Below are 48,988 nucleotides of genomic sequence, written 5' to 3' on the forward strand. Positions count from 1 at the left end.
GGGGGGGGGGGGGGGGCGGGCGCGGGGGGCGGGGGGCGGGGGGGGGGCCCCCCCCCCGGCGGGGGGCGCCCCCCCCCCCCCCCGCCCCCCCCCCCCCCCCGCCCACGAGACGACGAAGAAGAACAAGGAGAAGAAGAACCGCAAGAACTCCTCGGCGGCGCCCACTCCGTCGCAGGAACCTCTGCCCTAGGCGTTCGGGTCGCTCACCACGGCGAACGGCAGGTCTGCCAGTTCCGCCCGCAGCGTGTCGAGGTCCGCGTACACCGCCGAGGCCCCGCGATCGACCAGTTCGTCCTCGCCGAACCCGCCGGTGAGCAGCCCGATCGACGGCAGGCCTGCCCGTGCGGCGGCCTCGCAGTCCCACACCGAGTCGCCCACGACGACCGCGCGTTCGCCCTGGACCTCGCGCAGCGCCACCTCGATCAGGTCCGGCGCGGGCTTGCTGTCGTCGACGTCGTCGGAGGTCGTCCACGCGACGTCGCCGGGGTCGAGCAGCTTCAGGTAGTGCTCGATGTGCTTGCTCTTGCCTGAACTGGCGAGCACCACGGCCAGTCCCAGGTCGGTGGCGGCCCTGACCAGGCGGTGCGCGCCCTCCAGGGGCTGGATCTCGTCGAGCATGGTGTCGAAGTGGCGTTCCCACGCGGCGCGCAGCTCGTCGCCGTGGTCCTGCTCGACCTTGTCGCCCGCCACGGCCGCGACGAGCTTGTCGCCGCCCATGCCGATCGCGCGATGCACTCGCCAGCCGGGCACGGTGACGTCGACTTCGCGGAACGCGCGCAGCCACGCCACCGTGTGGTGGTAATTGGTGTCGACCAGGGTTCCGTCCACGTCGAGGACCAGGGTGTTGCTCATGAAAGCAGGTTTGCCCGTGCGTCTACCTCGGCAAACCCACCAGCTCGCGAGTCTCCTGCAAAGCGACGAGTTCTCGGCGCAGCACTCCGTCGAGCCATTGCGCGTCCGACATCCACGACTGGTTCGTGTTGAGGCAGACGTGCACGGAATTGCGGTACACCGACAGCGCGATGCCGACGGCGTGACCGGGTGCGACCGGCGCCACCGGGTACATCTCGCACAACGCGGCGCCGTCCAGGGCGAGCGGCACGGACGGCAGCGGCACCGAGGTGACCAGCGTGTCGAACAGCAGGGGAGCGCAGCGGCCCATCACCGGCGCGGCCAGGCGGTGCACCAGCGGCGGCACCTTGTCGGCGAGCAACGGCAGCGCGCCGGCGCCTCGGTCGGGACCGGCGGCCTTCGCGGACTCCATCTGCGCGCGGATGTTCCGCAGGCGTTGCGCCGGGTCCGTCTCGCCGACCGGCAGCGCGACCAGGAAACCGGAGATCTGGTTGCCCGAGGCGCCGTCGCCGGAGCGTGAGCGCTGGTTAACCGGGATGAGGGCGCGCACGACCGAGTCGGGGCCCGCGCTGCCGTGCGCGGAAAGCCAGTGCCGCAACGCACCCGTGACCAGGGCGAGCAGCACGTCGTTCACCGTGCCGCCGTGCGCGCGCCGGATTCGGTGCACGTCCGCGAGATCCAGGCGCGACATCACCACGCGGCGTGGGCGGGTGGACGCGGTGAGCACCGGCGAGTTCAGCGTCGGCGGGCGCGTGTTCATCAGCACCGAGGAGGCGATGTCGAAGGTGTCCTTGATCCCGCGCAGCGACGGGAGCGAGGGGATGAACGACTTCGCCACCTGCGCCGGAGCGTCCGGAATGGACAGCCGCGACGGGTCGAAGAGCTGAATTCCCAGGCCAACGGCCTTCATGCCGTCGCACAGCGAGTGGTGCAGCTTCGCGACGACGGCGAACCTGCCGCCCGCGAGGCCGGTGATGACGTGCAACTCCCACGGCGGGCGCGCGAGGTCGAGCGGCTGCGCCATGAGGTGCGACGCCAGGGTGGCGAACCGATCGCGGCCGCGCACGTGGTGCGTGAAGACGTGGTCCTCCGGCACGAAACCGGGGTCCTCCACCCAGCGCGCGCCGCCGAACATCGAGGTGCGGGCGCGCTGGCGCAGGCGCGGAATCTCTTGCGCCCGTTCGCACAGCACGGCGGCGATGCGGGCCGGATGCACCGGAGTGGACGGTGCGAAGGTTGCCACCGCGCCGAGGTGCAACGGGTGGCTGTCGCCTTCCATTGCGAGGAAAGCGATGTCAAGGGGGGAGAGGTGGTCTGTCATATCCGTGCAAGGAAAACAGGTCCTCGTGTCCTGCGCATTGCGATGAGATGGCGGTGACTCTCTACCGGCCCAAGTACACTCGAACGGTGGTACCGCTGTGACTCGTGTGGGTGCGAACCAGGTCACACAACAGGTTCACCATCACGATTCCGAAGCCGGACAGGCCGGTGAACGACGGTGGGAAGCCGGTGCCTTCGTCGCTCACCTCGCACACCACCAGGTCGCCCTCGCGCCACATCCGCAGCACCCCGCGCCCGGACGCGTGCAGGATGCTGTTCGTCGCGAGCTCGTTCACCGCGAGCATCAGATCCTCGATCTGTTCGCGGCGCAGCCAGTACGCGTGCGCCGACACGAGCTTGCGCATGTGCGCGAGCGTGCCGACGGTGAACGGGTGCTCCTCGGCGTCGGCGGGCGGCAGCGGCAACGGCACGTTGTAGATGTGGGCCAGGCTCTCCGGTTCGGTGTACCACTCGCTCGCCACACGCTGCTCGCCGTCGATCACCACGGGATGGGTGCGCCGCGCGTCCTCCAGCACGTGACCGGGCAACGTCGTCGCGTCGTACGGGCACAGGATGACACCCCGCCTGCCCTCGAACGCCGTGTTGATCAACGCTTCGTGCTGCACGCACGCCGGGTACTCGAGTTCGGTGCGGCCGGGCCAGATCGGTTCGCCGACTATGCGGAAGCGGCGTTGCGTGCTCGCGCTGAACGCCATCAGCACGCCGGGGATGATCCGGCCGGGGTTGCGGCCGGCCTCGGTCATGGCGATGAAGTGCACCTGGTCCGCCGCCTCGCCCAGGCGTGCGCGCAGCAGCGCGATGCTCGCCTCCGGCACCGCCACCAGCACCGGCTCGCCCCTGTCGACACCTTCCGCCACGAATCTGGCCGTACCGGAGAGGAAGGTGTCCTCGTCTCGGTAGAACAGGGCCTCGTGCGCGAACGGAGCAACGGAGTTCATCGGCTTCCCGGTGAGGTCGGTGGCGGCGGCAAGCCACCATTCTGCTCCCCGTAACAGTGTTTCGGCGGGGGCCAGGACGGTGGTTGTCGGCACGCGTGCCGCCGTACGCCGGATTCGTCGTGCGGGCGGGCAAAAGCCCAGGCAGACTCGCGGATGTCGGGGCACAGCGAGGAGGTGACGCCGTGTTGCACCACACTCTGACCGGCCCGCGGGACGCGCCGGTGCTGGTGCTCGGCAACGCGCTCGGCACGACGACCGCACTGTGGCGCGAGTTCTCGCTGCCCTTCCGCCTGCTGCGCTTCGACCACCGCGGCCACGGCGGCAGCGCGCCCGTCGCAGGCTCGTGCACGATCGAAGACCTGGCGCACGACGTCGTGGAACTGTTGGACCACTTGGGACTGCGCCAGGTGTACTACTGCGGCGTGTCCCTCGGCGGCATGGTCGGCATGTGGCTGGCCGCGCACACCGACCGGATCTCCCGGCTCGCACTCGTGTGCACCACCGCCTGGGTGCCGGACAAGGCCAGGTTGGACGAACGGGTCGAACTGCTGCGCGCACACGGGATGGAGTCCGTCGCGGACTCGATCACGTCCCGGTGGTTCACGCCGACGTGCGCGCCGGCCGTCGTCGCGCACTTCCGCGCCGACCTGCTCCAGACCCACCTGCCGTCGTACCTCGCTTGCGTCGAAGCCGTCCGGGACATGGACCTGCGGCCGGATCTGCCGAAGATCGACGTGCCGACCGTCGTGATCGCGGCGGCGCAGGACCACGCGACGCCGACGGAACTCGTCCGGCACATCGCGGACGACCTGCCGGACTCGGAGCTCTACGTCGTCGGGGACGCCGCGCACCTGGCGGTCGTCGAGGCGCCGAGAACGATCTCGGTGATCCTCGACGACCACTTCGGCAACGGCTAGCTAGACGGTCAGACCTTCTCCAGCGGACGGTGCGGGTGCGCTGGCAGTTCGACGCGGATCTCGTCACCGGGGCGGACGACGCCACCGACGAGCACGATCGACATGATCCCCGCGCGCCGGACCAGTTCCCCGTCGGGGCCCTTGCCCACGACCTCCTTGAGCAGCCCCTTGGAGAACCCGTCGATCTGCAGGCACGGGTTGCGCAGCCCGGTCACCTCGACCACGGCCTCGGAACCCAGATGCAGCAACGTTCCGGTGGGCAGACCGAGCAGATCGACGCCCCGCGTGGTGATGTTCTCGCCGATCTGGCCGGGCTCCACGGCGTGACCCTTGTCCCGCAGTTCGTCGAAGAGCTCGGCGTGCATCAGATGCACCTGGCGCAGGTTCGGCTGCGTCGGGTCCTGCGCCATCCGCGACCGGTGTTTGACCGTGACGCCCTGGTGGACGTCGCCCTCGACGCCGAGACCGGCGAGCAGTGTGATGCTCTCCCGTGTCGGCTTTGTGAACGTGTACTCCTCGTTGCGGCTGACCGCTGTCACAACCCCCATGTCCTTGATTGTGCACGATCAGTTGAGACGCAACGAGTACTCCGTTCGGCGGAGGGGAACACGGAAGCAGGAATCGATCAAGGAGTCTCAATTCAGGGCGTCCGACAGCGTCCTACCTGCATCGACGCACCCTGTTGTGGAAACGCTCTCACGAACTTCCGGCAAGACTCTTGACTAATCCTCACGACAGGCTGTTGACTCCGTCACACCTCGTCGGAACCGGTACCGAAACCGGTTTCAGGAGGCGGCGGAAGGAAGTTCGGCATGCGTGTCACGATCGCAGAGGTCGCCCAACGCGCCCAGGTGTCCAAAGCGACCGTGTCACGTGTGCTGAACGGTAAGCCGGACGTGGACGCCTCCACCGCGCAACGAGTTCGCAAGGTCATCGACGAGATCGGCTACGTGCCGAGCGCCCGTGCCGTCGGTCTGGCGCGAGGCCGCACCCGCACCGTCGCGATGCTCGCGCCGTCGCTCACCTGGCCGTGGATGGGCGAGGTGCTGCAGGGCATCGTGGACACTCTCGAAGCCGACGGCTACGGCCTTCTGCTCTACACGCTGAACCGCGGACCCGAGTCGCTCAACCAGTTCGCGAACCACGTGTCCGCCAACGCCTTCGACGGCCTGCTGGTCGTCGAGCCCCCGGACGCCCTGCACTACATCTCCACGCTCTACCGGGCGGGCCTGCCGGTCGTCATGATCGACGACCGCGGCTCGCACCCGGAGTTCCCTTCGGTGACGACGACGAACCGGCAGGGAGGCGCGGATGTCGCGAGGCATCTCGTCGCGGCAGGCCGCCGCAGGTTCGCCGTCGTCACCGGACCACCGCACTTCGGGTGCACTCAGGCGAGGCTGGACGGGTTCCGGCTCGCTTTGGCGGAAGCGGGCCTGACGCTGCACCCGGATCTCGTGGTCGACGGCGACTTCACCACGGAAGGTGGTGAGGTCGCCGTCGACAAGCTCGTCGCGAGTGGAATCCCGTTCGACGCCGTCTTCGCGCAGAACGACCTCTCGGCGGTCGGTGTGCTGCGAGCACTGCGGGAGGCCGGCCGCGTCGTCCCCGACGACGTGTCCGTGGTCGGCTTCGACGACGTCCCGGTCGCGGGACACACCGAACCTCGGCTGACGACGATCCGCCAGCCGGCACAGGAGATGGGTGCCGCCGCCGCGCGGATGCTGCTCTCCACGCTCGAGGGACAGCCGATGCCCGACCACCCGCTGGTGCTGCCGACCTCGTTGATCGTGCGCGAATCCGCGCCCTGACCCACCCTGCTCCACCACAACTGAAACGAACACGCCGGGCCTGCCAAAGGCCTGGCGAGTTCGCCGTACGTATGAGAGAGCGCTCTCATACACCGTCGTATCGGGAGATTCCCCCATGCGCAGAACAGTCATCGTCGCGTTAGCACTGGCGCTCGCGGCGACCGGTTGCTCCTCTGGTGGCGCCACCAAGGCTGCCGGAGTGCTGACCGTGGGCATGCCCAACGGGCCGCTGACAGAGAACCACAACCCGTTCCTGCCCACGTCGGCGGCGGGATCGCTCGGCTACCGCTACCAGATCTACGAGCCGCTCGCGTTCGTGAACAACACGCGCCCGGCTCAGGACCCGGTGCCGTGGCTCGCCACCAAGTGGGACTGGACGCCTGACTACAAGAAGGTCACCTTCACGATCCGGGAGAACGTGAAGTGGTCCGACGGCAAGCCGCTCACGGCCGCTGACGTCGCCTTCTCGTACGAGGTCCTCAAGAAGTGGCCGGCGCTCAACAACCGCGACTCGCTCAAGGTCGAGACCGCGACCGCGACGCCGGACAACAAGGTCGAGGTGTCGTTCGCGAGCCCGCAGTTCGTGAACCGCAACAAGGTCATCTCCGCGATGGTGATTCCGCAGCACATCTGGAGCACCGTCCCCGACCCGACGACCTACACGAACCCGAAGCCCGTCGGCACCGGTCCGTACGAGCTGAAGTCCTTCACCTCGCAGACCGTCACGATCGCGCGGCGGGCCGAGTACTGGCAGGAACTGCCCAAGGTTCCGGAGATCCAGTACACCTCGTACAACGACAACACGGCGCAGACCACCGCGCTGGCGTCGGGCGCGAGCCAGTGGTCGTACGTCTTCATCCCGGACTACCAGAAGCTCTACGTCGACAAGGACCCGGCGAACCACAAGCTCTGGTTCCCCGCCGGTCTCGGCATCCACGGTCTGTGGCTGAACACGACGATCGCGCCGTTCGACAACGCCGCGCTGCGCTCCGCGATGAGCGACGTGATCGACCGCGAGGCGATCTTCGTCAAGGGCGAGGCCAAGCTGTTCCCGAAGCTCGAGTCGAAGACCGGCATGCCGTTGCCCGCCGGTGACTCCTTCCTCGCGCCGGAGTACGAGGACGCGAAGTTCAAGATCGACGTCGACGGGGCGAAGCAGAAGCTCACTGCCGCCGGCTTCAAGCTCGAAGGCGACGTGCTCAAGGCTCCGGACGGCAAGCCGGTCACCATCGAGCTCACGAACCCGTCCGGCTGGTCGGACTACCTGACGGTCCTCGACATCATCAAGGGCGACCTGAAGAAGATCGGCATCGAGGCGACCGTGCGCACGCAGACCGCGGACGCGTGGACGACCGACTTCGCCAACGGCGCGTTCCAGGGCTCGCTGCGCTGGACCAACACCGGTGCGACGCCGTACGAGATGTACCAGAACATCATGGACGCCGCGGAGATCAAGCCGGTCGGGCAGACCGCGGCGGTGAACTTCGGGCGCTACAACAACCCCGAGGCGACCGCGGCGCTGACCGAGTACGCGAACGCGACCGACGACCCGGCGCGGGCCAAGGCCCTCGCGGTGCTGCAGAAGATCATGGTCGAGCAGGTGCCGATGATCCCGACCTCCGCCGGTCCGATCGGTGCGGAGTACAGCACGAAGAACTGGGTCGGCTGGCCGTCCGAGGAGGACCCGTACGGTCCGCCGCAGGCCACGTTGCCCAACGCCCTGCAGATCGTCATGAAGCTGAAGCCCGCGGGGTCCTAACGATGAATGAAGTCGCGCTTGAAGCGAAGGGTCTGGTCAAGACCTACAAGCGCGTGCGCGCGGTGCAGGACGTCTCCATCGTCCTGCGCCGCGGGCGCGTGACCGCCCTCGTCGGCGAATCCGGGTCGGGCAAGTCGACGGTGGCGAAGCTGCTCGCGCGGCTCGTGGAACCCACCTCCGGCGAGATCCTGCTGGACGGAGAGAAGGTGCGAAGGGTCCGGGAGTACCGGCGCAAGGTCCAGATGGTGTTCCAGGACCCCTTCGCTTCCCTCAACCCGATCCACACGATCCGCTACCACCTGACCCGGCCGCTGAAGATCCACAAGCAGTCGGAGACGGTCGAGGAACTGCTGGAGCGGGTGAACCTGCCTGCCGACTTCGCCGCGCGGTACCCGCACGAGCTGTCGGGCGGTCAGCGGCAGCGCGTCGCGATCGCACGCGCGCTCGCGGCCAACCCCGAGGTGCTGCTCGCCGACGAGCCGGTGTCCATGCTGGACGTCTCCATCCGGCTCGGCGTGCTGAACCTGTTGCTGGACCTGAAGGACCGGCTCAAGCTCGCGGTCCTCTACATCACGCACGACATCGCGTCGGCGCGCTACTTCGCGGACGAGACGTTCGTGATGTACGGCGGGCAGATCGTCGAGGGCGGCGAGAGCGAGTCCGTGACGCAGCGGCCGGCCCATCCGTACACGCAGCTGCTGATCGAGTCGGCGCCCGACCCGGAACGGTCGGTGCTCGCGCTGGACGCGCCGCTGGAGGAGGTCACGCAGATCTCCACCGGCTGCCAGTTCGCGGCGCGCTGCCCGAAGGTGCAGGACCGTTGCTGGACCCAGGCGCCGGCCCGCACCGAGGTCGACTCCTACGGGCACTGGGCGGCCTGCTGGTTGTACGCGGAGGCGGCGGCATGACCTTCCTGCTGCGCCGTGCGCTGTTCTACCTGGTCACCCTCTGGGCGGCGATCACGGTGAACTTCCTGCTGCCGCGTTTCCTTCCCGGCGACCCGGTGCAGGCGATGATCACCAAGCTCGGCGGCCGGTTGAACAGCGACGCGATGGCGTCGCTGTACATCCTCTTCGGGCTCGACGACAACAAGTCGATCTGGGAGCAGTACGTCGACTACTGGGGATCGCTCGCGCGGGGCGATCTCGGGCTGTCGTTCACGTTCTTCCCGACGCCGGTCGCCGACGTGCTCGCGCAGTCGATGCCGTGGACGCTCGGGCTGGTCGGCGTCACGACGGTCATCGCGTTCCTGCTCGGCACCCTGCTGGGTGTCTACGCGGGGTGGAAGCGCGGATCGTGGATGGACAACCTCATCCCGGTCACGACGTTCCTGTCGTCGATCCCGTACTTCTGGCTCGGGCTGATCGCGATCTCGCTGTTCTCCGTGACGTGGCCGCTGTTCCCGGCGTCCGGCGGCTACGCGCCGGGGCTGGTGCCGGAGTTCTCCGGCGAGTTCATCGGCAGCGTGCTGGAGCACGCCGTGCTGCCCGGCGTCACGATCATCGTGAGCTCGGTGGCCGGCTGGATCCTCGGCATGCGCAACATGATGGTGACCGTGACGGCGGAGGACTACGTGCTCGTCGCGCGGGCCAAGGGACTCACCCAGAAGCGGATCATGTTCGCTTACGCGGCGCGCAACGCCGTGCTGCCGTCGATCTCCGGTTTCGCGCTGTCGCTGGGTTTCATCGTCGGCGGCGCCCTGCTGGTCGAGATGGTGTTCTCCTACCCGGGCCTCGGCTACGTGCTGTTCCAGGGCATCGGCGCGAAGGACTACCCGTTGATGCAGGGAGTGTTCCTGGTGATCACACTGGCGGTGCTGGTGGCGAACCTGCTCGCGGACATCGGCTACCTGCTGCTGGACCCGCGCACGCGGTGGGAGGGCTGAGACTCCGATGAACTTCAAGACCAAGCTGGGACTCGGCATTCTGGCCTTCTTCACGCTGATCGCGGTGATCGGCGAGTGGATCGCTCCGTACGACCCGTCCGCGATGAGCGACGACCTGCTGTCGCCGCCGTCGGGCGCGCACTGGTTCGGCACGACCATGACCGGGCAGGACATCTTCTCCCAGGTGCTCGTGGGCACCAGGGGAGTGATGGTCGTCGGGCTGGTGTGCGGTGTGCTGGCCACGTTCCTGTCGATCCTCGTCGGCGTGACCGCCGGGTTCCTCGGTGGCGCGGCCGACGAGGCGTTGTCCATGCTGTCCAACGTCTTCCTGGTGATCCCGGCGCTGCCGCTGATCATCATCGTGGCCTCGATGCTGCCATCGGCGGACACGGTCCTGATCGCCGGGGTGATCAGCCTGACGGCGTGGGCGTGGGGCGCCCGGATCCTGCGGGCGCAGACGATGTCGTTGCGGCGCAGGGACTTCGTGGAGGCCGCGCGAGCGTCCGGTGAACGGACCTGGCGCATCATCGTGTTCGAGGTGCTGCCCAACCTGCTGGCGGTGATCGGCTCCGGCTTCGTCGGCACGGTGATCTTCGCGGTCATGCTGCAGATCACCCTGTCGTTCGTCGGCGTGATCTCGCTGTCGACCTGGAACTGGGGCACGATCCTGTTCTGGGCGCAGAGCAACCAGGCGCTCGGCCTGGGCGCGTGGTGGTGGTTCGTCCCCGCCGGGCTGTGCATCGCGTTGCTGGGCACGGCACTGGCTCTGATCAACTTCGGGATCGACGAGTACGCGAATCCCCGCCTGCGGAAGGTGCGCGCATGAGCCCGGTGCTGGAGATCCGCGATCTCTCGGTCGACTACGGCAACCTGCGAGCCGTGCACAACGTCTCGCTGACGCTGAACGCGGGCGAGGTGCTCGGCCTCGCGGGGGAGAGCGGCAGCGGCAAGTCCACTTTGGCCTACGCCGCGACCAGGCTGCTTCAGCCACCGGGCCACGTTCCGTCAGGCGAGGTGCTGTTCAAGGGCAAGGACCTGCTGTCGCTGAGCGACAAGGAACTGCAGGTGCTGCGCTGGAGTGAGATCTCGATCGTCTTCCAGGGCGCGATGAACGCCCTGAACCCGGTCATCTCGGTCGCAACGCAGCTCGACGACGTGCTGCGCACCCACCGCCCGGAGATGAAGCGGCCTGCCCGCACCGCCCGCTCCCGTGAACTGCTGGGACTGGTGGGCATCCCTGTCGACCGGCTGGGTGCGTACCCGCACCAGCTCTCCGGCGGCATGCGGCAGCGCGTGATGATCACGATGGCGCTCGCGCTGGAACCCGAGATCGTGATCATGGACGAGCCGACGACCGCGCTGGACGTGGTGGTGCAACGGCAGATCCTCGGTCAGATGATGCGGCTGCGCGAGACGCTCGGCTTCTCGGTCGTCTTCATCACCCACGACATCTCGCTGCTGGTCGAGTTCTCGGACCGCATCGCGATCATGTACGGCGGGCGGGTGGTCGAGGAGGCTCCGGCGGACGAGATCTACCGCGCCGCCAAGCACCCGTACAGCCAGGGCCTGCTGGGGTCGTTCCCGGCGTTGCGCGGCCCTCGTCGTGAGCTGAAGGGCATTCCCGGTTCGCCGCCGGACCTGCGCTCGATGCCGTCGGGCTGCCCGTTCCACCCGCGCTGCCCGTCCGCGATGGACGTCTGCGGGGAGCGGATGCCGTCACTGGAGTCCGTGGAGGAACGCCGTCGCGTGGCGTGCTGGCTGGAGGACGCGCGTGTCTGATGTGACTGCTTCTGATCCTCTTGGAGGGCTGCCCGCGGACTTCTTCTGGGGCGTCGCGACGTCGGCGTACCAGATCGAGGGCGCGTACGACGAGGACGGCCGGACACTGTCCATTTGGGACACGTTCTCCCGCCGCCCCGGTGCCGTCTTCAACGGCGAGAACGGCGACGTGGCGTGCGATCACTACCACCGCATGCCGTCCGACGTGGCGATGATCGCGCGCCTGGGCGTGGACAAGTACCGCTTCTCCGTGTCGTGGCCGCGCATCCAGCCCGGCGGCCGCGGCCCGGTGAACGCCAAGGGCATCGACTTCTACTCCCGGCTCGTCGACGAACTGCTGGGCAAGGGCGTCGACCCGTGGCTGACGCTCTACCACTGGGACCTGCCGCAGGAACTGGAGGACGCGGGCGGCTGGCCGCACCGCGACACGGCGTACCGCTTCGCCGAGTTCGCGGGCCTGGTGCACGACGCGCTGGGCGACCGCGTGCCGACGTGGACGACGCTGAACGAGCCGTGGTGCTCGGCCGTGCTCGGCTACGACACCGGCAGGCACGCGCCGGGCCGCAAGAACTTCGCCGAGGCCATGCGCGCGACCCATCACCTGCTTCTGGCGCACGGCCTTGCCGCACAGGAGCTTCGGACGCGTGGCGTGGCGTCGCTGGGCATCACGCTGAACATGGGCACCCACACGGCAGCCTCGGACGACCCGCGCGACGTGGACGCGGCCCGGCGCGCGGACGGCCTCGGCACGCGCATCTACATGGATCCGTTGGTGCACGGGCGTTATCCCGAGGACGTGCTGGTCGACATCGCCGCGCGCGGCGCCGGGATCCCGGTCCGTCCCGGTGACATGGAGATCATCTCGACGCCGCTGGACGTCTTCGGCGTGAACTACTACACCTCGCACGTCCACAAGGCGACCGACGACCCGTCCGTGTCCGAGGTGGTGCCGCAGGGCCGTCCGGTCACCGCGATGGACTGGGAGATCGTTCCCGAGGGCTTCACGGCACTGCTGGTCCGCCTGCACCAGGACTACGGCGTGCCGATGGTGATCACCGAGAACGGCGCGGCCTTCGACGACCTCGACGTCGAGGACGGCTACGTCGCCGACACCGACCGCGTCGAGTACCTGAAGTCGCACATCGCCGCCGTGGCGGAGGCCGTGCGCGCTGGTGCGGACGTGCGCGGCTACCTCGCGTGGTCGCTGATGGACAACTTCGAGTGGGGCTACGGCTACGCCAAGCGGTTCGGCATCGTCCGCGTCGACTACGAGACGCAGGAACGCACGCTGAAGCGGAGCGCGCAGTGGTTCCGCGACCTGATCGTCCGATCGCGAGCGTAATCCCAGCTCAGTCCAGTCTCCGGCCCGGTCGTTGTGGAATCTCTGCGCCCCCACAGCGACCGGGCCGGTTCCATTTCGCCGCTTGAACCCCGATCCAGCGGCGTAGATCACGTCCGAATGCACTAGCTAAGGCATGCCTTAGTTAAGTTAGGGTTACTTTACGCCAAGGAGTGCCAGGAGAGGATCGCGATGGAACCGGTGTTAGACCTGGCCGGAATAGGCTTCGGGCCGTCCAACCTCGCTCTCGCGATCGCGGTGGAGGAACACGCGCTGCCTGTCAGGGCTCGCTTCTTCGAGAGGCAGCCGCGGTTCGGCTGGCACCGGGGGATGCTGCTCGAGGACGCCACCATGCAGGTGTCCTTCCTCAAGGACCTCGTCACGCTGCGCAACCCCACCAGCGAGTTCAGCTTCCTGTGCTACCTGCGCGACCGCGGTCGGTTGATCGACTTCGTCAACCACAAGAACCTCTTCCCGCTGCGCAAGGAGTTCCACGACTACTTCGAGTGGGCCGCCGAACGGGTCGGGCACCACGTGTCCTACGGCGCCGAGGTGTCGCAGGTGCGGACCTGTGCCGACGGCTTCGAGTTCGCCGTCGGCGAGCAGCAGGTCAGGGCCCGCAACCTGGTGCTGGCGACCGGCCTCGAGGCCAACCTGCCGGACGGCATCGAGACGAGCGACCGGATCTGGCACAACAAGGACCTGCTCACCCGCGTCGACAGTCTGAAGGACCCGCGCCAGGTCGTCGTGGTCGGCGCCGGCCAGAGCGCGGCCGAGGCCGTGGCGTTCTTCCACGACCGCTTCCCCGCGGCCGAGGTGCACGGCGTCTTCGCGCGGTACGGCTACAGCCCCGCCGACGACAGCTCGTTCGCGAACCGGATCTTCGACCCCGCCGCGGTGGACGACTTCTACTCCGCGCCGGAGGAGGTCAAGCAGAAGCTGATGGGCTACCACGCCAACACGAACTACGGCGTGGTCGACGGCGACCTGATCGAGGAACTGTACCGGCGGGTCTACCGGGAGAAGGTCGTCGGCCGGCAGAGGTTGCTGCTGCACAACACGTCCAAGCTCACCGGCGTGACCGCCGACGGCAGGTGCGTGGTCGAGTCGCTCGCCGACGGCAGCCGGGTGCCGATCGACGCCGACGTGATCGTCTACGCGACGGGCTACCGCCCGGCGAACCCGGTCAGGCTGCTCGGCGACCTCGCCCGCCACTGCGAACGAGACGAGCGCGGCCGGCTGAAGGTGACCCGCGACTACCGCGTCGTCACGGACGACGGCCTGCGCGGCGGCATCTACCTCCAGGGCGGCACCGAACACACGCACGGCATCACGTCGTCGCTGCTGTCGAACACCGCGGTGCGCGTCGGCGAGATTCTCGACTCGGTGCTCAGGCGGGTCGCCCAGCAGCAAGCAGAACCGAAGCTCCAGGCAGTCAAGTAGTCACATGAGGAAGGACCCGTCATGACCAACCCGTTCGAGGACCCGGAAGGCCGATTCTTCGTGCTGGTCAACGAAGAGCAGCAGCACTCGCTGTGGCCGACGTTCGCGGACGTGCCCGCCGGGTGGACCAAGGTCTTCGGCGAGGAGAGCCGCGAGGCGTGCCTGTCGTACGTCGAGGAGAACTGGACGGACCTGCGGCCCGCGTCTATCCGTGTTTGATTGCCGCTGTTCCGCAGACGGCGGTGAGTTCGCCTTGAAGTCGGTCGTCCGGCCGACTCGCTCGTACCGAAATGGGCTCCGCCGATTTCGGTACGAGCGGGTGACCGGACGACCGACGCGAACTCACGTGAGGTACTCCTCGAACGTTCGTTTGCCCACCGCGCGGCCGGGAGTCAGGTTCCCGCCCGCGCGGTAGGCGCGATACGTCGCTCCTGGCACCTTCACCGGCACGAGCCTGCGCTGCTTTCCCGTTGCTGTCAGGTACATCCGTGCGAAGTCGACGGCTTCGCGGATCTCCGGGCCGCCGAACTCGGGTGCCTTGCCCGCGGGCGGTGCCTGTGCCAGCGAGGCCAGCTCCAGGCCGACCTCGGCCTCGTCGACCGGCTGGAAGCGGAACCCCGGCACGAGCATCAACGGCAGCTTCGCGGCGGCGTCGAACATCCTGTGCAGCAACGAGTGGAACTGCGTGGCCCGCAGAATCGTGTGCGACACACCGGAATCGATGATCAGCCGTTCGGCGGCGAGCTTCTGCTTGTAATAGGGGAGCGGCACCTCGTGGCACCCGACGATCGAGATGTAGACCAGGTGTGCGGGCTTCGAGGCCAGCACCGCGCGTGCCATCTGAACCTCGTGCCGGAACGACGTCGCGCAGTGCACCACCACGTCCGCCCGCAGAGCGTTCAATCCGGTGCCGCGCACCAGATCCGTTCCGGAGGACCGGGAAACGGAGCGAGCGCCCGGTAACGCGGCGACGACGTGCTGGCCCAGCGATCCACTGCCACCCGTGACGACGAAGGTCATACCGCCACCCTGGCACGGTAGTAGTAGGCCAGCACGACGGTGCCGGAGACGGCCGCCACGGCGCTGATCACCAGACCGGCCTGAGTCAGCGCGCTCATGCCGGTGCCCTCGCCGAGCAGCTTGATGCCGATCCACGCGGCGACGATCGGGTTCACGACGGTCTGCCCGGCCACGACGAGGTCCGGCGGTCCGGCGGCATACCCGAGCTGGATGAACCACGCGCCCGTCAGGAAGGCGGCGGCCAACCCGCCGAGCGAGAACCATTCGATCATCGGCAGCGCGGTCGTCACGTCCCTGACCAGCACGGCGACCAGTCCGTATGCGATTCCGGCGCCCACTGAGAGAGACAGTGCTCGTACGGCGTCCGCGGTGAACGTCGCCGCGACGACGCACACCAGCACGCCCGCGACGACCAGTTGCCCGGCCTGCAGCGCCACCTTCGGCGACACCTCGGTCGGCACCGCCGCGCCCGCCGTGATGGACACGAACACCACGATCCCGGCCGTCGTCACCAGCACCGCCACGGCGAGAAGTCCGGTCAGCCGCCGCGCCCGCGTCACCGCGATGATCGGGATGGCCAGCGCGTTCAGCGGCGCGACCACCGACACCGGGGCCAGAGCCAGCGCGACGACCTGCAGGACCGCGCACGCGAAGAGCACCAGGAACCCGTAGACCCATCGGCGCGACCGCACGAGCTGGAGCGCCGAGGTGAGCTTCAGGTCGGTCGTCTCCCGCACTCCGGCGTGCTGCCACATCGCACCGAGCGCGCTGCACCCGGCCGCGAGCACCGCGCACAGAATCGCGACCCCGACCACCTGGCCGATGCTACGCCGCCGCTGCTATGGTTCATTACATGAGTAACGAACCAAGGAACTAAGCCGTGTTCGACGACCGGAGCCCGATCTACCGGCAGATCGCCGACCGGATCAAGGCGGACGTGCTCAGCGGGACGTTGAAGGCGGACGAGCAGGTCATGTCGACCAACCAGTACGCCGCCTACTACCGGATCAACCCGGCGACGGCCGCGAAGGCCTTTCAGCAGCTCGTGGACGAGCAGGTGCTCTACAAGAAGAGGGGGATCGGGATGTTCGTGAGCGCGCGGGCTCGCGACATGCTGCGGGAACAGGGGCGGGAGAGCTTCTTCGGCGAGGTCGTGGACCCGATGGTTGCGGAGGCTCGTGCCATCGGCATTCCGCTCGCCGAGGTCATCCGCCGGATCGAACAGCACGAGAACAACGGGGGCGTGTGATGCGGGTTGACGTAAAGGGCTTAACGGTTCGCTATGGCGACGTCACGGCCGTCGACGACATGAGCTTCTCTTTGTCCGGCAACAAGATCTACGGCCTGCTGGGGCGCAACGGCTCCGGCAAGACCAGCCTGATGTCGGCGCTCGCCGGTTACCGCAAGGCTTCAGGATCCGTTCAGCTCGACGGCTCGCCGGTGTTCGAGAACGCTGCCGCGATGCGTCAGGTGTGCCTGGTCCGGCACTCCGCCGACGCCGCGGACAAGGGTGACAAGGTCTCGCACGTGCTGGAGTGCGGCGCGGCCTGGCGTGACACGTGGGACAACGACTACGCGCTGAAGCTCGCGGAGCTGTTCAAGATCGAGCTGAGGACCAAGGTCGGCGAACTGTCGCTGGGGCAGCGGTCCGCGCTCGGCGTCGTGATCGGGCTCGCCAGCCGCTCGCCGCTGACCATGCTGGACGAGTCGCACCTCGGCATGGACACGCCGACCAGGTACGCGTTCTACGACGCGCTTCTGGGCGACTTCATGGAGAACCCGCGCACGATCGTCATCTCCACGCACCTCATCGAGGAGCTCGCCTCGCTGCTGGAGGAGGTGCTGATCATCGACGGCGGCCGGTTGGTGTTGCAGGAGGAGGCCGACGTGCTGCGCTCGCGCGGTACCGAGGTCACCGGAAGCGCCTCCGACGTCGACGACTTCACCCTCGGACTCACCGTGCTCAGCGAGAAGTCGCTGGGGCGCGCGAAAGCCGCGATGGTCTACGGAGCGCTGGACGACGAGCAGCTGATCCGTGCCAGGCAGCTCGGCCTGGAACTCGGCCCGATCGCGTTGCAGGACCTGTTCGTCCACCTCACCGAACCGGTCGGAGGCAAGCGGTGAGGATCTTCCGCCGGATGACCGCGTCGCTCACCCTGTTCAGCGCGATGATCGCGGCCGGTGTCTTCGCGTTCGTCCTCGTGGTCACGTTCGTGGTGTCGGCCTTCCGGGGCATCGAGATCAGCGGGTGGAACGTCGTCACCTCCCAGGTCGCGCGCTGGTTCCTGTTCTGGGTCGGCATCTACGTGATCCACAACCTGCTGCCGGTCGCCGTCGCGCACGGCCGCACGCGGCGCGAGTTCCTCATCGCGGCGTCCGGGTTCTCCGTGGTGCTGGCGTTCGTGATGGCGCTGATCGGCTGGCTGGGGTTCGTCGTCGAGGGCGGGATCTACTCGCTGATGGACTGGCGTGCGGACGAGCACGGATCACCAGTCGCTTACTTCTTGATGTTCCTGGTGTGGTGCGCGGTCGGCATGTTCTGCGCGGCGGCGTTCGACCGGTTCGGCGCGGGTGGCGTCTTCTCGATCCCGATCGGCCTGCCGCTGGTGGCCGTCACGACCACGGGGATCCCAGGATCGGGCGAGCTGCCGTTCATCCCCGACCTGCCGGTGCTGTTCGGCTCCGGCTGGCACGTGGTGTCGGTCGCGGCGTTCCTGGTCGCGCTGGCCGGCACGTGGGCGATCGCCAGGGACATGCCGGTGCGCCTGCGAACCACGTGATCAGCCGCTGTCCCGCACCACCAGCGTCGGCTCGAAGACCACCGAGGTGGCGGGGGAGCGCGGCTCGCTGATCTGACGCAGCAGCTGACGCGCCATCTCCGCGGCCATGTCGGTGATCGGCTGGCGGACGGTCGTGAGCTCGGGTTCGGACGTCAGCGCGGCGCTGCTGTCGTCGAACCCGACGATCGCCACGTCGTCGGGAACCTTGCGGCCGCTGCGGTGCAGCACGGGGATCGCGCCGTTCGCCATCAGGTCCGAGGCGATGAACACGCCGTCGACGTCCGGGCAGCAGCCGATCAGTCGTTCCATCGCGGCCACGCCGGACTGCCGGGTGAAGTCGCCGTGCACCACCACGGCGTCCGGCACCTCGGCGAGGAACCCGGCGAGCCGGTCCTGGCCCGCCGGGGTGTCCTGCGGCCCGGTGATCGTCGCGATCCTGTTGCACCGCAACGACTTGAGTCTGCGCCCTGCCAGCGCGGCGCCGGCCGTCTGGTTCACGTCGACGTAGGTGATCGGCATCGGCCTGAGCGGGCGGCCTGCCAGCACGACCGGCAGCCCGGCCGCGATCAGCCGGCCGGGCACCGGATCCGCCGGGTCGGTGTGCACGAGGATCACGCCGTCCAGCCGCCCGCGGCGCAGGTCGCTCATCGCCTGCTCGCGGGTGCCCGGCCCGGTCATCATCAGCACGAGGTGGACGCCGAGCGGCCGCACGACCCTGGTGACGCCGCTGACGACGCTCGCGAGGTGCGGGTCGCCGTCCATCCGGCGTTCGTCGGGCAGCAGCAACCCGATCGCGTCCGCCCGGCGCGTGACGAGCGACCGCGCGGCGATGTTCGGCAGATAACCGGTGCTGGAGATGGCTTTCTGGACGGCGTGCCGGAGCGACTCGTCGACGCTGGAGGCGCCGTTGACCACTCTCGACGCGGTCGCGCGCGACACTCCGGCCACGCGGGCCACCTCCTCCAGCGTCACGCGCTTCACCCGGCCGCCAGTTCCGCCGTGCGGTGGCGTTCCATCAGCTCGACCACCTCGGCGGTCGGCGGGTGGGTGATCGCGGAACCGGCTGAGCGCACGACCTCCAGCGACTCGGTGAGGTGCGTGTGGACGAACTGCCGGAGCGCGTCCGGGCTGGTCGAGGCGAGCTGGATCTCGGCATCCGTCGGCATTCCGGGCATGTCGTGCCCGGCGTGGTTGTTCACGTACGGCGCGTCGAGCAGCTTCCTCAGTGCGGCGAGCTCGATGTTCCGGTTCTCCTTGAGCGAGGCGTTCTCCGTCAGGTCGAGCAGCTTGAGCGCCTGCTCGTCGGTGGCGATGGCGAGCTCGACGAACGCCCGTTCCGTTGCGCCGTAACCGTTCTGGGAAGTCGGCGATGGTGCTGGCTGCTGGGATGGAGCCTGCTGGCAGGCCGCGAGAAGGCCTGCCAGCAGGAGTGCTGTCAACCGTGGTTGCCGGCGTGGTCGCACTTGATCACCACGTTGAGACAGTTGCGGACGCGGCGCTCCATCTCGGCGCGCGGCCACACGTTGAAGAAGTCACCGTGCATCGTTTGTCCTGTGCCGGAAGCGAGTCGCAGTCCGGCGGTGTTGCCGCTGACCGGATACCTGAGCACCATCCGGAGCTTCGGCACGGACACGGGGTGGCTCGACGGGCAGCCGCCCGCGACCGGGTAGGACATGTGGGACTTGTGGTCGGCCGAGTCGAGGTTGCGGCCGTCCCAGCACTGCGGGAAGTCCAGGTAGGTCTCCAGCATCGTGCCCGCCGGGCACGTGACGAAGTTCTTGGACGGGTTGACCTGCCCGGCGTGCAGGCAGGACCAGCGCGCGATGCTGTCGGCGTCGCCCGTGGCCTTCGCGTTGCCCGCGACGATCTTCAACCCGTACGGCGTGGGCTGGATCGCCCCCGGGTTGTTCACGCCTTCGCCGAGGTAGTAGAAGGTGACCCCGGTCGGTGCGATCGCCGTGTTGTCGCGGTACAGCGTCGGCACCCAGTAGGACGAGATGTCCGCGGCCGGGTTGCAGTTGCCGGTCTGGCCCTCCAGCGTCTGCTGGGTGGAACGGGCGTTCGTCGAGTGGTTGCCGAAGAAGTCGTGGAAGTGCGAGGCACCGGCCAGGTTCGGCAGCACGATCGGGTCGTCCGCCAGCCGGTGGCTGATCGGGCACTCCGCGAGGAACTCGGCCACGCGGACAGGTTCTCCTTGTGCCGCAACGGGAATGCTGAGAGCCGTGGCTATCAGTCCGATGACGGCGGCGATGTGGAACAAAGGCTTCCTCATTGAAGCTTTCCTCTCCGCAGCAGGATTGGGAGAGCGCTCTCACGCTCATCGAGCATGGCGCAGAACGCAATCAGGCGTCAATCCGCAAGAAACGTTCAGAAGTCCCGGTTTTCTTGACACGGCCTGCCTGATGCCCTGACTCTCGGCTCTGAACTCCTGTCCCAGAGAGCGCTCTCTCGCGCCGCCGTCCCGTTCTCCGGCCTCAGGAGCACTCATGTCAGGAAGGCTTCAACGCGGAAGACTCCCTCTGTTCGTCGCGGCGATGGTCGCGGCCGCCCTGCTCGTCCCGGTGCCGGCCTCGGCGGCCGGTCCGCTGATCTCGCAGAACCGTCCGGTCACCGCGTCCAGCAGCGAGAACGCCGTTTTCGCGGCGACGGCCGCGGTCGACGGCGACGCCGGAACCCGCTGGTCCAGCACGTTCAGCGACCCGCAGTGGATCCAGATCGACCTGGGCTCGTCCGCGCGGGTCGACCAGGTCGTGCTGGCCTGGGAGACCGCGAGCGCACGGGCGTACACGCTCAGCATCTCCGCCGACGGCAACTCGTGGCAGCAACTGCGCGCGACGACCGCCGGACCGGGTGGCACCGAGACGCTCGCGGTCACCGGCACCGGCAGGTACGTGCGCCTCGACCTCACCCAGCGGGCCACGCAGTGGGGTTACTCGCTGTGGGAGTTCCAGGTGTTCGGCACCCAGGGGAGTGCGGCGGAGACCCTGCTCTCCTACGGCAGGACCGGCGCCGCGTCGACGTTCCAGGACGACCCGAACTGCTCGGGGTGCACCCCGGCCAAGGCGTTCGACCGCGATCCGGCGACCCGCTGGGCGACGAGCGCGACGAACGGCTGGGTCGACCCCGGCTGGATCTCCGTCGACCTCGGCGCCACCGCCACGATCTCCAAGGTCGTGCTGCAGTGGGATCCGGCGTTCGCCACGGCGTACCGGATCGAGGTCTCGGACAACAACTCGACCTGGCGCGAGATCTACTCGACCACCACGAGCCGCGGCTTCAAGGAGACGCTGACGGTCAGCGGCACCGGCCGGTACGTGCGGATGTACGGCACGGCCAGGTCGAACGGCTACGGCTACTCGCTGTGGGAGTTCCAGGTCTACGGCACGGGAGGTGCTCCGATCACGCCACCGCCGCTGCCGCCGAACCCGTCGTTCCCCGGCCGGCTGGTGTGGGCGGACGAGTTCAACGCGCCCGCGGGCTCCGGGCCGGACGCCTCGAAGTGGACACCGGAGACCGGGCCGGGCGTGAACAACGAGCTGCAGTACTACACGAACAACAACAACGCCCGGCACGACGGCAACGGCAACCTGGTGCTGCAGGCGCGGCGTGAGGTGACGCCCGGCAGCGCGTGCCCGGTGGATCCGGTCAGCGGCAGCGGGACCTGCCAGTACACGTCGGCGCGGCTGAACACCTACGGCAAGTTCACCTTCACCTACGGCCGGGTCGAGGCGCGGATCAAGGTGTCGTCGACGCAGGGGCTGTGGCCCGCGTTCTGGATGCTGGGCGCGGACTTCTTCGACCAGCGCAGGCCGTGGCCGTACACCGGCGAGATCGACATCATGGAGCACGTCGGCAAGGAGCCGAACCGGGTCTACTCGACGCTGCACGCGCCCGCGTACTTCGGTGCGGGCGGGTACGGGTCACCGCTCGACCTCGGTCAGCCTGCCTCGTCGGCGTTCCGGACGTTCGCGGTCGAGTGGGACTCGAGCCACATGACGTTCAGCGTGGACGGCAACCGGTTCTTCACCGTCGACCGGAACGTGCTGGAGACCACGCGCGGCCCGTGGGTCTACGACCACCCGTTCTTCCTCATCATCAACAACGCGGTGGGCGGCGACTGGCCCGGCCCGCCGGGGGCCGGGACGCAGCTGCCGCAGGACATGGTGCTGGACTACGTCAGGGTGTACCAGTGATCGAGATCGTCGCCGGTGGTGAGACGTCGAACGCCTCGCTGACGGCTTCTACCTCGATCTGTGCGGTCTCGCCGGTGGTGAGCGGGATCGCCGGCACGAAGTACGCGTCGTTCGTCGTGCCACCGAGGAAGATCCGTTCGGAACCGGCCTGCTTGTAGACCCGGTACTGCCTGATGGCACCGGGCGAACGAGTCCAGGTGAGCCGCGCCGATGCCGTCGTGGCGTTGGTGCGGCTCACCTGCTCGACCCGGACGCCCGCCGGTGCCGCCGGGGGAGTCATGACCGGGTTCGTCACGCCGATTCGGCCGATCAACGCCGTGACGGCCGCACCGGGCAGGACCCGCAGCGAGATCTCCGTGAGCGTCGCGCCGGAGTGCTCGCCGAGCGGGAAGACGCTGCGCCGCCACGCGCCGCTGACCCCGCCGAGGTCGAGGACCTTCTCCGTCGTGCCGAACCGCAGGACCGCCTGGAGCCGCGACGGACCGGTGCCGGTGCGGTGGACGATCTCGAACTGGCTGTTGCCGGTCAGCTTCAGCGACGTCGCGAACAGCCGGACGTCGTTGGCGGACTGCGGGGTGCCGGTGATCTTCAGAGCGGTGCCGCCGTCGTACGGGTCGTCCCAGTCGAGCGACGGCGTGACCTTCGTGCCGGTGCCGGTGACGCTCCACCGCCACGTCGGCAGGACGTCCTGCAACGACAGGTTGTTCCACGCCTGCGCCGACCGGACCGTGCCGCCGACCGCGAACTTCCTGCCGTGGCCGGTGTTGAAGTTCGTGACGAACGGCAGGCTCGTGATCGGCGTCAGCTCGGTGATGTAGTGGGCGATGCCCTTCCAGTTCGCCGTCGTCGTGGTGTTCGCCGGGTCGCCGTTCTGGCCGACCCAGAACCTGTTGTCACGGCTGTAGAAGTCGGCGGGACTCGTCGCCGACTTGAACGTCCACTCCGGACGGTAGAATCCGAGCGACGTCACGTGCGGCTTGCCCTCGGGGAAGACCGAGGCCCAGCCGACGCTCGTGTTGTAGCCGTTGGACTCGACGTCCACACCGGACGCCAGGTCGTACGGGCTGCGGCCCATCTGCTGGGCCAGCGCGGCCGAGCTCGCGAGACCCTGCGTGCTCCACCAGAAGTTCATGAACATCTCGTCGGACTGCTCGAAGAACATCCGGTTGCGCGCGGTCAGGGCGTTCTGCCAGCTGACGCTGCCGCTGTCGGTCATCGCGTCGTACCAGATGATCCGCAGGCCGCTCTTCTTCAGGTAGACGATGAAGTCGCGCATGTCGTTCGCGAGCTGGGTGTTGCCGCCTGCGGTCTCCTGGTTGAGGAACCAGCCGTCGAACCCGTGGTGCCGCGCGACCTGGATCATCTTGTCCGCCACCGGGAACCGGTCGCCCTCGCGCCTGACGAAGTCGCGGACCCACTGGATCTGGCCGCCGTACGCGGTCGGCGGGAGGAACACGTTGCCGATCACCCTGACCCCGTTGCGGTGCGCGGCGTCGGTGACGGTCGGGTTCGGCGCGAGGATCAGGCCCTCGGACGCGGACCCGCCCCAGAACACCAGTTCGTCGATGTACTGCCAGTAGTTCGTGGCGTAGTAGTTCATGTCGAGCGCACCCTGTGCGGGGTTGTCGCTCGTGGGCGCGTACGCCACGAGCGCCTGCACTCGGGCCTCGCCGGGACGGGCGTGCGCGTTGGCCGGTCTGGCCGGAACGACACGTCTCGCGAGCGGCACGGTGCTGCGGTTGTACTTCGCGTCCCGGTCGGTCGAAGGGTCCCAGTCGAGGATCGTCGCCGGGTGCCAGTAGGACGCGTAGGGCTGCGCGGTTTCGGCTGCGGACGCGGGAGTCTCGGACAGCAGACTGGTGAGTGCTGCTGTGGAGCTCAGAACGAGGAACTGTCTCCGGGTGGGCACGTGATCACCCTCGTGCGCCATCTGATTCGCCGCATACCGCTTCTACGGTGACTGAACAGGACGACAAAGTTCCGGTCCGCTGCGCTGGGTGACGAGCCGGTTCTGGGAAACATTCTGTCGAACAGCGTCGAAACGTCCCCGTAACCATCCATGTGGCCGAATCCCCGGCAGGCTACTGGGCGGTAGCGTGAGCCTCGCCGTCGGTTTTTGGTTCCCCTGCAACCAATCGAGGTGTCATCGTCGTGCGCATCAAAGTCGTGCTTGCGGCACTCACCCTGGCGCTGATCCCGGTCGCCACCCCTGCCGTCGCCACCGCGGCGGCCAACCCCTACGAGCGCGGCCCCGCACCCACGGCCGCAACGGTCGAGGCAGCTCGCGGCACGTTCGCCGTGACGTCCGCGGCCGTGGCCCGCCAGTCGAACTTCGGCGGCGGCACGGTCTACACCCCGACCAGCGATCTCACGTTCGGCGCGGTCGCCGTCTCACCCGGCTTCACCGCCACCCAGACGTCCGTCGCGCACTTCGGCCCGCGGCTGGCGTCCTACGGGTTCGTCGTGATCACCATCAACACCCTGTCCGGCTTCGACGACCCCGACAGCCGGGGCCGCCAGTTGCTGGCGGCGCTGGACTACGTGGTCCGCACCAACCCGCGCGTCGACGCCTCGCGCCTCGCCGTGATGGGCCACTCCATGGGCGGTGGCGGAGCGTTGCGCGCCGCGGCCACCCGTCCCGCCCTGCAGGCCTCGATCCCGATGGCCGGCTGGCACACCACGAAGAGCTGGCCGACGGTCGCGGTGCCGACCATGGTGCTCGGCGGCCAGAACGACCCCACCGCCCCCAACTCGCAGCACTCCACGCCGTTCTACAACTCGATGACCGCCGCCCCCGACAAGGCGTTCCTCGAACTGCGGGGCGGCGACCACTCGGCGCCGCGCAGCGACAACGTGACGGTGCGGAAGTACACCCTGTCGTGGCTCAAGCGGTTCGTCGACGACGACCTGCGCTACGACCAGTTCCTGTGCCCCGCACCCGTTGCGAACACTCTCATCTCGGCGTACCGGGACACCTGCCCCCACGCATGAGAAAAGGGGCTGTGCCACCACGCGACGGCGTGGCACAGCCCCTTCTTTCTGCCTACTCGTACGCGATCGCGTCCAGCACGTTGAGACGCGCGGCCCGGATCGCGGGCAGGATCGCCGCGATCACACCGACGAACGCCGCCACCACCAGGTACTGGACCATGGTCATCCAGGGCAGCCCGATCTCCGAGATGCCCTGGTCCTTCAGCGCCTGCACGGTCGCGACGCCCAGGGCGAGACCGACCGCTAGGCCGAGCACCGCGCCGAACACCGAGATCACCACCGACTCGACGGTGATCATCCGCATCACCTGCGACCGCCGCATGCCGACGGCCCGCAGCAGACCCAGTTCGCGGGTCCGCTCGATCACCGACAGCGCCAGGGTGTTGATGACGCCGAGGACGGCGATCAGGATCGCCAGCGCCAGCAGGATCTGGATCATCAGCAGGACCGTGTCGAACTGCGAGGTCGTCTGCTTCACGAACGCGCTGCGGTCCTGGACCGTGATCTCCGGGTTGTCCGCGAACAGCGGTTCGACGCGCTTCTGCACGTCCGCCGCGGACACGCCCGGCGAGACCTGGACGAACGCCTGGGCGATCTGGTCCGACCGGAAGCTCTTGCTCGCCGACTCCGGCAGCACGAGCGCGCCCTGCAGCACCTGCGACTTGGCCCAGACGAAGCCGACGGTGAAGTCCTTCGGCTCGCCCTTGGCCAGTTGCAGCGTGACCTTGCTGCCGACCGACCAGCCCTTCTCGGCCGCCAGTTCCTCCGGCAGCGCGACCTGGTCGTCCTTCAAAGGCTTGATGTCACCGGACTTCGGCTTGAGCGCGAACATCGTCGCCAGCGCGGGCATGTCCGTGACCCCGACCGCGAACAACTGGTCCTCGCCCTGCAGCACGCCGTCCTGCGACCAGCCGACCGCCGACTTGACGCCGTCGGTCTTCTCGACCTTGGTCAGGACGTCCCGCTTGAACGACGCGGGCTGGCCCTCCATCTGGCCCTCGCCGGAGATGATCAGGTCTGTCTGCAGCTGACCGGAGGCCAACTTCTCGATCGACTTGGTCGCCGACGTCAGCACGACGCTCACGCCGGTGATCAGCGAGATGCCGACCATCAGCGCCGCCGCGGTGATCGCGGTGCGGCGCGGGTTGCGCGCGGAGTTGCGGCGCCCCAGCAGACCTGGCATCGACCACGACAGCAGGCGGCCGATCAGCGACACCATCGGCCTGGACAGGATCGGGGTCAGCAGTGCCACACCGACGAACGCCACGAGGATGCCGCCGAAGATCAGCGGCAGCGAGGCCTGGTTGAAACCGAACGCCAGCGACGTGCCACCCGCGGCGGCCACCAGGGCGCCGGTGATCGTGATCTTCGTGAGCGGCCGGTCCGGCGTGGCCGCCTCGCGCATCGCCGCGACCGGTGCGATCCGCGACGCCCGCAGCGCCGGCATGACCGCCGCGATCACGGTGACGATCATGCCGACCGCGAAGGACGAGATGATCGCCGACGACGGCACGCCGATGCCCGCGAGCTGCAGGTTGGTGCCACCGACCGAGCTGAAGATCTTCGCCAGCAACGCCCCGATGCCGATCCCTGCCCCGAGACCGACGATCGACGCGATCAGGCCGATCACCAGCGCCTCCAGCACCACGGACCCGATGACCTGGCCGCGGGAGGCGCCCATCGACCGCAGCAGCGCCAGTTCCCGCGTGCGCTGGGCGACGATGATGGAGAACGTGTTGAGGATGATGAAGATGCCGACGAACAACGCGATGCCGGCGAACCCGAGCAGCACGTAGTTGAAGAACTTCAGGCCCTCGTTGATCTGGTCGGCCTGCTCCTTCGCCAGCACCGCACCGGTCTTGACGTCGTAACCGGAGCCGAGCTTGGCCGCGACGGCGTCCCGCAGCGCGTCGTCAGAGGTGCCCTGGGCCGCGGTGACGGTGATGCCGGAGAACGCGTCCTTCTTGCCCAGCAACAACTGCTGCGCGATCGGCTCGGTGAACGCCACCGACAGCTCGCCGCCTAGCGAGTCGCGGCCGCCCGCGTACTCGTAGATTCCGGTGACCTTGAAGGTCTTCTTGGGCTCCAGCGTGAGCAGCGCGATGTCGTCGCCGACCTTGAAACCGCCGGTCGTCGCGAGATAACCACCCAGGACGACCTCGTTGTCCGCTGCAGGCGCCTTGCCCTCGCGGATCTTCTCCTGGCCGGTGCCCGTCCAGTTGAAACCGAACCGGGGCGAGCCCGACGTGGTGATGACCTTGCCGTTCTTGCCGATCGGCCGCGCGGACCCCTGCACGTCACCGACGGCCGACGCCACGCCCGGCACCGACTTCACGTCGGAGATCGCCTGCGGCGTCAGCGGTTCCGGCTGCTTGCCCTTCTCCGCCTTCGGCGACACCGAGACGTCCACGTTGGCGAAGGCCGACGAGAACAGGTCGGTGAACGAACGCTGGAGCGTGTCGGTCAGAACGAACGAACCGGACACGAACATCACGCCCAGCACCACCGCGAGCGCGGACAGCACCAGGCGGAGCTTGCGTGACAGCAAGCTCTTGAGAGTCGCCTTAAACATGGCGCACCGCGCTGCTCTCGATCATTTCGGGAGAGTCGAGGTGCTTCATCGTGTCGAGAACCTCTTCTGCCGAGGGCGACAGCAGCTCGCGGACGACGTGGCCGTCCTTGAGGAAGATGACGCGGTCGGCGTACGACGCGGCGTTCGGGTCGTGCGTGACCATCACGATCGTCTGCCCGAACTCACGGGCGGACCGCTGCAGGAACCCGAGCACCTCGGCGCCGGACTGCGAGTCCAGGTTGCCGGTCGGCTCGTCCGCGAACACGACGTCAGGGCGCGACACCAACGCACGGGCGCACGCCACGCGCTGCTGCTGGCCACCCGACAGCTGCGTCGGCCGGTGCGTGAGCCGGTCGCGCAGACCGACCGTGTCGACGACGACGTCGAACCACGCCTTGTCGACCTTCTTGCCGCCGATCGCGAGCGGCAGCGTGATGTTCTCCTCCGCGGTCAGCGTCGGCAGCAGGTTGAACTGCTGGAAGATGAAGCCGACCTTGTCCCGCCGAAGCTCCGTGAGACCGCGGTCCTTCAACCCGGTGACCTTGGTGTCACCGACCCACACCTCGCCGCTCGTGACGTCGTCCAGCCCCGCGAGGCAGTGCATCAACGTCGACTTGCCCGACCCCGACGGGCCCATGATCGCGGTGAACCTGGACTTCTCCAGGTCGACGCTCACCCCCGCGAGCGCGGTCACGGCAGCGTCGCCGGACCCATAAGACTTCCAAACGTCGACGGCTCTGGCCGCGACTCCATCGGACGCGCTCACTTGTCTGTCCCCTCCTGTGGGCTTTCGTGCGCACCATCTTCGGTGACACGGGCACACCGAAGGGTCAGGTCTTCCACTGAGATAGACCCTGAGATTAACCCCGGTGCCCCCGGCCCGAGTCACCACGCTGAGAGAACTCTCAGCTGCGCCACGTAGCCATGCGGTTGCTTGGAGGAAACGTTATTTCACTACTGCCGCAATGTCTTCAGCCTTCGGATTACTAGGCCGTCAACTTCCGTCGCAAGGGGACGGTCGGTTCCATCAGCCATGAAACCAATTCCACGCGGAGGCCTTCCCTCAACGCGTTCTCGGCGAGCCAGTGGTCCACGTCACCGCGGTAGGCGCGCGCCGGCCTCGGCCAGCGGTCCATCCACTCGGCGAACGCCGCGTTGATCGCGATCGGGCCACCCGGCGGTCGCACGCCGAGCACCAGCACGGGATCCTCTCCGGTGGCGAAAGAGGCGGCGGTGTCGTGCACGCCACCGAAGAGGATCCGATCCGCACCCAACTCACGGGCTTTGTCCGCCACCCCGAAGAACGCCGACCCACGCCCGTGGGCGCGCACCACCAGCTGATGCGCGCCGAAGTCGGTGTCGAGGAACTCGTCGGCGTACGTGCCGTCGTCGGCCAGCACCAGCACGTTCGTGCCGCCGGGGAGAGCCCCGACCTGCCCAGGATGCGTGATGCCGATGACGGTGATGCCCACGCCGTCGATCCTGCCTGGCTCGTGTTAACCCTTGGCACCGCTCGCGTTAAACAAGTTTCGGAAGCACTTCCGCGCCGAACAACCGGATCGTCTCGATGACCGACTCGTGCGGCATGCCACCGATGTCCACCATCACCAGGTGCGTGTCGATGGACAGGTGTTCCGCCAATGCGTTCAGCCGCGCCGCCACCTCGTCCGGCGTGCCGCACACCGCCGAGCCGTCCATGATCGCGTCGACGTCGATGTCGCCGTCCCCGCGCCACGGATCCGCGAACCGCGCGTACTCTGCGAGGTGCGGCCGCCACCGCTCCCGCGCGTCCTCCCGCGACACGAACACGTGACTGGGCACGCCGACCCGTCCGGCGGGGAAGTGCTCCCGGTACCGCTGCACGACCTCTAGGTAGATCGACGGATCCCGCAACGTCGACGGCAGCATCAGCGGCATCTCCAGTTCGGCTCCCAGATCCGCGGACACCGCCGACCCCGACCCGATCCACACCGTCGGCCGCGGCGTCTGCACCGGGCGAGGCGTCGTCGTCACGTCGCTCAGCTGCCCCCGGAACCGCCCGTCCCAGCTCACCGACGGCTCTTCCAGCAGCTTGAGCAGCAACCGCAGGTGCTCCTCGAACCGCGCCCGCAACTCACCCGGCTGCACACCGAACGCCGCGTCGGTCTCCTTGTCGACCCCGCGCGCCACGATCAGTTCGGCGCGGCCGTTCGACAGCACGTCGAGCGTCGCCAGCGCCTCGGCGACCAGCACCGGGTCGCGGTGGGCCAGCAGCGTCACGCCGGTCGAGAGTCGCAACGTCGACGTGCGCGCCGCCACGGCCGCCAGCAGCAGTTCGGGCGCGGACACGATGTAGCGGGTGAAGTGGTGCTCGCCGATCGCGACGCCCGCGAAGCCCGCCTCCTCGGCCACGACCGCCTGCTCGACCATCGCCCGCAGCCGGTCGGCCTGCGGCACCTCCTGCCCGGTGCACGGGTTGGGCAGGTGGTCACCCAGGATGAGCAGGTAGACGTCCATGCGGGCCATTTTCCATCGTCCGAGGCAAGATGGTTGATGTGGTCACCAACAACGAGGCCGAGAGCCGCTACGAAGTCCACGTCGACGGTGCGCTCGCCGGGTTCCTGGAGTACCGGGTCATCGGTGAGGTCGTCGCCCTCGTGCACACCGAGGTCGACGAGGCCTACGCCGGTCAGGGCCTCGGCGCCCAGCTCGCGAAGTACGCGCTCGACGACGCGCTTGCCCGTGATGTCAAGATTTCCCCGTTGTGCCCGTTCGTGGCGAAGTACATCGACAAGCATCCGGAATACCGGGTTACTATCCGGTAGGGATAGTTGCTGTCGCTAACAATGAGGTGGGCGAGCGTGTGGAGTGAGCCGGGCGCGTTCGAGGTCGCACCAGGGGTGCACCGGATTCCGCTGCCGCTGCCGAACGACGGGCTGCGCGCGGTCAACGTCTACGCGATCGAGGACGGCGACGGCCTCGTCCTGGTCGACTCCGGCTGGGCGCTGGACGAGGCCCGCGACCAGCTCGAAGCCGCCCTCGGCACGCTGGACAAGGGCTTCGAGGACATCAGGAAGTTCCTCATCACGCACGTGCACCGCGACCACTTCACGATGGCCGTGTCGCTGCGCAGGACGTTCGGCAACAAGATCGCGCTGGGCCTCGGCGAGCAGCCGTCGCTGCGGCACATGCTGCACGGCCAGGACGACCAGCACGTCGACGACCTGCGCAAGTGGGGTGCCGCGGAGCTGGCCGAGACGTGGATCAAGATCATGCACCACGTCGACCGCGGCGAGGCCCTGCGCGACTACGAGGAGCCGGACGAGTGGCTCGTCCGCAGCACCGTGGACCTGGAGCACCGCAAGCTCGAGGTCATCCCGACGCCCGGCCACACCCGCGGGCACGTCGTGTTCGTCGACCACACCGCGAAGGTGCTGTTCTCCGGTGACCACGTGCTCCCGCACATCACGCCGTCGATCGGCTTCGAACCGCTCCGGCCCGAACTGCCGCTCGGCGACTACATGACGTCGTTGCGGCTCACCCGTGAGCTGCCGGACCTCAAGCTGCTGCCCGCGCACGGCGAGGTCACCGACAGTTCGCACGCCCGCGTCGACGAGCTGCTGCAGTTCCACGAGCAGCGCCTGGAGGAGATCGGGAAGGCCGTGGCGGGCAGCGCGTTCGAGACCGCCCGCAAGATCGGCTGGACCCGCCGGCAGCGCCGGTTCGACGATCTCGACATGTTCAACCAGGTGCTGGCCATCGGCGAGACGGCCGCGCACCTCGACGTTCTCGTCGAACGTGGCGAATTGACCCGAACTCTGAACGCCGGCGTGCTCGAATACCAGGCGTGACACCGCTTGAGCTGGCCGCCTGGACCTGGAAGATGCCCCGCCGCGGCAGGGGATTCTGGTTCTCGCTGGCGATCGACGTGCTGTGGCCCGTTGTCGTGCTGTTCGTGCGCCTCAGGGTGCGCGGCAAGCAGCACGTGCCGGGCAACGGCGGCGTGATCCTCGCGTTCAACCACCTGTCCAATGCGGACACGGTGGCGGCCGTGGTGTTCGCGCTGATGTCGAACCGGGTGCCGCGCGTGCTCGCGAAGGCCTCCCTGTGGCGCATGCCGGTCGTCGGCTGGGTCATGCGCTCCGGTGGTCACATCCCGGTCGAACGGGGCACTGTGAAGGCCTCAGAGGCGCTGAGGCCCGCTGTGGAGGCGCTGCGCGACGGGGAGTGCGTGATGGTGTTCCCCGAGGGCACCTTCACCGACGATCCCGACAACTGGCCGATGAAGGGCAAGTCCGGGGTGGCGCGGATGGCCCTCGAATCCCGCGTCCCGGTCGTGCCGGTGGCCGAGTGGGGGACGCAGGACCTGTTGCCGAAGGGCACGATCCTGCCGAGGCTGTTGCCGCGCAAGAGGATCGAGGTCGTCGCGGGAGCGCCGGTCGACCTGTCGGACCTGTACGACCTCGATCTCACCGCCGAGGTGCTGGCCGAGGCCACGCGACGGGTCATGGCGGCCATCACGACGATGCTGTCAGGCATACGTTCCGCCCAGGCGGGTAGCCACAGTGCATGACCACGCGAGAGGAATTCGAGTTACGCAGGCAGCGTCGTCCCGGTGGGACGGGGATCTGGGCGCCGGTCGTCCCTGAACCGCGCGAACCCCAGCAGTGGGTCGTGCAGGCCGACGAGGAACCCGTGATCGTGCGCAGTGTCGACTGAGTGTCTACGTCACCTAGACGACGTCTAGTCACGGTAGACGCGTCTAGCTAACGTAGACGGCATGACTCTGGACGAGGAACTGCTGGCAGTGGCGCGGAAGGCGGGTACCGCCTCCGCGGCCGCCCAGTCCCAGGCCGACATCGCCAAGGCCATCTACCACCACAGCGTGCTGGTGCTGCACCGCGCCGGCGGCTCGATGCGCGAGATCGCGGAAGCGCTGGCGATGAGCCATCAGCGCGTGCACCAGATCGTCGAGCAGTCCCGGCGCACCGAGCGCTGCTGGTTCTGCGGGCGTGCCGGCGACGAGGTCGACAAGCTGATGGCCGGACCGGTCGCGCTGATCTGCAACGGGTGCGTCAGCGCGGCTCAGGTCGCCGAGGTCGGCCACTGCTCGTTCTGCAGCGAGACCAAACCGGTCCACGAAGGTGCCGAGGCGCAGATCTGCCGATCCTGCCTGGACTTCAGCGCCGCTGTGATCAGCGGGGCAGCTTCACCACGGTGACGAAGAAGTCGTCGATCTGGCGAACGACCTCGATGAACCTGTCGAAGTCCACCGGCTTCGTGACGTAGGCGTTGGCGTAGAGGCTGTAGCTGCGCAGGATGTCCTCCTCGGCCTCCGAGGTCGTCAGCACGACGACGGGGATCGAGCGCAGCTCGGCGTCGTTCTTGACCTCGCTGAGCACCTCGCGGCCGTCCTTGCGGGGCAGGTTCAGGTCCAGCAGGATCAGGCCCGGCCGCGGCGCGTTCTCGTACTGGCCCTCGCGCCGCAGGAACTCCAGCGCCTCCACGCCGTCCTTCACGATGTGCAGCGAGTTGCGGATCTTGTGGTGCTCGAACGCCTCCTGCGTCATCAGGGCGTCGCCGGGGTCGTCCTCGACGAGCAGGACGTCGATCACGGTCAGTGGTGACTCAGACATGTACTTCCTCAAGCTCGGCGGCGACTTCCGCGACTACGGGCAGGGTGAACTCGAAGCAGGTGCCGGAGTCCACATCGGTCTTCAGCCGGATCGTGCCGCCGTGGAACTCGACGATCTTGCGACACATCGCCAGTCCGATGCCCGTGCCCGGATAGGCGTCCTTCGGGTGCAGGCGCTGGAAGATGACGAAGATCCGGTCAGCGTACTCCGGCTCGATCCCGATGCCGTTGTCCCGCACCGTGAACTTCCACATCTCGCCGTGGCGTTCGGCGCTGACGGTGATCATCGGCGCCTCGGCGCCCCTGAACTTCAAAGCATTGCTTATCAGGTTCTGGAACACCGCGCTGAGCAGAGACGCCTCACCTCGCACGGAGGGGAGTTCCGCGATCTCGAGACGGGCCCCCGTCTCCTCGATGCGGTCGGAGAAGCTGTCCACGACGTGGCCCACCAGGTCGTTGAGGTCGATCACCGTCTGCTCGCGGGACATCCGGCCGACACGGGAGAACGCCAGCAGGTCGTTGATCAGCACCTGCATGCGCTTCGCGCCGTCGACGGCGAAGTCGATGTACTGGTCGGCGCGTTCGTCGAGCTGGCCGCCGTAGCGGCGTTGCAGCAGCTGGCAGAACGACGCCACCTTGCGCAACGGCTCCTGCAGGTCGTGCGAGGCGACGTAGGCGAACTGCTCCAGCTCCGAGTTCGACCGCTGCAACTCGGACTTCGCCTCCGCGAGCGTCGCGAGCTCCTGCACGATCCGGCGGCGCATCTGGTTCACGTCCTCGCCGAGCATGACCGTCTCACGTGGACCGTCCGCGTCGATCTCGTGCTCGAAGTCGCCGGAGGCCACCTGCCGCGTGTGGTCGGCGAGGTTCGCGAGTGGCGCGATCAGCAGGCGGTACAGCAGCACCGTCAGTCCGCCGATCACCGCGACCAGCAGCACACCCATGCCGATCACCAGCCACAGCACCACCTTCGCCGCGCCGTCGAGATCCTCGCGGGCCTGCCGGGACAGCCCGCCGATGTCGCTCTGCAGCGCCGCCGTCTCGGAACGGAGCTGGTCGAACACCACCTTGCCGCGCTCGATGTCGCCCGCGACCCCGGCGGCGGGGCCGGACGCCTTGATCGCGGCGATCGTCGGGTCCGCGTACTCGGAGCGCCACTGCCGCGCGAGGTCGTCGATGCGGCTGACCCGGCCGTTGACGTCGCCGACGAGGTCGCGCACGCTCCTGGCGGCCTCCGTCTGGGACGCCTGACCGTCCAGGTACGGCTTGAGGAAGTCGTCCTGGCCGGTGAGGGTGAAACCGCGCACGCCGGTCTCCTGGTCGAGCAGCGAGCGGTCCAGGGTCTGGGCGCGGCGGGCAGCGGGCTCGATCCTGTCGACCGACTGCGACCGCGTGTCGCTGAGCGCGTCGAGAGCGACCACCGTGGACGAGATCGCGACCGCGGTCATGGCGAGCAGGACCGCCGCGATCACGCCGAGCAGGCGGCTCGCCGGCATCCTCTGCGGGAGATTCACTTACCGTCCTTCAGCAGCAGAATGGCCACGTCGTCATCGAGCGCGCCTCCGTTGAGCTCCGTCACCTCCGCGATGACGGAGTCCATCCAGTTCGGGCCGTTCCGCAGGTGCCGGTGCAGGATGTCGCACAGGCGTTCCACGCCGAGCCGGTCGATGTCGTCAGGTACCCGGCCTTCGATCAGTCCATCCGTGTAGCAGGCGATCGACCAGCCGGACGGCAGCGGCACGTCCACGCCGGTCCACGCGTAGTCGGGCAGCACGCCGAGCGGCACGCCGATCTTCGACTGCGGCAGGTCCACGATCCGGTCGCCCACCATCAGCAACGGCTCGGGGTGCCCGGCGAGGAAGTAGCGCGCCGACCGCCGGTCCGGCGCCACCGTGACCATGCAGGCCGTGGTGAAGATGCCCTCGCCGTGCCGTTCCGCGACCAGCACCTGGTCCAGCGTCTGCAGCACCTTCTCGGGCGGTGCGCCGGAGAGGACCAGCGCACGCCATGCGATCCGCAGGCAGACGCCCAGCGCGGCCTCGTCCGGGCCGTGGCCGCAGACGTCGCCGATGATCGCGTGCACGGTGCCGTCCGGCATGCCGACCGCGTCGTAGAAGTCGCCGCCGAGCAGCATCCGCTGGCCACCGGGCTGGTAGCGGACCTCCAGGTCGACGTCCGAGTTCTGCAGCAGCGGGGGAGGGAGCAGGCCGCGTTCGAGCCGGGCCCGTTCGGCGGCCAGCAGCTTCGCTTCCCGCAGCTGGCGCTGGGCGTCCTCGGAACGGCGGCGTTCGACCGCGTACCGGACCCCGCGCAGCAGCAGTTCGCCGTCGACCTGGCCCTTGACCAGGTAGTCCTCCGCACCGGCCGCGACCGCGGTGATGCCCTCGCGTTCGTCGTCGAGCCCGGTCAGCACCAGTATCGCGGGCGCGTTCGGCCTGCTCAGCAGCCGGTGCAGCGCGTTCAGCCCGGTCGCGTCCGGCAGGCCCAGGTCGAGCAGCACGCACTCGGCGTCGCCCAGCAACTGTTCGGATTCCGCCAGTGTGCGGGCGCGCGCCAGCACGAACGGCGCGTTCGCCTCTTCGAGCAGCGCCTCGACGAGCAAGGCGTCGCCATCGTCGTCCTCCACCAGGAGGACGCGCACTGTCTTCGTTCGCATCGAGTCGGACTTTACTGTTATTGGGCTGCGGGGTCCGCGTCCGACCTACCAGGATGTGCGGCGTGTTGATCCGTCTCGCCCAACCAGCCGAACTGCCGTACCTCCAGGAGATCGAAAACGCCTCCGGAGAACCGTTCCGCGACATCGGAATGCCCGAGATCGCCGACGACGACCCCATGTCCCTGAAGGACCTCGCCGAGCACGAGGTCTGGGTCGCCATCGGCGCGGAAGGCGTGCCCGTGGCCTTCATCGCGGTCGGCGACGTCGACGGCGCCACGCACATCCACCAGGTCAGCGTGCATCCGACGCACGCCCGCCAGGGGATCGGCGCGGCGTTGATCGAGCACGTCACCCGCTCCGAGCGCGCTGTGACGCTCACGACGTTCCGCGACGTGCCGTGGAACGCGCCCTACTACGAGCGCCTCGGGTTCCAGGCCGTCGCGGAGACTTCTCCCGGACTGGCCGCGATCATGCGCGAGGAGGCCTCACGGGGCCTCGATCCCGCGACTCGTGTCGCGATGATCCTTCTCCCAGCGCAGGTACGAGCCTGAGGCCACCGAAAGACTGCTGAGCAGCCACACGAGGACACCCGCGTCGTCGGTCACACCGATCACCGGAAGGAACTCCGGCAGGACGTCGATCGGCGACACGAGGTAGACCAGCCCCACCGCCCACAGCAGCACCTGGCTGCGCGGCAGCTCCGGGTACTTGCCGCTGCGCCAGGTCTTCCACAGCCGCGGCAACGCCTTCGCGCGCTGGATCGGGTTCCCGACCGGGCCCGGAACCCCCTGCGCGCGTTTGCGGCGGTTGCGCAGCACGCCCAGCACCGCGAACAGCAGTCCGAGCGGGATCAGCACCCAGCCGACCACCGCGGGGCTCAGGCCGCCCAGCGGGGCGTTGCGGAACAAGAGGATCAGCAAGCCGGCCAGGGAGATGAACGATCCGAAGACGACCATCTGAGCGGACCCCTAACTAGGTTCCTGGAAGAGCATCGTCGGAATGGCCTTGTGCGGCTGCTTGAGCTGCTGAGGTTCCGGCTCACGCAGGTCGATCACCGCTTCGGGTTCCTCAACCGGCTCTTCTTTGACCACCGGCTTGCGGGCGGCCTTCACGGGCGCCACGTAGGGCTGGTCCAGAGCGGCACGCGCCTTGGAGATCCAGACCTTCTGCATGGCCTCGTCCTTGCCGCCGGCCGCGGTCGCCGCGAGTCCGGACAGGACGCCGCGAATGCGGGGGACGAGCGCCTGATGACGCCGGATCGCATGCCACACAGGGTGATCATCCGGTAGCCGGGCGGCGACGAGCTTCGTGATCTGTGCACGCAGTTCCTCTGTGGACAGATCGAGCCAGCGTTCGACCGCTGACGGGCCAATTGCCACGTAGATAGCCTCCCCGAAAACGACAACTGCCCCCACAGGATCTCACGGATCCCGCGGGGGCAGCCCTCTGGTGTCGCGAAACGTCAGGAAGCCACGACTTCGAGCAGGGTCTTGCCGTTCTCGTCGACGATCCGGAACGTCGCGATCTCGTGCCAGCGCATGGCGACGTTCGCCTGCAGCCGGATGGTCTTCTTGTCGCCCGCCACCGGTTCCGGGGCGTACCAGGACGTCACCTGGGCGACGCGACCCGCGCGTCCTACCGCGACGAGCGAACCCCTGCTGGGGCCGACCATGCCGCTGACCTCGATGTCCATCGAGGTTCCCCACGGCTCGTCGGAGGCGGTGATCTTCGTGAAGACACCGCTGTTCGGATCCTGCTGCTGGACCTTCATCGAAGAGTCCGTGGAGTTGTTCGCCACCGGAGTCTGCGACGTGGTCGTGGTGTTGTTGGGGGCCGCCTGGTTCGAACCTTCGTCCCCTCCGCGCACTACGAGCGTCGTCACCACGGCGGTCACCGCCACGATGCCGGCGGCGGCGGCCGCGACACCCTGGGCGACGAACCACCGGCGGCGCTTCCTGCGCGCCGAGACGGCGTCGAGCATGACCCGCACCGACTTGCCGTCGGGGCGTTCCGGAGCTGTCCCGCGCAGCATCCCGCCCGCGTCGGCCTCGTCGATGAGGTCGGGCACCACCGCGAAGTCGCGCAGGTCAAGAGCACACCGCCGACACTCGGTCAGGTGGTTCTCGAACGCCTCCACCTCATCGGCATCGAGGATGCCGAGCACATAGGCGGCGACGTCGAGGTGATCTGGTGCCGTTGTCACCGCGTCTCTCCCCGATCGTGCAACGCACGCCGCAACGCACGGAGCGCGTAGTACACCCTCGACTTGACCGTTCCCGGCGGCACACCCAGTGCAGCCGCGGCCTCACCGACGGTGCGGTCCCGCAGATATGTCTCGAGAATAGCCTCCCTGTGTTCCTCGGAGAGACCGTTCATCGCCTCGGCCACGACGATCGCCGCGAGGGTGCGATCCTCTTCACTGCCCGAAGGCGACTCGTCCGAAGGGGTCAGTTCGAACTCCTGCGGACGGACGCTTCTCTTACGCCTGTCGTCAATGACCAACCGCCTTGCCACCGTGAACAACCACGACCGCAAGAGCACGGGGTCACGCTCGAGCTTTTCGGCGTTGCGCCATGCCCTGACCAGGGTTTCCTGCACGATGTCCTCGGCCCATTGACGATCATGGCCCGTCAGTCTCATGCAGTGTCCCAGCAGGGCGCTCCCGAATTCCTCGTACAGCCGACGGATCAACTCTTCCTCGAGAGACCCCGGTCTTGGTGATTGTTCGTCTAACTCGCGTTGACGTCTATGCCGCGCCACGGGGGACATCCTTGCCCCATCAACCGGCTCAAGTCGAGAGGCAAATATTCCTCACGAAGTTCGTGAACCGTGGCCGGATCGTGTCCGTACTCCTCGGTACCCCGCCGAGAAAGGACCCCAGCCGATGCGACGTGAACAGGCCATCACCGCTCTCGCGGCACTGGCTCTCAGCCTCACGGCGTGCGGCAGCACCCAGACCCCTCCAGGAGGGGCCGCGACGGGCGGCTTGCAGGCGAAACCCGCTGATCTGGGCGGCGCGAACCTGTACTTCATCTCGAACACCGAGCAGATGGGGTGGTTCGTCACCGACGCCGACGGGCTCCCGCTCTACCGCTACGACAAGGACGTTCCGAAACCGTCCAAGTCCAACTGCGAGGGCGAGTGCGCGAAGGCGTGGAAGCCGGTGCCGGCGGACAAGACGCCGATGGCGACCGGTATCGACCCGATCTCCATGGGTGTGCTGACCAGGCCGGACGGCACCAAGCAGCTCACGATCCAGGGCTGGCCGCAGTACACCTACGCCGAGGACAAGACCGCCGGCGACATGAAGGGGCAGGGAAAGGGCGGAGTGTGGTTCGTCACCGCCCCCAACGGCGCCAAGATCACCGGCGGAAAAGCGCAGAACAACAGCAACAAGAGCAGCGGTACGCCGAGCACGTCCCCCTCGAGCACCGGACAGGCACCGTCGTCCGCAGCTCCGCCCGCCGCACCCGGCTACTGAGTCCAGCTGCTCAGGCGAAATTCATTGAACCCCTATCGACTTCCATTGGACAACGAGGACATCAAGACGATGACCAGAGCCCTCGCCACCGTCTTGGCGATGTTGTTCCTCTTCACCGGCCTGTCCGCCACGGCTGCAGCGCAGCCCGCGGACACCGGGGGAGTGATGGACACCCCGACGGGACCGTTGACCGCGAACGACCGCGATCTGTTGAACAAGGTGCGCCAGGCAGGCCTGTGGGAGATGCCCATGGGCGAGCTCACGGCCACCAAGGCGTCGAACGCGCGGGTCAAGCAGATCGGCAAGATGATCATGCTCGACCACATGATGCTGGACACGCTGACGAAGAAGACGGCCGCCCAGTTCGGGCTCACCACCCCGGACGTGCCGAACCCGTCGCAGCAGTCGTGGATGGAAGAGATCAACGCGCTCGAAGGAGACGCGTTCGACCAGGCCTTCGTCGCGAGGCTGCGTGCCGCGCACGGCCAGGTCTTCAACTTCATCGCCAAGGTCCGCACGCAGACCCGCAACGACGTGATCCGCGGGTTCGCGCAGGCAGGCATCGACGTGGTGATGAAGCACATGACGTTGCTGGAGAGCACGGGCATCGCGGGCGACTCGTCGTTCGCGGAACCCCAGCCGGCCGGCGGCATCATCAACGCGACCCTGGCCTCCGACGAGGGGCCGAACATGTGGGTGATCCTCACGGTCACCGCCGCGGGAGCCGTTCTCACGGTGCTCCTGCTCCGAGTACTCCGCCCGCGACGACCGGTGCGGTGATTTCGCAAGACCCCGTTGCAAAGCAGTAAACGGAGGTGGTGTCCCAAGGTCAGAGGCACTCCAACGCGGACCTGTTCCCACCCGCCCGGCCCTGAAGTGTCCACTCCTGCACCGCAGGTCCGGGCGGGTTCCCGCGAAGTTCTCTCGGAGGAAGTGTTGTTGTCCAGCCAGATTCCGCTCCTGGTGGCCCAGTCGTCCGAGTTCGACTCGGGCGTCAAGAAGATGGCTCAGCTGTCTGCCAGGCTGGCTTACGTCATGATGTGCGCCACCTTGTCCTGGGGTGTGCTCATCGCGACCGGGTGGGCCGAGAAGCTCACCGGACGTGAAGGACTGAAGAACGGGCACATGGTGCTCGCCTCGTTGGCTATCGCGTTCGGCTGCATCCACGCGTTCGCCTTCACCCTGATCCAGACCGGTACTTTCAGCTTCATCAAGCTCGTCCTGCCGTTCGTCGACGGCGGCCTGTTCCGGCACGCGCTGGGCATCCTCGGCCTGGAGGTCATGCTCGCGATCGCCGTGCTCGCCTCGATGAGGCACAAAGTCTTCTACCGCAAGTGGTTGAGGTTCCATCAAACGGCGTACATCGCGGTGACGATCACCGTGGTGCACTCCTGGTTCGGCGCCATCGCGAACGGCAACCTGTCCGTTCTCTGGCTGGCCGGCCTCACCGTTCTCGTCCCGACCGCGACCCTGGCCCTGGCCCGGTTCCTCCCGCCCGACGTGCTGATGCGCATCGGGATGCTCGACCCCGAGCGCGGCAAGGAACCCGGCGTCGGCGAGGGCGACGCGATGGACGTGAGCGTCAACAACGAGAAATGCCACCGCTACGGCACCTGCCAGGCGGAGGCACCGGACGTCTTCCAGCTGATCGAGGACAACCGCCTGACCTACAACCGCCGGCCGCCAGAGGAGCACTTCGCTCAGGCCAGGGCGGCACAACGTGCGTGCCCGATGCGCGCGATCGAGATCAGGGAGCGAGTGAAGTGAGCGAACGGATCGTGGTCGTCGGCGGCGGACTCGGTGGAGTCCGTTCCGCGGAACGGCTGCGGGAGATGGGTTTCGACGGGCAGATCACCATCCTGTCCGCCGAGCGGCACCTCCCGTACCACCGCCCTTGCCTGTCGAAGCAGATGATCACCGGAGAGTGGACCCCGGACGACTCGTTGCTGTCGTTCTCGGGTGACCTCGACGCCGAGTGGCGCATGAACTCCCCGGCCCTGCACCTGGACCCCAAGAAGCAGTCGGTCTGGGTGCCCGGTGGCGAGGAGATCAAGTACGACGGCATGATCATCGCCACCGGCGTCGACGCCAGGGCGATGGGCGGCGCTCCGCGCCACGACCCGCGGGTGCACGTGCTGCGGACGCTGGACGACGCGATCGCGATCCGCAAGAACATCCGTCAGTCGCAGGGACTCGTCGCCGTCATCGGCGGCGGGTTCATCGGCTGCGAGCTCGCCTGTTCGATTCGTCACATGGGCCGCGACGTGGCCCTGATCGTGCGCTCGCCCGCGTTGCTGGGCGGCGTCGTCGGTGACGACATCGGCAAGAAGATCACCGAGGCGCACGTCGAGCACGGCGTCCGCCTCGCCACCGGTGTCGGCATCAAGCACTGGGTGCGTCAGCCCGGCGGCATCGGCATCCACCTGAGCGACGGTCAGGTCTTCTTCGCCTCGTGCGTCGTGCTGGCCGTCGGCGCCTCGCCTGCAGTCGACTGGCTGCGCGGCTCCGGCCTCGACATCTCCGACGGCGTGCTGTGCGACTCGACGAACCACGTGGTCGGCGCCGAGAACCTCGTCGCCTGCGGTGACGTGGCCCGCTGGCCCAACATGCGCTTCAACGGTGCCGTGCGCCGCGTGGAGCACTGGCTCAACGCCGTCGAGGGAGGCAGGGCCGCTGCCGAGAACCTGTTGGTGGGCCGCAACCACGCCAAGACGTACACGCCGGTCCCGCGGTTCTGGACCGAGCAGTACGGCATGCGCGTGCAGGGCGCCGGCCTGCCCGTCCTGGGCACCGACACCACCGACGTGAACGGACTCACCGGCTTCATCGCCAACGGCAAGCTCGTCGGCATCGTGGGGCTGGAGTCGCCCGGCAAGATCATCACCGAGACCCCGGAACTGTTCCGGCAGAACGCGGTCGAGACGAACACTCCTGTGTGGACGCAGCCGGAGGAAGAGCCCGCTGCCGCTGCCGCCGAGGAGGTCCTCCCGACCACCATGATCCCTGTCCCCGAACCGGTCGCCGCCCACGCATCATCCGTTCCCCCGTCCGTCTCGTCGTCGATGTCCCCGCCATTGCAGCGGCGGAGGCATTCGCGTTCGAGGCCGGAGATGGTGCGAGTGGGCGGAGGACGCGCGAGGCCCTAACCAGGTAGAGGAGGTCAACAGGTCGTCGGTACAGGGCAAGCGGGAACGGCGAACTCCGACGTCGCCCGTGTGGCCAGGTGGCGGACCGATGACGTCACGCGGCGATGCGCTCGTTCCCGCACCGGCGGCCTGAACCTTCTTCTCGTGCGTCACCAACGGTGTGGCGGCTCGGCGGGCTCCCGAGTCGCCACACCGGCCTGTTTCCGGGGAAATTCGATCCACGAACACGCCGAACTGAACTGTTAAACGCGGTCGTGGCTGTCCGCAGGCCGGTTTCCGGACATATTTTTCCGGAACCCTGCTTGAAGGAGTTCCAGCCATGCGAATGCGCAGAATCATCGCCGCCGCGTGCGGGCCGGTCGTCGCGATCGGTGTTCTCGCGGCGATTCAGGGCGGATCGGCGCAAGCCGTCCAGCCCGACACCCCCGCAGTACCGCCCGCCGCCGTGAACGGGGTGGCGAAGGCGCTGGGCATCTCGCCCCAGCAGGCACGCACCCAGCTCACCGCTCAGGACGAGGCGCACAAGCGGTTCAAGAGCCTCCCGCCGTCCCTGCTCGACCAGCTCGCCGGCCACTGGTTCGACGCCGGGGCGGGCGCGCTGACCGTCGCGGTCACCACCGACGAGGCCGTGGCTCAGGCGAACGCGCGTGGCGTCAAGGCGACCAGGGTCCAGCGGAGCCGGGCCGACCTCGACCGGCAGTTCGACGAGTTCCGCAGGCTGATCGGCACCGGCGTGCCCGGCGTGTACAGCTGGGGCGTTGACGTCAGGAACAACCAGGTCGGCGTCACGGTGAACACGACCAGGAAGACCCAGGCCACCGAGAAGTTCCTGCGGGACGTGCAGAAGCTCGGGGCCGGCGTCGTCGAGACGGACTCGCAGCAACGCCAGCAGGCCGGGACGGTGCAGACCGGCAGCCCGTGGTGGCCGGGATCCGAGTCGAACTGCTCGGTCGGGTTCGGCGCGACGGACGCCAACGGCGCCAAGCACTTCCTGACGGCCGGGCACTGCACGAACGATGCCAACCAGGCCGCGTACGGGCAGTCCGGGCAGCAGAACCGCCTCGGCACCTCGAACGTCGGTGGCGGCCGCAGCGTGAACGCCCGCGAGGGCGACATGGGCGTGGTCGCGGTGACCGAGTCCGGCTGGAACCTGTCCGCCGCGGTCAACACCTGGGGCGAGCCCGCGATCACCGTGACCGGGTCCGCCGAGGCCATGGTCGGCGACCGCGTCTGCCACTCCGGCAACACCTCGAAGTGGAAGTGCGGCGAGGTCAAGTACACGCACAAGTCCGTCGACTACGGCGGCGGGCTGGTCATCGAGGACCTCACCTGGACCACCGCGTGCTCGCTCGGCGGCGACTCCGGCGGTGGCTGGCTGCTCGGCGACAAGGCAGTCGGCCTGCACGACGGCGGCCCGTCGCAGTGCGTGCAGAACCCGACCAACGACGACGACCTGTCGATCTTCCAGCCGGTCAACGAGGCCCTGCGGAAGTGGAACCTCACGCTGGTCACCGGTGGTACGGGCGACACCACCGCGCCCACCGCTCCCGGCGCCCCTCGCGCCGTGAGCACCACCTCGTCCAGCGTGTCACTGGCGTGGGACGCCTCCACGGACAACGTCGGCGTGACAGGCTACGAGGTCTACAACGGCAGTGCGCTCGCCACGACGGTCACGGGCACCACGGCGACCGTCACCGGTCTCAAGCCGGACAACGACTACACCTTCACGATCAAGGCCAAGGACGCCGCGGGCAACGCGTCCGCCGCCAGCGCGCCCGTCAACGCACGTACCCAGCCGGGCACGGCGGACGACGAACCGCCCACGACGCCAGGAAACCCCAGGTCGACCGGCGTCACAGCGTCCAGCGTGTCGCTGGCCTGGGACGCGTCCGTCGACAACGTGGGCGTCGCGGGCTACGAGGTCTACAACGGCAGTGCGCTCGCCACGACCGTCACGAGCACCACGGCGACCGTGACGGGCCTGACCGCGGACACGTCGTACTCGTTCACCGTCCAGGCCAGGGACGCGGCGGGCAACAAGTCCCAGCCCAGCCCGGCCGTGTCCGCGCGCACGTCGCCCGGTGACACGGGCGGCCGGACGTTCACGAACGACACGGACTACCAGATCCGGGACTTCCAGACGGTGATCAGCCCGGTGCGGTCCACCGCGACCGGTGCCGCCCAGAACCCGATCACGGTCAATGTCGGTGCCACCCACACCTGCCTGGAAGACCTGAACGTCACGCTGGTGGCGCCGGGTGGCCGCTGGTACCCGCTGCTGCGGACGCCGGGCGGCAACTACTCGTGCACCCCGTTCCCCGGCGGCAGGACGTTCACCGTGGTCCCGGCGGCGGGGGAGGCCGCGGGCGGCACGTGGACGTTGCGGATCGGGGACAACGGCCCCGGTGACGTCGGCGTGCTGAGCAGCTGGTCGGTCACCGTCTGACGACCAGCGGCAGGAGCGGGTCCCGCATCCCCGGCGGGACCCGCTTCACCAATGACGCGAAGAATCGCACAACTGAAAAGTGAAACGGCGCACCGAAGAGTCAGTCATTGTGCGGGAATGTCCGCTGAAGCGAATCCGTCCGGCGTGAAATCAATGCGATCACTCGTCCGTGAAGTGGGCGGCGCTGCGATGTACCCGTCCGGCCGCGAATTCGCCCGGCGACGTTCCGAGCCACACCACCAGCCACTCAGGCTGGCGATGTCGGTCGCAGGGACAGGGAGACATCGCCACGGGCGAGGGCACGCTCCATCCGTGCCCTCGCTTGGCCCTCTCACGGAGCGGTGATCACCTGACCCGCCCACGACAGTCCGCCACCGAAGGCGAACAGCAGGACGGGCTTACCGGACGGGAGTTCCCCGCGCTCGGCCATCTTGGACAGCGCGAGCGGCACCGAGGCGGCGGAGGTGTTGCCCGACTCGACCACGTCGCGCGCGATCACGGTGCCCTCGCGCAGACCGAGCTTGCGCGTCATCGCCTCGATGATCCGCAGGTTGGCCTGGTGCGTGACCACGGCCGCGAGGTCCGTGACCGCGATGCCGGCCCGTTCACACGCCTGGATGGCGACGGCGGGGAGTTCGCTGGTGGCCCAGCGGAAGACGGCCTGGCCCTCCTGGGAGAACCGGGGCTGCCACTCGTCGACGAGGCGGACCGCGTCGCTGCGCGTCGGATCCGAACCCCAGGTGACCGGGCTGATGAGGGCGTCGGGGGAGGCGCTGACCACGGCCGCGCCGGCGCCGTCGCCCAGCAGGATGCAGGAGGAGCGGTCGGTCCAGTCGACCAGGTCGGACATCTTCTCGGCGCCGATGACCAGCGCGTGCTGTGCGGCACCGGCGCGGATCGTGTGGTCGGCGGTGGCGAGCGCGGTGCAGAAGCCCGCGCAGGCGTTGTTGAGGTCGAAGACGACCGCCGACGGGATCGACAGGTGCGCCGCCACCCTGGCCGCGGTCGAGGGGGAGCGGTCGATCGCCGAACAGGTGGCGACGATGACCTGCCCGATGTCGGACGGCGCGAGCCCGGACGCGGCGAGTGCCTTCGCTCCCGCTGCGGAGGCCATGTCGGCGACGGTCTCCTTCTCGGCGGCGATGCGCCGGGTGGCGATGCCGGTGCGCTGGCGGATCCACTCGTCGTTGGTGTCCACCATCTTTTCCAGGTCTGCGTTGGTCAGCACGCGCTCGGGCTGGTGATGGCCGAACGCGACCACACGGGATCCGGACAAGGTGAACTCTCCTTCAGACCAGGCGACCCGGCGAATATAGCAACCGATCGGTCGGTAGCTAAAGAGACGTAGACTACAAACATGAGCCCGCGCCGATCCGTCGCCGACACCCGCGAGACGCGGCAGCGCATCCTCGACCGGAGCCTCGCCATCGCCTCGGCGGAAGGGCTCGAAGGCCTGACGATCGGGCGGCTGGCGACAGAACTCGGGATGAGCAAGGCGGGACTGCTCGGGCACTTCGGCACCAAGGAGGCCCTGCAACTGGCGGTGGTCGACCAGGCCGCGGAGGTCTTCCTGCGAGAAGTGCCGCGCAAGGTCAAGCAGATGCCGTCGGGCCTGCCACGCCTCATCGACGTCTGCGAGGCCTGGGTCTCCTACCTCGAACGCGAGGTGCTCCCGGGCGGGTGCTTCTTCACCGCTGCCACGGCCGAGTTCGACGGCCGCAGCGGCCGCGTCCGTGACGCGCTGGCTGGCATGAACGCGTTGTGGCGCAGGGACCTGCGGATCCACATCCGGCGAGCGGTGAGCGACGGCGACCTCAAGCTGGACACGGACGTCGACCAGCTGATCTACGAGATCCTCGGCGTCATGCTGGCGCTCAACCACTTCCTGCAGCTGGAGCACGACAGCGCGGCACCACGCCGGGCCCGTCAGGCGTTGAAGCGGCTGCTCACGAAGTGATTGATGATCGCGGCGACTTCCTGCGGCTGCTCGGACACCATGCCGTGCGTCGCGTCGATCTCGTGCACCTGCACGTTCTTCGGTAGATCTCGACGTAATCCCGCGCGATGGGCGTCGAACAACGGCACGAGGTCCGGTGGTACCGGCAGGTTGCGCGTGGCGAGCACCAGCAGGAACGGGCTGGTCACCTTCGCGAAGATCGGCAGGGCGTCCAGGAACTCGGGCGACGTGCGCAGGACCGAGGTGATCGAGCGGTCCGGCCTCGTGACCATCTCCAACTGAGCGGTGAACATCGCGTTCAGCTTCGCCAGGCTCTCAGTCACCGCGTCTTCGGCCAGCCCCGCGTAGTTCGCCGGATCCGTTGTGGCGGAACGGTGTCCGTCCAGACTCACCGCGGCTGGGCACGACGGGTGCCGCAACGCCCACATGCCCGCGAGGATGCCGCCCAGCGAATGCCCGACGACCACGGGATTGTCCAGTCCGAAGTGGACTGTTACGGCGTCGAGATCGTCAAGTACCGCCTCCCACTCCCACGGCCCGTCGGGCGACCCGCCGTGTCCGCGCAGATCGACCGCCACGGCGCGCCCTTGTAGGTGCGGCGCCAGCGTTTCCCAGACGGACCTGTCACCTCCTAGTCCGTGCAGGAGCAGGTGGGGCTGGCCGTCGCCGCCGAAGTCGGTTGCCGCTAACTTCACGGGTCTCTCCTCAGGCTCAGCCGTGTGCGGATCGAGTCGACGGTCACGCCGCCGTCCGGGTGCCGCAGCAGCTTGTTGCGGTTCACGAGGTCGTGAACGCCCTGGCGGGTGATGCCGAGCATCGCGCCCGCCACCCCCAACGACACGTGGTCCTTGCTCGGGTGACCGGCGCGCCTCGCGGCGGCACGCCCCAACGGTGTGGCCCACCAACTCTCGGGTGGGTCGAACGGGGTGTCGCCGGGATAGAGAACGGCCATCAGGCGGACGGCCACCTGCCGGGCCACCGCGTCGTCCGGTCCGAGCAGCTGGGCCGCCCACATCTCGGCGTCGGCCTCGACGGACTGCCGCAGGCCGAGGAGATCGGCCTGCGGCAGCAGGATTTCCAGCGGGTCGAGCAGGCGGCTCGTCACGAGCCGGATCAGGTCGGTCCGCAGGTCCACGTGTTCCGAGGTGGTCGCCACTTGACAGACGATAGCAAGTACTTGACGACCACTGTCAAGTATCTATGCGGCCCACATCTGCGCGGGAGCGATGTAGTTCCAGGTGTAGAGCTGGTTCGCCCCGTCGTAACTCCCGTCCGTACCCGCCCCATAGGTGTCGTGGACGTAGAACGACCCGTTGTCGTGGTACCCGATCACCACGGACAGGTGGCCGGAGGTCGAGCCCCAGGTGCCGCTCATGATCACGAACTTGCCCTGGTCGAGGAACGCGCGGACCTGCGCCGGCGTGAAGTTGCCCTGCTGGGCCGCGGCGCCGTTGCGGGCCAGGAAGTCGCGCTCGGACTCCCAGGAGGCGCAGGGGCGGTTGCCGGGGCAGTAGTAGCCGGTGATCCAGCCGTGCGCGCCCTTCCAGTTGCCGACGCGGTCCCAGTCGTTCATCGTGCGGTTGAAGGTGGTGCCGCGGTTGCTGAACTCGTCGGTGATGTAGCGGCCCCACTTCGAGTAGTGCGAGGTCGGCTGTGGGACCTGCACACCGAACTCGTTCGTGAGCTGGTAGGTGACGAGGTCGATGACCGCGCTGGTCGGGCCGCAGGACGAGTTGCCGTTGAACTCGTTGCGCGTGTCCCACAGCTGGTGGATGTACTCGGCGCGGTTCAGCCGGCCCATCGTGGTCACCTCACCGTCCAGCGAGGCGGCGCGCAGGCCCGACGCCTTCACGTACCCCTTGGCGGGGCTGCCGATCACGGCCTCCGCGCCGTCGATGCCGGTCAGCGCGTAGTTGAACGACAGGCCCTCGACGACTCGCGAGGCCTTGTGGGTAGCCAGGTCCTGGACGTAGACGCGGGTCTGCTGCACGGATTGGTGACATCTGAGTTGGCTTGCCGTGATGGTGAGCTGGGAGGATGTCGCTGTGCCCAAGCCTTACCCTCAGGAGTT

General features: G+C 68.2%; 52 protein-coding genes. 27 read left to right on the forward strand and 25 right to left on the reverse strand.

Annotated elements, in window-relative coordinates:
* Positions 1–186: 186 nt before the first annotated feature.
* The 3 genes from ACIRG5_RS42980 to ACIRG5_RS42990 form a co-directional block, all read right to left on the reverse strand.
* Positions 187–852, reverse strand: a complete 666-nt coding sequence (locus ACIRG5_RS42980) for an HAD family hydrolase (protein ID WP_402916290.1) — start codon at positions 850–852, stop codon at positions 187–189.
* A 22-nt stretch (positions 853–874) separates the two neighbouring features.
* Positions 875–2,173, reverse strand: a complete 1,299-nt coding sequence (locus ACIRG5_RS42985; protein ID WP_402916292.1) for a wax ester/triacylglycerol synthase family O-acyltransferase — start codon at positions 2,171–2,173, stop codon at positions 875–877.
* Between the two features lie 61 nt (positions 2,174–2,234).
* Positions 2,235–3,131 carry an anti-sigma factor RsbA family regulatory protein gene (locus ACIRG5_RS42990; protein WP_402916294.1) on the reverse strand — a complete coding sequence of 299 codons (897 nt, stop codon included), beginning with the start codon at positions 3,129–3,131 and terminating at the stop codon, positions 2,235–2,237.
* A gap of 182 nt (positions 3,132–3,313) precedes the next feature.
* Here ACIRG5_RS42990 and ACIRG5_RS42995 point away from each other — a divergent pair, with 182 nt between their 5' ends.
* Positions 3,314–4,048, forward strand: a complete 735-nt coding sequence (locus ACIRG5_RS42995; RefSeq protein WP_402916296.1) for an alpha/beta fold hydrolase — start codon at positions 3,314–3,316, stop codon at positions 4,046–4,048.
* Between the two features lie 8 nt (positions 4,049–4,056).
* Here the strand turns inward: ACIRG5_RS42995 and ACIRG5_RS43000 are convergent, their stop codons facing one another.
* Positions 4,057–4,596 (reverse strand): MOSC domain-containing protein, encoded by a 540-nt coding sequence (locus ACIRG5_RS43000; protein ID WP_402916298.1) that lies wholly within the window; start codon positions 4,594–4,596, stop codon positions 4,057–4,059.
* A 264-nt stretch (positions 4,597–4,860) separates the two neighbouring features.
* Between ACIRG5_RS43000 and ACIRG5_RS43005 the strand changes: the two genes are divergently transcribed.
* The 9 genes from ACIRG5_RS43005 (at position 4,861) to ACIRG5_RS43045 (ending at position 14,280) form a co-directional block, all read left to right on the forward strand.
* The gene (locus ACIRG5_RS43005; RefSeq protein ID WP_319981349.1) at positions 4,861–5,856 is read left to right on the forward strand and encodes a LacI family DNA-binding transcriptional regulator; all 996 of its coding nucleotides are present in this window, start codon (positions 4,861–4,863) and stop codon (positions 5,854–5,856) included.
* Positions 5,857–5,971: 115 nt separating this feature from the next.
* Positions 5,972–7,615: an ABC transporter substrate-binding protein gene (locus ACIRG5_RS43010; protein ID WP_402916300.1), complete on the forward strand. Its 1,644-nt coding sequence runs from the start codon at positions 5,972–5,974 to the stop codon at positions 7,613–7,615.
* A 2-nt stretch (positions 7,616–7,617) separates the two neighbouring features.
* Entirely contained in the window at positions 7,618–8,523 is a 906-nt protein-coding gene (locus ACIRG5_RS43015) for an ABC transporter ATP-binding protein (protein ID WP_402916302.1), read from the forward strand.
* A complete protein-coding gene (locus ACIRG5_RS43020) occupies positions 8,520–9,500 on the forward strand; it encodes an ABC transporter permease (RefSeq protein ID WP_402916304.1) in 981 nt (326 codons plus the stop codon). The genes ACIRG5_RS43015 and ACIRG5_RS43020 overlap by 4 nt, the downstream gene beginning before the upstream one ends.
* A 7-nt stretch (positions 9,501–9,507) precedes the next feature.
* Positions 9,508–10,326, forward strand: a complete 819-nt coding sequence (locus ACIRG5_RS43025; RefSeq protein ID WP_093604263.1) for an ABC transporter permease — start codon at positions 9,508–9,510, stop codon at positions 10,324–10,326.
* Complete coding sequence (locus tag ACIRG5_RS43030) at positions 10,323–11,279, forward strand: ABC transporter ATP-binding protein (RefSeq protein ID WP_402916306.1); 957 nt, start codon at positions 10,323–10,325, stop codon at positions 11,277–11,279. Before ACIRG5_RS43025 ends, ACIRG5_RS43030 begins: the two co-directional genes overlap by 4 nt.
* Before the next feature lies 1 nt (position 11,280).
* The gene (locus ACIRG5_RS43035; RefSeq protein ID WP_402916380.1) at positions 11,281–12,621 is read left to right on the forward strand and encodes a GH1 family beta-glucosidase; all 1,341 of its coding nucleotides are present in this window, start codon (positions 11,281–11,283) and stop codon (positions 12,619–12,621) included.
* A gap of 189 nt (positions 12,622–12,810) precedes the next feature.
* Positions 12,811–14,061: a lysine N(6)-hydroxylase/L-ornithine N(5)-oxygenase family protein gene (locus ACIRG5_RS43040; protein ID WP_402916308.1), complete on the forward strand. Its 1,251-nt coding sequence runs from the start codon at positions 12,811–12,813 to the stop codon at positions 14,059–14,061.
* A 21-nt stretch (positions 14,062–14,082) separates the two neighbouring features.
* The gene (locus ACIRG5_RS43045; protein WP_402916310.1) at positions 14,083–14,280 is read left to right on the forward strand and encodes an MbtH family protein; all 198 of its coding nucleotides are present in this window, start codon (positions 14,083–14,085) and stop codon (positions 14,278–14,280) included.
* Between the two features lie 123 nt (positions 14,281–14,403).
* On the opposite strand, the gene ACIRG5_RS43050 is transcribed toward ACIRG5_RS43045, so the two are convergent.
* Together ACIRG5_RS43050 and ACIRG5_RS43055 are read right to left on the reverse strand one after the other, a co-directional pair.
* Positions 14,404–15,081: an SDR family oxidoreductase gene (locus ACIRG5_RS43050; RefSeq protein WP_402916312.1), complete on the reverse strand. Its 678-nt coding sequence runs from the start codon at positions 15,079–15,081 to the stop codon at positions 14,404–14,406.
* Positions 15,078–15,896, reverse strand: coding sequence for a hypothetical protein (locus ACIRG5_RS43055; RefSeq protein ID WP_402916314.1), 819 nt, complete (start codon positions 15,894–15,896; stop codon positions 15,078–15,080). Before ACIRG5_RS43055 ends, ACIRG5_RS43050 begins: the two co-directional genes overlap by 4 nt.
* 65 nt (positions 15,897–15,961) lie before the next feature.
* Here ACIRG5_RS43055 and ACIRG5_RS43060 point away from each other — a divergent pair, with 65 nt between their 5' ends.
* The 3 genes from ACIRG5_RS43060 to ACIRG5_RS43070 are packed head-to-tail and all read left to right on the forward strand — an operon-like array spanning position 15,962 to position 17,861.
* Complete coding sequence (locus ACIRG5_RS43060; protein ID WP_319981340.1) at positions 15,962–16,330, forward strand: GntR family transcriptional regulator; 369 nt, start codon at positions 15,962–15,964, stop codon at positions 16,328–16,330.
* Between the two features lie 59 nt (positions 16,331–16,389).
* Positions 16,390–17,205 (forward strand): ATP-binding cassette domain-containing protein, encoded by an 816-nt coding sequence (locus ACIRG5_RS43065; RefSeq protein WP_402916317.1) that lies wholly within the window; start codon positions 16,390–16,392, stop codon positions 17,203–17,205.
* Positions 17,202–17,861: a hypothetical protein gene (locus ACIRG5_RS43070; RefSeq protein ID WP_402916319.1), complete on the forward strand. Its 660-nt coding sequence runs from the start codon at positions 17,202–17,204 to the stop codon at positions 17,859–17,861. The genes ACIRG5_RS43065 and ACIRG5_RS43070 overlap by 4 nt, the downstream gene beginning before the upstream one ends.
* Here ACIRG5_RS43070 and ACIRG5_RS43075 read toward each other — a convergent pair whose 3' ends face one another.
* Genes ACIRG5_RS43075 through ACIRG5_RS43085 form a run of 3 tightly spaced genes read right to left on the reverse strand, consistent with a single transcriptional unit; the run spans position 17,862 to position 20,133 of the window.
* Complete coding sequence (locus tag ACIRG5_RS43075; protein WP_402916321.1) at positions 17,862–18,833, reverse strand: LacI family DNA-binding transcriptional regulator; 972 nt, start codon at positions 18,831–18,833, stop codon at positions 17,862–17,864. It lies immediately after the preceding gene.
* A 5-nt stretch (positions 18,834–18,838) separates the two neighbouring features.
* Positions 18,839–19,300, reverse strand: coding sequence for a hypothetical protein (locus ACIRG5_RS43080; protein ID WP_402916323.1), 462 nt, complete (start codon positions 19,298–19,300; stop codon positions 18,839–18,841).
* Positions 19,297–20,133 (reverse strand): DUF1996 domain-containing protein, encoded by an 837-nt coding sequence (locus tag ACIRG5_RS43085; protein WP_402916325.1) that lies wholly within the window; start codon positions 20,131–20,133, stop codon positions 19,297–19,299. Before ACIRG5_RS43085 ends, ACIRG5_RS43080 begins: the two co-directional genes overlap by 4 nt.
* Positions 20,134–20,347: 214 nt before the next feature.
* On the opposite strand from ACIRG5_RS43085, the gene ACIRG5_RS43090 reads away from it, so the two are divergent.
* Positions 20,348–22,054, forward strand: a complete 1,707-nt coding sequence (locus tag ACIRG5_RS43090) for a discoidin domain-containing protein (protein ID WP_402916327.1) — start codon at positions 20,348–20,350, stop codon at positions 22,052–22,054.
* On the opposite strand, the gene ACIRG5_RS43095 is transcribed toward ACIRG5_RS43090, so the two are convergent.
* A complete protein-coding gene (locus ACIRG5_RS43095) occupies positions 22,038–23,963 on the reverse strand; it encodes a hypothetical protein (protein WP_402916329.1) in 1,926 nt (641 codons plus the stop codon). The two genes, ACIRG5_RS43090 and ACIRG5_RS43095, sit on opposite strands and share 17 nt — an antisense overlap.
* A gap of 242 nt (positions 23,964–24,205) precedes the next feature.
* Between ACIRG5_RS43095 and ACIRG5_RS43100 the strand changes: the two genes are divergently transcribed.
* Positions 24,206–25,045: a dienelactone hydrolase family protein gene (locus tag ACIRG5_RS43100; protein ID WP_402916331.1), complete on the forward strand. Its 840-nt coding sequence runs from the start codon at positions 24,206–24,208 to the stop codon at positions 25,043–25,045.
* 52 nt (positions 25,046–25,097) lie between these two features.
* Here the strand turns inward: ACIRG5_RS43100 and ACIRG5_RS43105 are convergent, their stop codons facing one another.
* From ACIRG5_RS43105 to ACIRG5_RS43120, 4 genes are all read right to left on the reverse strand, one after another.
* The gene (locus ACIRG5_RS43105; RefSeq protein WP_402916333.1) at positions 25,098–27,593 is read right to left on the reverse strand and encodes an ABC transporter permease; all 2,496 of its coding nucleotides are present in this window, start codon (positions 27,591–27,593) and stop codon (positions 25,098–25,100) included.
* 16 nt (positions 27,594–27,609) lie between these two features.
* Positions 27,610–28,311 (reverse strand): ABC transporter ATP-binding protein, encoded by a 702-nt coding sequence (locus ACIRG5_RS43110; RefSeq protein WP_402916335.1) that lies wholly within the window; start codon positions 28,309–28,311, stop codon positions 27,610–27,612.
* A 292-nt stretch (positions 28,312–28,603) separates the two neighbouring features.
* Complete coding sequence (locus ACIRG5_RS43115) at positions 28,604–29,089, reverse strand: hypothetical protein (RefSeq protein ID WP_402916337.1); 486 nt, start codon at positions 29,087–29,089, stop codon at positions 28,604–28,606.
* Between the two features lie 46 nt (positions 29,090–29,135).
* Positions 29,136–30,113: an LLM class flavin-dependent oxidoreductase gene (locus tag ACIRG5_RS43120; RefSeq protein WP_402916339.1), complete on the reverse strand. Its 978-nt coding sequence runs from the start codon at positions 30,111–30,113 to the stop codon at positions 29,136–29,138.
* 29 nt (positions 30,114–30,142) lie between these two features.
* Here ACIRG5_RS43120 and ACIRG5_RS43125 point away from each other — a divergent pair, with 29 nt between their 5' ends.
* The 5 genes from ACIRG5_RS43125 to ACIRG5_RS43145 all read left to right on the forward strand — a co-directional run bounded on the left by ACIRG5_RS43125 (position 30,143) and on the right by ACIRG5_RS43145 (position 32,817).
* Positions 30,143–30,421, forward strand: a complete 279-nt coding sequence (locus tag ACIRG5_RS43125; protein WP_402916341.1) for a GNAT family N-acetyltransferase — start codon at positions 30,143–30,145, stop codon at positions 30,419–30,421.
* 21 nt (positions 30,422–30,442) lie between these two features.
* A complete protein-coding gene (locus ACIRG5_RS43130; protein WP_402916343.1) occupies positions 30,443–31,447 on the forward strand; it encodes an MBL fold metallo-hydrolase in 1,005 nt (334 codons plus the stop codon).
* The gene (locus tag ACIRG5_RS43135; protein WP_402916345.1) at positions 31,444–32,169 is read left to right on the forward strand and encodes a lysophospholipid acyltransferase family protein; all 726 of its coding nucleotides are present in this window, start codon (positions 31,444–31,446) and stop codon (positions 32,167–32,169) included. Before ACIRG5_RS43130 ends, ACIRG5_RS43135 begins: the two co-directional genes overlap by 4 nt.
* Positions 32,166–32,315 carry a hypothetical protein gene (locus tag ACIRG5_RS43140; protein ID WP_402916347.1) on the forward strand — a complete coding sequence of 50 codons (150 nt, stop codon included), beginning with the start codon at positions 32,166–32,168 and terminating at the stop codon, positions 32,313–32,315. The genes ACIRG5_RS43135 and ACIRG5_RS43140 overlap by 4 nt, the downstream gene beginning before the upstream one ends.
* A gap of 61 nt (positions 32,316–32,376) precedes the next feature.
* The gene (locus ACIRG5_RS43145; RefSeq protein WP_402916349.1) at positions 32,377–32,817 is read left to right on the forward strand and encodes a ClpX C4-type zinc finger protein; all 441 of its coding nucleotides are present in this window, start codon (positions 32,377–32,379) and stop codon (positions 32,815–32,817) included.
* On the opposite strand, the gene ACIRG5_RS43150 is transcribed toward ACIRG5_RS43145, so the two are convergent.
* Genes ACIRG5_RS43150 through ACIRG5_RS43160 form a run of 3 tightly spaced genes read right to left on the reverse strand, consistent with a single transcriptional unit; the run spans position 32,792 to position 35,887 of the window.
* A complete protein-coding gene (locus ACIRG5_RS43150; protein WP_402916351.1) occupies positions 32,792–33,232 on the reverse strand; it encodes a response regulator in 441 nt (146 codons plus the stop codon). The genes ACIRG5_RS43145 and ACIRG5_RS43150 overlap by 26 nt on opposite strands.
* Positions 33,225–34,745 carry an ATP-binding protein gene (locus tag ACIRG5_RS43155; protein ID WP_402916353.1) on the reverse strand — a complete coding sequence of 507 codons (1,521 nt, stop codon included), beginning with the start codon at positions 34,743–34,745 and terminating at the stop codon, positions 33,225–33,227. Before ACIRG5_RS43155 ends, ACIRG5_RS43150 begins: the two co-directional genes overlap by 8 nt.
* Positions 34,742–35,887, reverse strand: coding sequence for a PP2C family protein-serine/threonine phosphatase (locus ACIRG5_RS43160; RefSeq protein WP_402916355.1), 1,146 nt, complete (start codon positions 35,885–35,887; stop codon positions 34,742–34,744). The genes ACIRG5_RS43155 and ACIRG5_RS43160 overlap by 4 nt, the downstream gene beginning before the upstream one ends.
* Before the next feature lie 65 nt (positions 35,888–35,952).
* On the opposite strand from ACIRG5_RS43160, the gene ACIRG5_RS43165 reads away from it, so the two are divergent.
* Positions 35,953–36,438: a GNAT family N-acetyltransferase gene (locus ACIRG5_RS43165; RefSeq protein WP_402916382.1), complete on the forward strand. Its 486-nt coding sequence runs from the start codon at positions 35,953–35,955 to the stop codon at positions 36,436–36,438.
* Here the strand turns inward: ACIRG5_RS43165 and ACIRG5_RS43170 are convergent.
* From ACIRG5_RS43170 to ACIRG5_RS43185, 4 genes are read right to left on the reverse strand one after another with little or no spacing between them, the layout of a single operon-like run.
* A complete protein-coding gene (locus ACIRG5_RS43170) occupies positions 36,373–36,843 on the reverse strand; it encodes a YkvA family protein (protein WP_402916357.1) in 471 nt (156 codons plus the stop codon). The two genes, ACIRG5_RS43165 and ACIRG5_RS43170, sit on opposite strands and share 66 nt — an antisense overlap.
* Before the next feature lie 12 nt (positions 36,844–36,855).
* Positions 36,856–37,302: a hypothetical protein gene (locus ACIRG5_RS43175; RefSeq protein WP_319981316.1), complete on the reverse strand. Its 447-nt coding sequence runs from the start codon at positions 37,300–37,302 to the stop codon at positions 36,856–36,858.
* Between the two features lie 47 nt (positions 37,303–37,349).
* On the reverse strand, positions 37,350–38,090 hold the full coding sequence (locus ACIRG5_RS43180) for a zf-HC2 domain-containing protein (protein WP_360034953.1): 741 nt from the start codon (positions 38,088–38,090) through the stop codon (positions 37,350–37,352).
* The gene (locus tag ACIRG5_RS43185; RefSeq protein ID WP_045315736.1) at positions 38,087–38,656 is read right to left on the reverse strand and encodes a sigma-70 family RNA polymerase sigma factor; all 570 of its coding nucleotides are present in this window, start codon (positions 38,654–38,656) and stop codon (positions 38,087–38,089) included. Before ACIRG5_RS43185 ends, ACIRG5_RS43180 begins: the two co-directional genes overlap by 4 nt.
* Before the next feature lie 115 nt (positions 38,657–38,771).
* Between ACIRG5_RS43185 and ACIRG5_RS43190 the strand changes: the two genes are divergently transcribed.
* The 5 genes from ACIRG5_RS43190 to ACIRG5_RS43210 all read left to right on the forward strand — a co-directional run bounded on the left by ACIRG5_RS43190 (position 38,772) and on the right by ACIRG5_RS43210 (position 44,960).
* On the forward strand, positions 38,772–39,368 hold the full coding sequence (locus ACIRG5_RS43190; RefSeq protein ID WP_402916360.1) for a hypothetical protein: 597 nt from the start codon (positions 38,772–38,774) through the stop codon (positions 39,366–39,368).
* A gap of 45 nt (positions 39,369–39,413) precedes the next feature.
* On the forward strand, positions 39,414–40,148 hold the full coding sequence (locus ACIRG5_RS43195) for a DUF4142 domain-containing protein (RefSeq protein WP_402916362.1): 735 nt from the start codon (positions 39,414–39,416) through the stop codon (positions 40,146–40,148).
* Between the two features lie 159 nt (positions 40,149–40,307).
* Positions 40,308–41,135 carry a 4Fe-4S domain-containing protein gene (locus ACIRG5_RS43200; RefSeq protein WP_402916364.1) on the forward strand — a complete coding sequence of 276 codons (828 nt, stop codon included), beginning with the start codon at positions 40,308–40,310 and terminating at the stop codon, positions 41,133–41,135.
* Positions 41,132–42,514: an NAD(P)/FAD-dependent oxidoreductase gene (locus ACIRG5_RS43205; protein ID WP_402916365.1), complete on the forward strand. Its 1,383-nt coding sequence runs from the start codon at positions 41,132–41,134 to the stop codon at positions 42,512–42,514. The genes ACIRG5_RS43200 and ACIRG5_RS43205 overlap by 4 nt, the downstream gene beginning before the upstream one ends.
* Positions 42,515–42,833: 319 nt before the next feature.
* On the forward strand, positions 42,834–44,960 hold the full coding sequence (locus tag ACIRG5_RS43210) for a fibronectin type III domain-containing protein (protein ID WP_402916367.1): 2,127 nt from the start codon (positions 42,834–42,836) through the stop codon (positions 44,958–44,960).
* A 331-nt stretch (positions 44,961–45,291) separates the two neighbouring features.
* Here ACIRG5_RS43210 and ACIRG5_RS43215 read toward each other — a convergent pair whose 3' ends face one another.
* Positions 45,292–46,236, reverse strand: coding sequence for a beta-ketoacyl-ACP synthase III (locus ACIRG5_RS43215; protein ID WP_402916368.1), 945 nt, complete (start codon positions 46,234–46,236; stop codon positions 45,292–45,294).
* An 81-nt stretch (positions 46,237–46,317) separates the two neighbouring features.
* Between ACIRG5_RS43215 and ACIRG5_RS43220 the strand changes: the two genes are divergently transcribed.
* Positions 46,318–46,917 (forward strand): TetR/AcrR family transcriptional regulator, encoded by a 600-nt coding sequence (locus ACIRG5_RS43220; protein ID WP_093604193.1) that lies wholly within the window; start codon positions 46,318–46,320, stop codon positions 46,915–46,917.
* Here ACIRG5_RS43220 and ACIRG5_RS43225 read toward each other — a convergent pair.
* From ACIRG5_RS43225 to ACIRG5_RS43235, 3 genes are read right to left on the reverse strand one after another with little or no spacing between them, the layout of a single operon-like run.
* Positions 46,887–47,612: an alpha/beta fold hydrolase gene (locus ACIRG5_RS43225; protein WP_402916370.1), complete on the reverse strand. Its 726-nt coding sequence runs from the start codon at positions 47,610–47,612 to the stop codon at positions 46,887–46,889. The genes ACIRG5_RS43220 and ACIRG5_RS43225 overlap by 31 nt on opposite strands.
* Entirely contained in the window at positions 47,609–48,073 is a 465-nt protein-coding gene (locus tag ACIRG5_RS43230) for a hypothetical protein (protein ID WP_402916372.1), read from the reverse strand. The genes ACIRG5_RS43225 and ACIRG5_RS43230 overlap by 4 nt, the downstream gene beginning before the upstream one ends.
* A 42-nt stretch (positions 48,074–48,115) precedes the next feature.
* On the reverse strand, positions 48,116–48,907 hold the full coding sequence (locus tag ACIRG5_RS43235; protein WP_402916374.1) for a C39 family peptidase: 792 nt from the start codon (positions 48,905–48,907) through the stop codon (positions 48,116–48,118).
* Positions 48,908–48,988 lie beyond the last annotated feature (81 nt).

The sequence above is a fragment of the Lentzea sp. NPDC102401 genome (genome assembly GCF_044765805.1).
Classification (GTDB): Bacteria; Actinomycetota; Actinomycetes; order Mycobacteriales; family Pseudonocardiaceae; genus Lentzea; species Lentzea sokolovensis.

What these genes read in the sequence shown, in the direction of transcription:
- ACIRG5_RS43040 (WP_402916308.1), top strand. Translation starts at nt 12,811, where the DNA reads ATGGAACCGGTGTTAGACCTGGCCGGAATAGGCTTCGGGCCGTCCAAC.
- ACIRG5_RS43185 (WP_045315736.1), bottom strand. Translation starts at nt 38,656, where the DNA reads ATGTCCCCCGTGGCGCGGCATAGACGTCAACGCGAGTTAGACGAACAA.
- ACIRG5_RS43160 (WP_402916355.1), bottom strand. Translation starts at nt 35,887, where the DNA reads ATGCGAACGAAGACAGTGCGCGTCCTCCTGGTGGAGGACGACGATGGC.
- ACIRG5_RS42985 (WP_402916292.1), bottom strand. Translation starts at nt 2,173, where the DNA reads ATGACAGACCACCTCTCCCCCCTTGACATCGCTTTCCTCGCAATGGAA.
- ACIRG5_RS43120 (WP_402916339.1), bottom strand. Translation starts at nt 30,113, where the DNA reads ATGGACGTCTACCTGCTCATCCTGGGTGACCACCTGCCCAACCCGTGC.
- ACIRG5_RS42980 (WP_402916290.1), bottom strand. Translation starts at nt 852, where the DNA reads ATGAGCAACACCCTGGTCCTCGACGTGGACGGAACCCTGGTCGACACC.
- ACIRG5_RS43045 (WP_402916310.1), top strand. Translation starts at nt 14,083, where the DNA reads ATGACCAACCCGTTCGAGGACCCGGAAGGCCGATTCTTCGTGCTGGTC.
- ACIRG5_RS43065 (WP_402916317.1), top strand. Translation starts at nt 16,390, where the DNA reads ATGAGCTTCTCTTTGTCCGGCAACAAGATCTACGGCCTGCTGGGGCGC.
- ACIRG5_RS43020 (WP_402916304.1), top strand. Translation starts at nt 8,520, where the DNA reads ATGACCTTCCTGCTGCGCCGTGCGCTGTTCTACCTGGTCACCCTCTGG.
- ACIRG5_RS43220 (WP_093604193.1), top strand. Translation starts at nt 46,318, where the DNA reads ATGAGCCCGCGCCGATCCGTCGCCGACACCCGCGAGACGCGGCAGCGC.
- ACIRG5_RS43210 (WP_402916367.1), top strand. Translation starts at nt 42,834, where the DNA reads ATGCGAATGCGCAGAATCATCGCCGCCGCGTGCGGGCCGGTCGTCGCG.
- ACIRG5_RS42990 (WP_402916294.1), bottom strand. Translation starts at nt 3,131, where the DNA reads ATGAACTCCGTTGCTCCGTTCGCGCACGAGGCCCTGTTCTACCGAGAC.
- ACIRG5_RS43000 (WP_402916298.1), bottom strand. Translation starts at nt 4,596, where the DNA reads ATGGGGGTTGTGACAGCGGTCAGCCGCAACGAGGAGTACACGTTCACA.
- ACIRG5_RS43085 (WP_402916325.1), bottom strand. Translation starts at nt 20,133, where the DNA reads ATGAGGAAGCCTTTGTTCCACATCGCCGCCGTCATCGGACTGATAGCC.
- ACIRG5_RS43170 (WP_402916357.1), bottom strand. Translation starts at nt 36,843, where the DNA reads ATGGTCGTCTTCGGATCGTTCATCTCCCTGGCCGGCTTGCTGATCCTC.
- ACIRG5_RS43030 (WP_402916306.1), top strand. Translation starts at nt 10,323, where the DNA reads ATGAGCCCGGTGCTGGAGATCCGCGATCTCTCGGTCGACTACGGCAAC.
- ACIRG5_RS43005 (WP_319981349.1), top strand. Translation starts at nt 4,861, where the DNA reads ATGCGTGTCACGATCGCAGAGGTCGCCCAACGCGCCCAGGTGTCCAAA.
- ACIRG5_RS43140 (WP_402916347.1), top strand. Translation starts at nt 32,166, where the DNA reads ATGACCACGCGAGAGGAATTCGAGTTACGCAGGCAGCGTCGTCCCGGT.
- ACIRG5_RS43150 (WP_402916351.1), bottom strand. Translation starts at nt 33,232, where the DNA reads ATGTCTGAGTCACCACTGACCGTGATCGACGTCCTGCTCGTCGAGGAC.
- ACIRG5_RS43125 (WP_402916341.1), top strand. Translation starts at nt 30,143, where the DNA reads ATGGTTGATGTGGTCACCAACAACGAGGCCGAGAGCCGCTACGAAGTC.
- ACIRG5_RS43010 (WP_402916300.1), top strand. Translation starts at nt 5,972, where the DNA reads ATGCGCAGAACAGTCATCGTCGCGTTAGCACTGGCGCTCGCGGCGACC.
- ACIRG5_RS43190 (WP_402916360.1), top strand. Translation starts at nt 38,772, where the DNA reads ATGCGACGTGAACAGGCCATCACCGCTCTCGCGGCACTGGCTCTCAGC.
- ACIRG5_RS43130 (WP_402916343.1), top strand. Translation starts at nt 30,443, where the DNA reads ATGAGGTGGGCGAGCGTGTGGAGTGAGCCGGGCGCGTTCGAGGTCGCA.
- ACIRG5_RS43050 (WP_402916312.1), bottom strand. Translation starts at nt 15,081, where the DNA reads ATGACCTTCGTCGTCACGGGTGGCAGTGGATCGCTGGGCCAGCACGTC.
- ACIRG5_RS43015 (WP_402916302.1), top strand. Translation starts at nt 7,618, where the DNA reads ATGAATGAAGTCGCGCTTGAAGCGAAGGGTCTGGTCAAGACCTACAAG.
- ACIRG5_RS43025 (WP_093604263.1), top strand. Translation starts at nt 9,508, where the DNA reads ATGAACTTCAAGACCAAGCTGGGACTCGGCATTCTGGCCTTCTTCACG.
- ACIRG5_RS43090 (WP_402916327.1), top strand. Translation starts at nt 20,348, where the DNA reads ATGTCAGGAAGGCTTCAACGCGGAAGACTCCCTCTGTTCGTCGCGGCG.
- ACIRG5_RS43145 (WP_402916349.1), top strand. Translation starts at nt 32,377, where the DNA reads ATGACTCTGGACGAGGAACTGCTGGCAGTGGCGCGGAAGGCGGGTACC.